Source organism: Alistipes sp. 56_sp_Nov_56_25 (assembly GCF_001915285.1).
Classification (GTDB): domain Bacteria; phylum Bacteroidota; class Bacteroidia; order Bacteroidales; family Rikenellaceae; genus Alistipes; species Alistipes shahii.
In genome coordinates this window covers 1-57,671 of record NZ_MNQF01000062.1, presented here as the reverse complement: position 1 = coordinate 57,671, position 57,671 = coordinate 1, and the positions used below count along the sequence as shown (strand labels likewise).

Annotated in this window: 49 protein-coding genes (1 of these 49 running past the window's edge); 26 read left to right on the top strand and 23 right to left on the bottom strand. The window is 62.2% G+C overall.

Annotation, left to right across the window (positions count from 1 at the left end; all coding sequences use genetic code 11):
• Window positions 1–325 carry the 5' portion of a site-specific tyrosine recombinase XerD gene (gene xerD / locus BHV64_RS10075; RefSeq protein WP_022061082.1) on the bottom strand. The gene continues 572 nt to the left of window position 1, outside the view, so 325 of the gene's 897 nt are visible here — the first part of the coding sequence; the start codon lies at window positions 323–325; its stop codon lies beyond the left edge, outside the window.
• Window positions 326–393: 68 nt separating this feature from the next.
• Between xerD and prmA the strand changes: the two genes are divergently transcribed.
• The 3 genes from prmA to BHV64_RS10060 all read left to right on the top strand — a co-directional run bounded on the left by prmA (window position 394) and on the right by BHV64_RS10060 (window position 2,491).
• Entirely contained in the window at window positions 394–1,224 is an 831-nt protein-coding gene (gene prmA, locus BHV64_RS10070) for a 50S ribosomal protein L11 methyltransferase (RefSeq protein WP_288115830.1), read from the top strand.
• Between the two features lie 133 nt (window positions 1,225–1,357).
• Window positions 1,358–2,083, top strand: a complete 726-nt coding sequence (gene recO, locus BHV64_RS10065; RefSeq protein ID WP_022061080.1) for a DNA repair protein RecO — start codon at window positions 1,358–1,360, stop codon at window positions 2,081–2,083.
• A 33-nt stretch (window positions 2,084–2,116) separates the two neighbouring features.
• Complete coding sequence (locus BHV64_RS10060) at window positions 2,117–2,491, top strand: hypothetical protein (protein WP_022061079.1); 375 nt, start codon at window positions 2,117–2,119, stop codon at window positions 2,489–2,491.
• A 69-nt stretch (window positions 2,492–2,560) separates the two neighbouring features.
• Here BHV64_RS10060 and BHV64_RS10055 read toward each other — a convergent pair whose 3' ends face one another.
• The gene (locus BHV64_RS10055) at window positions 2,561–3,505 is read right to left on the bottom strand and encodes a hypothetical protein (RefSeq protein WP_288115826.1); all 945 of its coding nucleotides are present in this window, start codon (window positions 3,503–3,505) and stop codon (window positions 2,561–2,563) included.
• A gap of 3 nt (window positions 3,506–3,508) precedes the next feature.
• Entirely contained in the window at window positions 3,509–4,468 is a 960-nt protein-coding gene (locus tag BHV64_RS10050) for an outer membrane beta-barrel protein (protein WP_217727615.1), read from the bottom strand.
• A 369-nt stretch (window positions 4,469–4,837) separates the two neighbouring features.
• On the opposite strand from BHV64_RS10050, the gene BHV64_RS10045 reads away from it, so the two are divergent.
• Complete coding sequence (locus BHV64_RS10045) at window positions 4,838–5,905, top strand: porin (RefSeq protein WP_022061078.1); 1,068 nt, start codon at window positions 4,838–4,840, stop codon at window positions 5,903–5,905.
• Window positions 5,906–5,915: 10 nt separating this feature from the next.
• Complete coding sequence (locus BHV64_RS10040) at window positions 5,916–7,193, top strand: YeiH family protein (RefSeq protein ID WP_015546833.1); 1,278 nt, start codon at window positions 5,916–5,918, stop codon at window positions 7,191–7,193.
• A 94-nt stretch (window positions 7,194–7,287) separates the two neighbouring features.
• Here BHV64_RS10040 and BHV64_RS10035 read toward each other — a convergent pair whose 3' ends face one another.
• The 6 genes from BHV64_RS10035 to tgt all read right to left on the bottom strand — a co-directional run bounded on the left by BHV64_RS10035 (window position 7,288) and on the right by tgt (window position 14,443).
• The gene (locus BHV64_RS10035; protein ID WP_288115823.1) at window positions 7,288–9,096 is read right to left on the bottom strand and encodes a YgiQ family radical SAM protein; all 1,809 of its coding nucleotides are present in this window, start codon (window positions 9,094–9,096) and stop codon (window positions 7,288–7,290) included.
• 140 nt (window positions 9,097–9,236) lie between these two features.
• Window positions 9,237–10,322 (bottom strand): RluA family pseudouridine synthase, encoded by a 1,086-nt coding sequence (locus tag BHV64_RS10030; RefSeq protein ID WP_015546832.1) that lies wholly within the window; start codon window positions 10,320–10,322, stop codon window positions 9,237–9,239.
• Entirely contained in the window at window positions 10,322–11,278 is a 957-nt protein-coding gene (locus tag BHV64_RS10025; protein ID WP_015546831.1) for a PASTA domain-containing protein, read from the bottom strand. Before BHV64_RS10025 ends, BHV64_RS10030 begins: the two co-directional genes overlap by 1 nt.
• A 10-nt stretch (window positions 11,279–11,288) precedes the next feature.
• Window positions 11,289–12,392 carry an LptF/LptG family permease gene (locus tag BHV64_RS10020; RefSeq protein ID WP_015546830.1) on the bottom strand — a complete coding sequence of 368 codons (1,104 nt, stop codon included), beginning with the start codon at window positions 12,390–12,392 and terminating at the stop codon, window positions 11,289–11,291.
• 11 nt (window positions 12,393–12,403) lie between these two features.
• Window positions 12,404–13,276: a hypothetical protein gene (locus BHV64_RS10015; RefSeq protein ID WP_015546829.1), complete on the bottom strand. Its 873-nt coding sequence runs from the start codon at window positions 13,274–13,276 to the stop codon at window positions 12,404–12,406.
• A gap of 36 nt (window positions 13,277–13,312) precedes the next feature.
• Window positions 13,313–14,443, bottom strand: coding sequence for a tRNA guanosine(34) transglycosylase Tgt (tgt, locus tag BHV64_RS10010; protein ID WP_217727611.1), 1,131 nt, complete (start codon window positions 14,441–14,443; stop codon window positions 13,313–13,315).
• Between the two features lie 59 nt (window positions 14,444–14,502).
• Here tgt and BHV64_RS10005 point away from each other — a divergent pair, with 59 nt between their 5' ends.
• From BHV64_RS10005 to rsmG, 3 genes are read left to right on the top strand one after another with little or no spacing between them, the layout of a single operon-like run.
• Complete coding sequence (locus BHV64_RS10005) at window positions 14,503–15,657, top strand: glycosyltransferase (protein ID WP_138265696.1); 1,155 nt, start codon at window positions 14,503–14,505, stop codon at window positions 15,655–15,657.
• Entirely contained in the window at window positions 15,648–16,211 is a 564-nt protein-coding gene (locus tag BHV64_RS10000; RefSeq protein WP_195285577.1) for an RNA polymerase sigma factor, read from the top strand. Before BHV64_RS10005 ends, BHV64_RS10000 begins: the two co-directional genes overlap by 10 nt.
• A gap of 32 nt (window positions 16,212–16,243) precedes the next feature.
• A complete protein-coding gene (gene rsmG / locus BHV64_RS09995) occupies window positions 16,244–16,864 on the top strand; it encodes a 16S rRNA (guanine(527)-N(7))-methyltransferase RsmG (RefSeq protein WP_044054221.1) in 621 nt (206 codons plus the stop codon).
• A 109-nt stretch (window positions 16,865–16,973) separates the two neighbouring features.
• Here the strand turns inward: rsmG and BHV64_RS09990 are convergent, their stop codons facing one another.
• Together BHV64_RS09990 and rlmN are read right to left on the bottom strand one after the other, a co-directional pair.
• Complete coding sequence (locus BHV64_RS09990) at window positions 16,974–17,402, bottom strand: thioredoxin family protein (protein ID WP_149886962.1); 429 nt, start codon at window positions 17,400–17,402, stop codon at window positions 16,974–16,976.
• Window positions 17,403–17,512: 110 nt separating this feature from the next.
• Window positions 17,513–18,541 (bottom strand): 23S rRNA (adenine(2503)-C(2))-methyltransferase RlmN, encoded by a 1,029-nt coding sequence (gene rlmN, locus BHV64_RS09985; protein WP_118406350.1) that lies wholly within the window; start codon window positions 18,539–18,541, stop codon window positions 17,513–17,515.
• 157 nt (window positions 18,542–18,698) lie between these two features.
• On the opposite strand from rlmN, the gene BHV64_RS09980 reads away from it, so the two are divergent.
• The 6 genes from BHV64_RS09980 to BHV64_RS09955 all read left to right on the top strand — a co-directional run bounded on the left by BHV64_RS09980 (window position 18,699) and on the right by BHV64_RS09955 (window position 25,578).
• Complete coding sequence (locus BHV64_RS09980) at window positions 18,699–19,382, top strand: energy transducer TonB (protein WP_138265693.1); 684 nt, start codon at window positions 18,699–18,701, stop codon at window positions 19,380–19,382.
• Window positions 19,383–19,663: 281 nt separating this feature from the next.
• Window positions 19,664–20,878, top strand: a complete 1,215-nt coding sequence (gene hflX, locus BHV64_RS09975; RefSeq protein WP_168949242.1) for a GTPase HflX — start codon at window positions 19,664–19,666, stop codon at window positions 20,876–20,878.
• Window positions 20,879–20,901: 23 nt separating this feature from the next.
• A complete protein-coding gene (gene upp, locus BHV64_RS09970) occupies window positions 20,902–21,558 on the top strand; it encodes a uracil phosphoribosyltransferase (protein ID WP_015546822.1) in 657 nt (218 codons plus the stop codon).
• Between the two features lie 136 nt (window positions 21,559–21,694).
• Complete coding sequence (locus BHV64_RS09965) at window positions 21,695–23,530, top strand: LTA synthase family protein (protein WP_288115817.1); 1,836 nt, start codon at window positions 21,695–21,697, stop codon at window positions 23,528–23,530.
• Between the two features lie 225 nt (window positions 23,531–23,755).
• Window positions 23,756–24,688, top strand: coding sequence for a helix-turn-helix transcriptional regulator (locus tag BHV64_RS09960; protein WP_022061437.1), 933 nt, complete (start codon window positions 23,756–23,758; stop codon window positions 24,686–24,688).
• Complete coding sequence (locus BHV64_RS09955; protein ID WP_217727610.1) at window positions 24,685–25,578, top strand: cation diffusion facilitator family transporter; 894 nt, start codon at window positions 24,685–24,687, stop codon at window positions 25,576–25,578. Before BHV64_RS09960 ends, BHV64_RS09955 begins: the two co-directional genes overlap by 4 nt.
• A 181-nt stretch (window positions 25,579–25,759) precedes the next feature.
• Here the strand turns inward: BHV64_RS09955 and yidD are convergent, their stop codons facing one another.
• From yidD to BHV64_RS09905, 10 genes are all read right to left on the bottom strand, one after another.
• Complete coding sequence (yidD, locus tag BHV64_RS09950; protein WP_022061435.1) at window positions 25,760–26,020, bottom strand: membrane protein insertion efficiency factor YidD; 261 nt, start codon at window positions 26,018–26,020, stop codon at window positions 25,760–25,762.
• Window positions 25,977–26,345: a ribonuclease P protein component gene (locus tag BHV64_RS09945; RefSeq protein ID WP_015546818.1), complete on the bottom strand. Its 369-nt coding sequence runs from the start codon at window positions 26,343–26,345 to the stop codon at window positions 25,977–25,979. The genes yidD and BHV64_RS09945 overlap by 44 nt, the downstream gene beginning before the upstream one ends.
• Before the next feature lie 22 nt (window positions 26,346–26,367).
• On the bottom strand, window positions 26,368–27,231 hold the full coding sequence (locus tag BHV64_RS09940) for a uroporphyrinogen-III synthase (protein WP_022061434.1): 864 nt from the start codon (window positions 27,229–27,231) through the stop codon (window positions 26,368–26,370).
• A gap of 34 nt (window positions 27,232–27,265) precedes the next feature.
• Window positions 27,266–28,246, bottom strand: a complete 981-nt coding sequence (locus BHV64_RS09935; protein ID WP_276769989.1) for a DUF4271 domain-containing protein — start codon at window positions 28,244–28,246, stop codon at window positions 27,266–27,268.
• Window positions 28,246–29,421 (bottom strand): sensor histidine kinase, encoded by a 1,176-nt coding sequence (locus tag BHV64_RS09930; RefSeq protein ID WP_022061432.1) that lies wholly within the window; start codon window positions 29,419–29,421, stop codon window positions 28,246–28,248. Before BHV64_RS09930 ends, BHV64_RS09935 begins: the two co-directional genes overlap by 1 nt.
• 4 nt (window positions 29,422–29,425) lie before the next feature.
• Complete coding sequence (locus BHV64_RS09925) at window positions 29,426–31,087, bottom strand: S41 family peptidase (protein WP_288115816.1); 1,662 nt, start codon at window positions 31,085–31,087, stop codon at window positions 29,426–29,428.
• Complete coding sequence (locus BHV64_RS09920) at window positions 31,080–31,553, bottom strand: hypothetical protein (RefSeq protein WP_118406347.1); 474 nt, start codon at window positions 31,551–31,553, stop codon at window positions 31,080–31,082. The genes BHV64_RS09925 and BHV64_RS09920 overlap by 8 nt, the downstream gene beginning before the upstream one ends.
• Window positions 31,554–31,565: 12 nt before the next feature.
• On the bottom strand, window positions 31,566–32,450 hold the full coding sequence (locus BHV64_RS09915; RefSeq protein WP_288115815.1) for a 4-hydroxy-3-methylbut-2-enyl diphosphate reductase: 885 nt from the start codon (window positions 32,448–32,450) through the stop codon (window positions 31,566–31,568).
• 97 nt (window positions 32,451–32,547) lie between these two features.
• Window positions 32,548–33,249, bottom strand: a complete 702-nt coding sequence (gene cmk, locus BHV64_RS09910) for a (d)CMP kinase (protein ID WP_015546812.1) — start codon at window positions 33,247–33,249, stop codon at window positions 32,548–32,550.
• On the bottom strand, window positions 33,236–33,913 hold the full coding sequence (locus BHV64_RS09905; protein WP_015546811.1) for a LysE family translocator: 678 nt from the start codon (window positions 33,911–33,913) through the stop codon (window positions 33,236–33,238). The genes cmk and BHV64_RS09905 overlap by 14 nt, the downstream gene beginning before the upstream one ends.
• Before the next feature lie 282 nt (window positions 33,914–34,195).
• On the opposite strand from BHV64_RS09905, the gene BHV64_RS09900 reads away from it, so the two are divergent.
• The 11 genes from BHV64_RS09900 (at window position 34,196) to BHV64_RS09850 (ending at window position 53,072) form a co-directional block, all read left to right on the top strand.
• Complete coding sequence (locus tag BHV64_RS09900) at window positions 34,196–34,501, top strand: DUF3467 domain-containing protein (protein WP_015546810.1); 306 nt, start codon at window positions 34,196–34,198, stop codon at window positions 34,499–34,501.
• Window positions 34,502–34,629: 128 nt separating this feature from the next.
• On the top strand, window positions 34,630–35,253 hold the full coding sequence (locus tag BHV64_RS09895) for an RNA polymerase sigma-70 factor (RefSeq protein ID WP_044054217.1): 624 nt from the start codon (window positions 34,630–34,632) through the stop codon (window positions 35,251–35,253).
• A gap of 146 nt (window positions 35,254–35,399) precedes the next feature.
• Window positions 35,400–36,401: a FecR domain-containing protein gene (locus BHV64_RS09890; RefSeq protein ID WP_015546809.1), complete on the top strand. Its 1,002-nt coding sequence runs from the start codon at window positions 35,400–35,402 to the stop codon at window positions 36,399–36,401.
• Between the two features lie 45 nt (window positions 36,402–36,446).
• Window positions 36,447–39,770, top strand: coding sequence for a SusC/RagA family TonB-linked outer membrane protein (locus BHV64_RS09885; RefSeq protein WP_229028826.1), 3,324 nt, complete (start codon window positions 36,447–36,449; stop codon window positions 39,768–39,770).
• 25 nt (window positions 39,771–39,795) lie between these two features.
• Window positions 39,796–41,463 carry a RagB/SusD family nutrient uptake outer membrane protein gene (locus tag BHV64_RS09880; RefSeq protein WP_015546807.1) on the top strand — a complete coding sequence of 556 codons (1,668 nt, stop codon included), beginning with the start codon at window positions 39,796–39,798 and terminating at the stop codon, window positions 41,461–41,463.
• 12 nt (window positions 41,464–41,475) lie between these two features.
• Entirely contained in the window at window positions 41,476–44,205 is a 2,730-nt protein-coding gene (locus BHV64_RS09875; protein ID WP_149886955.1) for a BACON domain-containing protein, read from the top strand.
• Window positions 44,206–44,214: 9 nt separating this feature from the next.
• Window positions 44,215–45,846: a hypothetical protein gene (locus BHV64_RS09870; RefSeq protein WP_149886954.1), complete on the top strand. Its 1,632-nt coding sequence runs from the start codon at window positions 44,215–44,217 to the stop codon at window positions 45,844–45,846.
• Between the two features lie 20 nt (window positions 45,847–45,866).
• Window positions 45,867–48,116, top strand: coding sequence for a DUF5689 domain-containing protein (locus tag BHV64_RS09865; RefSeq protein ID WP_217727606.1), 2,250 nt, complete (start codon window positions 45,867–45,869; stop codon window positions 48,114–48,116).
• 4 nt (window positions 48,117–48,120) lie between these two features.
• Complete coding sequence (locus tag BHV64_RS09860; protein WP_288115814.1) at window positions 48,121–50,661, top strand: sugar phosphate isomerase/epimerase family protein; 2,541 nt, start codon at window positions 48,121–48,123, stop codon at window positions 50,659–50,661.
• A 5-nt stretch (window positions 50,662–50,666) separates the two neighbouring features.
• Window positions 50,667–51,467: a S1/P1 nuclease gene (locus tag BHV64_RS09855; RefSeq protein ID WP_044054214.1), complete on the top strand. Its 801-nt coding sequence runs from the start codon at window positions 50,667–50,669 to the stop codon at window positions 51,465–51,467.
• A gap of 12 nt (window positions 51,468–51,479) precedes the next feature.
• Window positions 51,480–53,072 (top strand): hypothetical protein, encoded by a 1,593-nt coding sequence (locus tag BHV64_RS09850; protein WP_195285566.1) that lies wholly within the window; start codon window positions 51,480–51,482, stop codon window positions 53,070–53,072.
• 48 nt (window positions 53,073–53,120) lie between these two features.
• Here the strand turns inward: BHV64_RS09850 and BHV64_RS09845 are convergent, their stop codons facing one another.
• Both BHV64_RS09845 and lnt read right to left on the bottom strand, forming a co-directional pair.
• Window positions 53,121–54,410, bottom strand: a complete 1,290-nt coding sequence (locus tag BHV64_RS09845; protein WP_015546800.1) for a bifunctional folylpolyglutamate synthase/dihydrofolate synthase — start codon at window positions 54,408–54,410, stop codon at window positions 53,121–53,123.
• Window positions 54,411–54,423: 13 nt separating this feature from the next.
• Window positions 54,424–56,010 (bottom strand): apolipoprotein N-acyltransferase, encoded by a 1,587-nt coding sequence (gene lnt / locus BHV64_RS09840; RefSeq protein ID WP_044054211.1) that lies wholly within the window; start codon window positions 56,008–56,010, stop codon window positions 54,424–54,426.
• Between the two features lie 96 nt (window positions 56,011–56,106).
• On the opposite strand from lnt, the gene BHV64_RS09835 reads away from it, so the two are divergent.
• Window positions 56,107–57,504 (top strand): Gfo/Idh/MocA family protein, encoded by a 1,398-nt coding sequence (locus tag BHV64_RS09835; RefSeq protein ID WP_015546798.1) that lies wholly within the window; start codon window positions 56,107–56,109, stop codon window positions 57,502–57,504.
• Window positions 57,505–57,671: the final 167 nt, after the last annotated feature.

The window sequence follows — 57,671 nt, the reverse complement described above, 5'->3', positions numbered from 1 at the left end:
TGGGCGTCAGGACGAACTCCGCGGGCGACGATTCGATCTTGTCCGAGATCATCAGGAAGTTGAAGAAACTCTTGATGCCGCTCAACGCCCGGGCCTGCGAGGTCTTCTCGCGTCCCCGCTCGTAGAGCCACGCCATGTAGCGTTCGACCATCTGCGGTTCGACCTTGTGGGGCGCGACGTCCCACTGGCGCAGGATGAAGTGCGCGAACTGCATGTAGTCGCGCATGTACGATTCGACGGTGTTTTCCGAGAGCCGCTTCTCCAGTTTTATATAGCTACGGTAACGGCGGCCGGTTTCGTCCCACTTTTTTGTATTTTCTGCCATCTTTTGGTCCGCTGAATCCGGGATTATTGTAACTTTGTCCGAACGAAGGTACGAAAATTTTACATAATATGGATTATACGGTTCTCCATATCGCGGTCTCCGACGACGAACAGGCTGAAATCCTGACCGCCGAACTGGCCGATTTTCCGTTCGAGAGTTTCGAAACCGAAGGCGGTCTGCTGAAAGCCTATATTCCGGCCGTGCGGCTCTCCGGCTGCAAGACCGATGTCGACGCCCTGCTGGCGCGCCGCGGGGTCGAAGGGCGTTATGCCGTCATCCCGACCCAAAACTGGAACGCCTCCTGGGAGAGCGATTTCCCGCCGGTCGACGTCGAAGGCCGCCTGCGCATCCGCGCCCCGTTCCACGATCCGGCTCCTGCGGGGGAGATGGAAGCGGTCGTGCTGCCCCGGATGTCGTTCGGCACGGGTCATCACGCCACCACGTGGTTCATGTCGCGCGCGGTGCTCGGCCTCGGAGTTGCGGGCCGCACGGGACTCGACATGGGCAGCGGCACGGGCGTGCTGGCGATCGTCGCCGCCAAATGCGGCGCGGCGCACGTCGACGCTGTGGACATCGACGACTGGGCGGACGAAAACTGCCGTGAAAATGTCGCCGCGAACGGTGTCGCGGACCGGGTCGAACCGATGCTGGGCGACGTAGGGCGGATTGCCGGGCGGCGCTACGACTTCATTCTGGCCAATATCAACCGCAACGTTCTCGTGGCCGACATGCCGGCCTATGCCGCGGCGCTGGTCCCGGGCGGCGACCTGGTGATGAGCGGATTCCTCGAAGCGGACACTGCGGCCGTCACCCAAGCCGCTGCGGAACAGGGCATGGAGACCGTCGCGGCCGAAACCCGCGAGGGCTGGATGATGATACGTGTTAAAAAGAAGAAGTAATCCCGGTCGCATGCGATAAGTCCCCGCCGAGGCGGGGATTTAGGGGTGGGTCAGACTTGTAAACGCGGCGTTCCGCCGCGGGAACAGCGGTCCGATCCGGAAAGCGTTCAGGAAAAGAGATTAATTCTGTGATTTGAAAACCTACAAGGGCCGCGGCATCGTGCTGCATACGCTCAAATACGGCGACACGTCGATGGTCGCCTACCTGCTGACCGATGTCGGAGGCCGCCGCAGCTACATGGTGCAGGGGGTCCGCAGCCGCAGCGGCCGGGGTTCGAAGCTGGCGCTGTTCCAGCCGATGTTCCCCGTCGAGTTCGAGGGGCTGGAATCCCCGCGGCAGCAGATGGACCGCTTCAAGGAGGTGCGCGCGGGGTTCGTGCTGCAAAGCCTTCCGTTCGATGTCCGGAAATCGACCATGGCGCTGTTTATGGCCGAGGTTTTGTACCGCCTCGTCCGGGAGAGCGAGCCGAACCGGCCGCTTTTCGATTTCGTGTGGGGTTCGGCCGAGGCGTTGGACGCCATGGACGAAGGGGTGCCGAATTTCCACCTCTGGTTCCTGGCCAACCTGAGCCGTCTGCTGGGTTTCCGCCCCGGCAACGACTATACGCCGGGGGCGTGGTTCGACATCCGCGAGGGGCTGTACAGCGTCGTGCGGCCTGCGCACCCGGGAGTGATGACGCAGGAGTGCGCCTCGTTGCTCGACCGGATGCTCTCCTGCGACGTGCGGCGTCTGGGCGACGTGGGGCTGAACCGCGACCGGCGGTCGGAGTTTCTCAATGCCATGCTGGCCTATTTCGGCTACCACCTCGACGCCATCAGCGCCGTGCAGTCGGTGCGCATACTAAAAGAGGTGTTTTAACGTTAAATTCTAAAGATAAAAGGGAAGAAGATTATGAGAAAGATGTTGCTTGCGGCCGCAGCGCTCGCCGTAGCGCTCGCCGCCTCGGCCCAGGAGCCGAAATTCGATTTCAGGCGCGACTCGACCCGTACTTCGGGCTTCACGCTTCCCGATTCGCTGGCGCACATGTCGCCGTGGAAACCCGACTACAAGACGATGGCCCCGGTCAGGACCAAACCCACGGTGTCGATGACTTCGGTGGTGGTGATCCAGAAGGAGAACCTCCCCTCGCGCATCACCGTCATCGACAACAATACGCTGCGTCTGGGTCAGCATTTCAACCTCTCGAACGGTCAGGCCTGGAACTGGAGTCCTTTCCCCGACGCATTCCTCGACGCACGTACGCTTTCGTTCCCCATGCCGCGGTAACGCTCTGCCGGGACTCCCCCTCTCTCTGAAAAGCAGGCTCCCCATTGCGGGGAGCCTGCTTTTCAGGTATCAAAACTTGTGTGCGGCACGGACCGGCCATTTCCCTGTTTTTTCCCACCCGGCCTCGACAAACTGCTGCCAGGTTTTGGTTCGGACATGGTTTCGGTCGGAACGGTACGCATACACATTCACAAGCCGGGTCTGAAGAGGCATTCCGAAATCAACGATCTGCGCAACATTGTCTTTTCGCTCGGTCGAAGACCACCAAAACCGGGAGTCTGTCCAAACGGACAGTTTGTCGCCGCCGTAGGATTCTGATAATTCGCTGATTCTCCGTGAAAAACGGTAGCTCTCCTTGTTGCCGAATTTTTCGAATCCCTCCGCTTCGCCGCACAACTGCCACAGCCCGCGCAGTTCATCCACCGCCGGCAGGTACCAGCCCGGCCCCAGCGATTCGCACCATTCGAAAGCGGGAAAATCTTCCCATGTCAGTTTGCCTTCGGCCAGCCGTTCGATCAGCCGGCGGCGGTTGTTCCAGCCGTCCTCGCGGTCGGAAAGCCCCAGCAGCAGATCGGTTGCCCACGAGGAGTCGGCCGACCATCTCAAGCTTTTAGGAGCCTGTTCGAGCGAGAGGATCAGCCCGTGGCGGCCGTTGTCGGTCGTGGAGATAACGATTCCCCGTATGCCGTCCTCGTCGAACAGATCGCCCGGGCGGTAGCTTTTCGTCACCCGGGGCCACGGGTAATCCGCTGCGGTGACCGGACCCGTCGCCCCGGAGTCGTCACCGACGAAAAGCTCCTTTTCTCCGTTTTGGTACGTCACCGAGAACACCTCGGCGCGCGGCAGGGAAAGCACCTTGTCCGAGCCGCCCCACAGCGTATAGAGTATATGGCTGTCGGTGATCTCCCGAACCTCGGCCTTCACTTCGTCGGCATTGCGCAGCAGAATCACATCCTGCGCTTCGGCTCCGCCCCACCAGAGGAGGGCTGCGAGCATAAACAGCAAGCGTCTCATGGCCTAAAACCGATAAGCGAAATCCAGCGACAGCGACCAGGGGCTTTTGCCCATTTCCTGATGGGGCGAAGCGAAAGCCATGGCCCATTGCAGTCCGATGTCGGCATGCCCGAAGGTGTATCCGTAGGTCAGATTGACGGCCGGAACGATTGATTTGCGCAGCTCCTTATCTACATCGTACCAGGTGTCGAGCGCGACATCCGTATCCGTTCCTTCTATGAGCCCCGCCAGATTCGGCGACGCCCCCATCCGCAGTTTCATGCCGACGGGAAGCTGAAGACGCAGTCCGTAGCGCATGTAGAATCCGTTTTTGACCGGACGCATGCCGTAATAGACATCCACCGCAAAAGCGTCGTAGCGCATGTCATACGTAAACGACTCGTCCTGAACAGTCCCTTCGGTCGAACCTCCGTTCTGCATATACCCCACACCCACGCCGAGATGGCCGTGCCCCGTGCGGTTGAAATAGCGTTCGGCAAAAGCCGAAGCCGCAAATCCCAGCCGGGGGTTGCTGGTGAAACTGACCTGTTCGGACGACGAGCCGAACTGCGCTTTAAGGTCATCCTTGAATGACCAGAAGCTTACACCCGCGCCGGCGCGCAGACCGAACGTCCACAGTTTGTCGCGTTTGCGCCTTTCGGCCCTGGCGACGGCCTGCCGCATCGCCTGCTGCGACGGGGCGGCGATTCCCGTGTCCTGCGTTTTCCCGGCCGCAGCAGACCGGTCGAGCGGAGTGATTATATCCTTGGCTCCCGATTCGTAGCGGATAACGAAGACCTCGCCGCGGGCGATCGAGTAGACGGGTCCCGTGAGATTGGTGAATTTACGGTAGCGAATCGACTGTTCGCCGACCTCTTCCACCTTCGCGCGAATCTCCTCGCCGTTTTTTTTCACAATGACGTCTTGTGCCGAGACAGTCGTCGACAGCAGCATGAACGCTGCCAGAAACAGGATACGCTTCATAAAATTTAAGTTTTAAAGGTTGGTAAACTTTACAAAGGCACAAAAAAAACGTGGACAGTTTTCAATATCCACAAGAGAGGCCCTGGATAGCCCATGCAGTAGAATACAGATAAAATGCCCACGCCGTAAAACAGCGAGAGCACCAACTCCTATTCCTTACTGCATTAGAAATTTTCCAGGTTTCTCTTGTAAGAAAAAAGCCGATGCGCTTTTATGTCCCATGTATGCAGTCCTCACAGGCTGCAAAAGCAAATATAGGGATAAATCAGAGAACTGCAAATTTTTTTTCGTCCGGCTTTTTAGGTATTTACGCGTATTGATCCGCAGCGATGAAATTCCGAATTTTGCATCCGGAAAGAATCACTGCCAATGAAACCGATTATTATACTGTTGTTGTCGCTGCTCCCGTTCGGGGCATTCGCCGGGGAACCGGCTCCCGCGTCCGCAGCGGGCGAACCCACCGTCGCCGAACTTTCGGCCCAGCTCGAAGCGCTCAAAGCCAGGACTTCGACCTGGGATAAGATTGCAGCCCGCCTGCCCCGGATCTCGGGCTACGTGCAGACCGGCTACGAGTGGTCGGAAACCTCCTCGACCTTCTTCATCAAGCGCGTGCGCCTAAACCTTGCGGGCGACATCGCCGAAAAACTCGACTACCGGGTGCAGATCGAGTTCTGCGGCCCGAAAATCGTCGACGCCTACATCCGCTACCGGCCTTTCGAACAGCTGAATTTCCAGCTGGGAGAGTACAAACTGCCCTTTTCGATCGAGAATACCGACTACGTGCCCCTCAAGTACGAGTTCATCGAATACCCGCTGTCGCTGCGCCGGCTGATGGGCTTCAACGACGTGTGCGGACTCTCGGCTACGGGCCGCGACATGGGCGCCATGCTCTACGGCGGGTTCTTCAATCGCAAAGGGTACAGTGTTCTGGGTTACAACTTCGGCGTGTTCAACGGCGAAGGGCTGAACGTCAAGGACAAGAACAAATCGAAGGACCTTGTGGCGCGGCTGACGCTGCGTCCCGTCCGGGGATTGCAGATCGCCGGTTCCTACTATTGGGGCGAGTATGGCTCCGACTACCTCAAGCGCGTCCGCTACGGTGCGGGCGCCTGCTACGACGAGGGACCGTTGGTCGTGCGCGCCGAGTGGATCTGCGGCACGACGGGGCTTCCCGCGGGCGGCGAACTCGACAGCGACGGCTGGTACGCCGTCGGCGGGTGGCGCGTGACGCCGTCGCTGATGTCCGTGGTGCGCTACGATACGTTCCTCGAAAACTCCTCGGAGAGCGCCTCGCGGCAGACCAACTACACGGCGGGCGTCGTGTGGCAGCCCGTGAAATACCTGCGCTGCCAGCTCAACTACACCTACGAAGATTATGCGTCCCGCGCCGCCGCCAACCGCAATGTGGTGTCGCTGATGCTCTCCGGAATTTTTTAATTGAATTGCCATGAAAAACTTTTTCGAAAAACTCCGCGTCGAGGACTGGGTGGTGGTCTGGGTCTCGATCCCGCTGCTGCTGCTTGCGGCGCTCATCCCCGCCGACCTGCCGAGCGTGCCCGCGACCCTCGTGGGCGAAGTGGCGTGGTATAACATCGGCCTGCTGTTCGCCATCGTGCTGGTGGTGCTCTACGTCGGCTGCCTGCTGTTGCGGCGTCCCCTCAAGGGGTTGCTGCCGTCGCTGGTCGTGGTCTTCGCCGTTTCGCTGCTGGCGCAGGTCGTGGCCAAAATCCCGGCCGTCTCCTACTACGGCTTCGAGTCGGTCTTCTTCTCGGTGCTGTTCGGCCTGGTGATCCGCAACGTGTGGCGCGTCCCCGCGTGGATGAAGCCCGCCATTCAGGGCGAGTTCTTCATCAAGATCGGCGTGGTGTGCCTCGGCGCCACGATCCTTTTCAGCGACGTGATGAAATCGGGGGTCTTCGGACTCGTGCAGGCCTGCCTCGTGGTGGCCGTCGTGTGGTTTTTCGCCTTCCGCTTCTCGCGCCGCATGAAGGTCGACGAGCGTTCGGCGATGATTCTTGCGAGCGGGCTCTCGATCTGCGGCGTCTCGGCTTCGATCACCGCGGCGCGCGTGGTCGGCGGCGACGACCGGAAACTTTCGTATATCGTTTCGCTGGTGCTGATCGTCGTCGTGCCGATGATCTACCTCATGCCGTGGCTGGCGAACCTGATCCTGCCGCACCTGTTCGCTCCCGAAGTGGCCGAGGAGGTCGCCGGGGCGTGGATCGGCGGCACGATCGACACCACGTCGGGCGTCGCCGCGTCGAGCATGATCGTCGGCGAGGTCGCCAACCAGCACGCCGTGATCATCAAGGCGGCGCAGAACGTGCTGATCGGCGTGGTGGCGTTCTTCATTGCGCTTTACCTCTCGACCCGCGGCGAGAAGGGCGGGCAGGCTCCCTCGCTGGGCATCGTGTGGGAGAAGTTCCCCAAGTTCATCCTCGGGTTCGTCGCCGCGTCGCTCGTCTTCAGCCTCTGCCAGTCGAACGGTCTCTTTACGTTGGGCGCCAAGGGCAAACTGCTCGAACCGGGCGTGGCGAAGATGTTCTCGACGGTCTTCTTCTCGCTGGCCTTCGTCTGCATCGGTCTCGACACGCGTCTCAAGGACATCGTCTCGAAGGAGAACCGCAACGTCCTGCGGTCGTTCCTCGTGGCGCAGACATTCAATATCGTCGTGACGTTCGTGATCGCTTGCCTGCTCTTCGGCCTGCTAAAGCCGGCGCTTTAAGGACGCGCTTTCAGGGGCGGTGGTAGGGCGGCCCTTTCCCGGTCCGGCTCTGCACGGCTCCCGGTCCGGTCACGAAAAAAGGCTGACGAAACCGTCAGCCTTTTTTCGTGAATTTCCGTCCCGGCCGGAATCCCGGACCGCTCTTTCCGCGGGTCTCTTTCCCGCGTGCGGGATGGCCTGCGCCCGGTTGCCCCATGGCCGGCTTTTCGCCGAAGAAATACGCCTTTTGCCGCCGCTTCTCGTCCTGCGAGCGGGCGACATAGACTTTCTCGTGCGTGTAGGGGTTTTCTCCCGTGTAGAACATCACCGACGAGAGGGTCATCGGCGTGGGCGTGAGGTCCTGCACCTGCTCCAGATTGAAATGCAGTTTTCCCAACACCTTTCCGGCCAGCGACTGCATGTCCCGCTCGGTGCATCCCGGGTGCGAGGAGATGAAGTAAGGGATCAGCTGATAGGGCAGATGTTCCTGACTGCAAATGCGATGGAAGTCGGCGGTCAGCCGCTCGAAGAGCGCGAACGGCGGTTTGCGCATCAGGCGCAGCACGTTATCCTCGGTGTGTTCGGGCGCCACCTTGAGCCGTCCCGAGGTATGATGCTTCAGCACAGTCTCCAGATAGGGCGAGCGGTCGAACAGGTCGTAGCGGATGCCGCTGCCGATAAAGGCTTTCTTAATCCCTTTGACGGTCCGTATTTTTTCGTACAGGGCCAGCAGCGGCCGGTGGTCGTTGTCGAGATTGGGGCATATCTTCGGGTGGAGACACGAAGGACGGCGGCACTTGCGGCACAACTCCCTGTCGCGGCCGCCCATGCGGTACATGTTGGCCGACGGGGCGCCGACATCCGAAAGGTAGCCTTTGAACCCGGGCGATTGGGCCACGCGTTCGACCTCGGCGAGGATCGACCGTTCGCTGCGCGAGTTGATGAACTTGCCCTGATGGGCCGAGATGGTGCAGAACGAGCAGCCTCCGAAGCAGCCGCGGTGGATGTTGACCGAATGGCGGATCATCTCCCAGGCCGGAATGTCGCCCTTGCCCGCGTAACGCGGATGCGGGGCGCGCTCGTAGGGGAGATCGAACGAGTGGTCGAGTTCCTCGGTCGTGAGCGTCGTGTTGGCGGGCGTCACGACCACGCACCGGTCGCCGACAGCCTCCACGAGTGTCGCCGTGGGTTCCATCAGGTTGCTCTGGGTCTCGATGACGGTGAAGTTCTCGCCGAAGGCGGTCTTGTCGGCCAGACACTCCTCGTAGCTGCGGAGGCGGATCGTCGCGGCGGGGTCGAGCCGCGCGACGTAGCTTTCGTCGGAGAGGAACGCCACCTGCCGGATTTTGCGCAGCAGTTTGGCGTTATAGCCGTTGCGCATCGCCCGGGCCACCTGCTGCACGACCCGTTCGCCCATGCCGTAGATCAGCAGGTCGGCGCCCGATTCGGCCAGGATGGAGGGTTTCAGCGCGTCGCTCCAGTAGTCGTAGTGGGTCAGGCGGCGCAGCGAGGCTTCGATGCCCCCGATGACCACCGGAACGTGGGGGTAGAGGCGCTTGAGGATCTGCGAATAGACCGTCACGGCACGATCGGGGCGGAATCCCGCCTTGCCGCCGGGCGTGTAGGCGTCGTCGTGGCGCAGGCGGAGGTTGGCGGTGTAATGGTTGACCATCGAGTCCATCGAGCCGCCCGAAATGCCGAAAAACAGGCGCGGTGCGCCCAGTTTGCGGAAGTCGCGCAGGTCGTCGCGCCAGTTGGGCTGGGGAACGATCGCCACGCGGTAGCCCTCGGCTTCGAGCAGGCGTCCCACGACGGCCGCCCCGAAAGCCGGGTGGTCGATGTAGGCGTCGCCCGAGAAGAGGATCACGTCCAACTGATCCCATCCGCGTTCGCGGACCTCCTTGATGGTCGTAGGTAAAAACAAGATCGTGCGTTATTTGTTTTGTTTCGGTTGCATTTCTTGCAACCGGTGTTGTTCGCGGCTCTGCCGCGTTTGCAAGTCTGACCCCACCCCAAACCCCTCCCTCGGGAGGGGCTTGTCGCATCGCGACCGGAATGCGGCGATTAATTTTCTTTGGTTTCTTTTGCCGCTGAAGTGTAAATATTCCATTTTGTCAGCAGGGACTGGAAATCGGCCGGAAGCGGGCTTTCGAACAGCACGTTTTCGTGCGTTGCGGGGTGTTCGAAGCCCAGCAGGCGGGCATGCAGCGCGTGGCGCGGCATCACCGCGAAGCAGTTTTCGATGAACTGCCGGTATTTGGCGAAGGTCGTGCCCTTGAGGATGCGGTCGCCGCCGTAGCGTTCGTCGTTGAACAGCGGATGGCCGATCCACGCCATGTGGACGCGGATCTGGTGGGTGCGCCCCGTTTCGAGACGGCACTCCACGAGGGTTACGTAACCATAGCGTTTCAGCACCTTCCAGTGCGTCACGGCGTGCTTGCCGTCGGACCCGTCGGCGAAGACGAACATCTTCTGCCGATCCTTGGGACTGCGGCCGATGTTGCCCGTGATGGTCCCTTCGTCCTCGTCGAAATTGCCCCACACCAGAGCCACGTAGCGGCGCTGGATCGTGTGGTCGAAGAACTGTTTGGCCAGCCGCGCGTGGGTCTGCTCGTCCTTGGCGATCACCAGCAGTCCCGAGGTGTTCTTGTCGATGCGGTGCACCAGTCCCGCGCGGTTCTGTTCTTCGGCCGGGATTCCCTGCTTGTTGAGGTGGTGCATCAGCGCATTGACCAGCGTGCCGCTGTAATTGCCCACCCCCGGGTGCACGACCAGTCCGGCCGGTTTGTCCACGAGCAGCAGCCATTGGTCCTCGTAGGGGATGTCGAGCGGAATGTCCTCGGCGACGAGCTCCACCTCGCGCCGCGGGTAGGGCATCACGATCTGGATGCGGTCGAGCGGCTTGACCTTGTAGCTCGACTTGGCCGCCTTGCCGTTGACGAGGATGTTCCCGCTGTCGGCCGCCGCCTGAATGCGGTTGCGCGAGCAGTGCTCCATCCTCACGGTCAGGAACTTGTCCAGTCGCATGGGGGTCTGGCCCTTGTCGGCCGTCACCGCAAAGTGTTCGTAGAGGCCCGCTTCTTCTTCGTCCTCCGCATCTGCCGGAACGGCGTCCAGCTCCGGATCGTCGGTGGGGTGTCTGTCGGTCATCAGTCGAAAAATCCCTCGTTATTGTTTGCGGGCCGCTCCTCGGCGGGTTCCGCCGAAGCCTCCTCCAGGACCGTCCGGGCGAGCGAGTCGGCCCGCTGCTGCTCCTCGGCCCGGCGTTCCTCGGCGGCGACGGCCGCCTGCTTCTCGGCCTCGGCCCGGTAGCGGGCGAGTTTCTTCTCGTCGAGCGTCAGCCGCAGGTCGACCTTCGACCCCAGCGCTGCGCTGCGCTCGGCGCCCGGCGTCTGGATGTAGACGCGCGTGTCCTTCTGGTTGAGCAGGTTGACCCCTTCGTCGAAGTCCACGCGCCCGACGTTGAGGCCCAGTTCCCAGAGGCGGCCCTTGGCCTGCGCCAGCGGCAGCCCCACCAGCCGCGGCACGATCGTCGTGCCGTAGCCCTCTTCGACGCCCACGTAGAGCGTCACGCCGGAACCCATTTCGGCCTCCATGCGGGTCGTGGGGGTCACGGGTTTGCCTTCGCAGTACTCCTCCAGTACGTAGTTCGTGGCCATGTCGGCGCGGTAGACCAGCTCGGCGATCTCCAGTCCGGCGATTTCGAGCATGTTCTTGGCCTGCCGCAGCGAACGCCCGGCCACGTAGGGCACGGGGACCATCTTCTGACGGAAGGAGTTGATCGTGATGTAGACCGTGCGTCCGGGTTTCACCTCGACGCCCCCTTCGGGCAGCTGGTCGAGGACGATGCCCCCTTCGTAGGCGGGGACGAACAGCGAGTCGTTGATGTGCAGTTGCAGGTCGTGCTTGCGGGCGATGCGTTGAGCTTGGTCGAGCTGAACGCCCGAGAGGTCGGGCACGGTGCGCCGCGCGCCGTGGCGTGTGCCCAGTTGCATGAGGATGTGCGCGGCGACGGCCATCGCGAGGATGATCGCCGCGATCAGCGCGAGGTTCCACAGCAGCGGATGCCGCCGGAGCCGGGACAGGTAATTCTGGGGTTTCTCCATAGATCGCAGGTTATTTCGGGGCCTTCCGGTAAAGGTAGACGGCGATGCCGAGGTAAATGATATTGGGCAGCCACACGGCCAGCCCGGGCGGGAGGGTTCCGCTTTTGGCGAACTCCTCGAAGAAGCGGTTGAAAAGGATGTATGAGAAGCAGAGTCCCGTGCCGATGCCGATGTGCAGGCCGGTGCCGCCGCGGACCTTGCGCGAGGACAACGACACGCCGATCAGCGTCAGGATGAACGTCGAAAGCGGATAGGCGTAGCGCGCGTGCTTCTCGACCTCGATGAGGTTGATCGAGTCGGAGCCTTTGGCCCGCTGCTGGTCCAGGAAGGCGTTCAGCTCCGAGATGTTCATGGTCTGGATCAGGTCGTTGATCTCGCCCAGCTCGGTGGCTTCGAGGTTGATCAGCGTGTCGAGGTTGCGGAACTGCTCGAAGGTCTCCGTGCCCGCGGAGTCGAACTCCCGTTTGGTGTAGCGCGGGGCGGTCCAGCGTTTGGTCTCGGGGTTGAACTTGGCGTCCGAGGCTTCGAGCGAGTGGGTCATCGTGCCGCTTTCGTAGCGTTCCAGCACGAAGAACGAGGCCTGGCGGGCGCCGTCGTTGTAGCCGCGGATGTAGGCGAAGATGCCCGGCTCGATCTGGCGGTAGATGTGTCGGTCGTATTTGGTGTTCTGCTTGCGTTTGATGTATTGCTGCTCGAAGGCGACGATGTGCCGCTGCGAAATGGGGATCAGCCAGAGGTTGAGCGTCAGCGACAGCGAGGCGATGATCAGCGCCCCGAGGAAGTAGGGCCACATCAGCCGGCGGAACGACATGCCGCCCGAGAGCATGGCCACGATCTCGGTCTGGTAGGCCATCTTCGAGGTGAAGAAGATGCAGGCGATGAAGGTGAACAGGCCGCTGAACTGGTTGATGAAGTAGGGGATGAAGTTGAGGTAGTAGTCGAGGATGACCGATTTCAGGGGTGCGTGCAGCTCCGTGAAGTCGTCGATCTTCTCCACGTAGTCGAAGACCACCACGATCACGATGATCATGGCGATGGCGAAGAAATAGGTCGACAGGAACTTGCCCAGTATGTAACGGTCCAGAATCTTGAACCCCGGAAAACGCATTTTCATCTCTTCGGTTGTCAATATTTTTCGAATGCGATCCATTCGGTTTGGTCCGGATCGTCGATCGCAGGTCGTGCGAATCGGTACAACTCTCCGCAGCCGTGGATGACAGCTGTATCGCCTTCGAAGCGAATGAATGACCAGTAGATGCCGTCCTCATCGAAGACGCACTGGTCGGGGCTGAATTTCGAGTCGTCGATTTTCAGCGGTTCGGCGCTCTCGGCGCGGTTGTCGGGGGCCATGTAGGCGGTGTGTTCCCGCGCGTTGGCCATCATGCGGATGTTCTGCGCGAAGAGTCCGCCGCGTTCGTTGAACCGTAGGCGGGCGGCCCGGCAATAGACGAATCCCGGCTCGATGTTGAACGTATAACTGTGCCGGTTGGTACCCGCTTCGAAACTGATGCTCCCGTTTTCGCAGCGGCATCTCGTGCCCAGACTCCACTGTTGGATGCAGGAGCCGATCTCCAGCGGCGAGGCTTTCAGCATCTCGTAGGGAGCGGAGACCGCGAAGCTTTCTATCTTTTCGAGCATCCGTTCCCGGCCCTCTACCACGATGCGCAGCCGTCCGTCGGGCTGTACGGCCCCCGGGTCGGCGTACTGCCGCGCTTCTCCGGGCCTGTGGACATACTGCATGAGCACCGAGTCGGGCGTGAATACGGTTTTGCCCAACAATACGGTGTCCGTGGCATCCATGCGTTGCAGGAGGGAGGTCGTCGTGTCGCCGTTGCTCTCGAACAGCAGCGCGAAGCGTTCCGTGCGGAGCAGTTCGCAGTCCCTGTCGGCCCAAACGCCGACCGCCGAAGGTGCCGCCGCCGGTCTGTTCCCCGAACAGGAGACGCTGGCCGCCAGGGCCCACAGCCCGAACAGGATGACTTGGATCGTTCGTTTCATAATTTTCTTTACATTAGGTTGTCCGGAAAAGTCCCTTTACAGTCTTCGTGTCAGTTTTTCGACCATTCCCTCCTTCCACGCCCTGAAGTCCCCGGCGAGGATGTGCTCGCGCGCCGCTCCCACGAGCCGCAGGTAGAAGGCGATGTTGTGCAGCGAGGCGATCTCGGCAGCGAGCATCTCGCCGCAGACGCAGAGGTGGTGCAGGTAGGCCTTCGAGTAGAGCCGGTCGACGAAGGCCGTGCCCGCGGGGTCGACGGGCGAGAAGTCGTCCTCCCACTTCTTGTTGCGGATGTTGATGACGCCCTCGGCCGTGAAGAGCTGCCCGTTGCGGCCGTTGCGCGTCGGCATCACGCAGTCGAACATGTCCACCCCGCGCTCGATGCCTTCGAGGATGTTCACCGGCGTGCCTACGCCCATCAGATAACGCGGACGGTCCTCCGGCAGTATGGCGTTGACCACTTCGATCATCTCGTACATGACCTCCGTCGGTTCGCCCACGGCCAGTCCGCCGATGGCGTAACCGTCGGCGTCGTACTGCTTCACGTTCTCCGCGGCCCGGGCGCGCAGGTCCGGGTAGGTGCATCCCTGCACGATGGGGAACAGCGCCTGGTAATGGCCGTATTTGGGACTGGTCCGGTGATACTGGTTGAAACAGCGGTCGAGCCACCGCTCCGTGAGGCCGAGCGACTTGGCGGCGTATTCGCGCGGGGCGTCGCCCGGGGGGCATTCGTCGAAGGCCATCATAATGTCGGCTCCGATCGTGCGCTCGGTGTCGATGACGCTTTCGGGCGTGAAGAGGTGCTTCGAGCCGTCGATGTGCGACCGGAAATGGCATCCCTCCTCTTTCAGCTTGCGGCACGCGGCCAGCGAAAAGACCTGAAAGCCGCCGCTGTCGGTGAGCATCGGGCCTTCCCAGGTCGAGAAGCGGTGCACGCCGCCGGCGCGTTCGAGGATCTCCGTGCCGGGGCGCAGGTAGAGGTGATAGGTGTTTGCCAGGATGATCTGCGCGCGGGCTTCGTCGCGCACGTCGCGGTGGAAAATGCCCTTCACCGTCGCGGCCGTGCCCACGGGCATGAAGATCGGGGTGCGGATGACGCCGTGATCCGTATGCAGTTCGCCCGCGCGGGCGTGCGACGAAGGGTCTTTATGTTGCAGGGTGAATTTCATACTCATATATTCGGCAAAAATACACAAAATATTTCTATCTTTGCGCATATTTCTTCAATATGCAACTCTTCGAACAAATTCTGTCATGCTATGGCTGGGAGGGTGCGGCCCTCGCGGGGGCGACGCTCCTGATGCTCGGCGTGCAGTTGTACTACTATATTTTCGTCTACGGCCGCATTCCCGGCTACAAGAACAACCGCCGTCCGCAGACGATGGACCGCGAGCCGCCCGTGTCGGTGGTGGTACCCCTCTTTTCGGAGGACTATTCGTTCGTCGAGGAGCGTCTGCCGCTGATCCTGGCCCAGAACTACCCCGATTTCGAGGTGGTGATCGTCTACGTGGGCCACGACACCGATTTTTACGAGGACCTCGTGCGGCTGAAACAGTCGTTTCCGCAGATCACGACCACCAAGATCCACCTCGACCCCCGTTTCCCGATTTCGCGCAAGATGGCGCTCAACGTGGGCATCAAGTCGGCCCACTACGAGTGCATGGTCTTCACCTCGACCGATGCCGTGCCGCAGACCGACCGCTGGCTGTCGCTGATGGCCAAGGGGTTCATGCGCGGCGAAATCGTCGTGGGCTACTGCGGCGTGGAGCGCGGAAAGGGCTTTTCGAACTACATGATGCGCGCCTGGCGGATGATGCACTCGGCCGACTGGATCGCCCGGGCCGTGCAGCGCCGCGCCTACCGCGGGACGCTCCACAACTACGGCTTCACCAAGAGCCTCTATTTCGGGGCCAACGGCTTCAGCCACCTCAATATGAACATCGGCGAGGACGACCTGTTCATGCAGCGGGTCATGACGCGCGACAACGTGAGCGTGATCCTCTCGCCCCGCGCCTCGCTGCGCGAAAAAATGTGGGGCGGCATGGGCTGGTGGATGAGCCAGCTGCGTTATTTCGGCTCGGCCTTCCGCTTCTATCCCCGCGCGGTGAAGACCTTCGTCCGCTGGGAGATCGGTTCGCGCGTGCTCTTTTTCGCCACGGTGGTCTGCGCCCTTGCGGTCATGCCTCCCGAGTACAAGCTCGCCGCGCTGCTGCTCGCCGTCATCCGTTATGTCGTCGTGGCGTTCGAAGTGCGCCGCATCGCGCGGCGGCTGGGCGAGGGCGGCATTGCAGGGCGTTACTTCATCTACGACCTGCTCGGCCCGCTGTGGGCCGCGGCGCTGGGGGCGATGCTGCTCCGCCGTGACAACCGCGTATGGAGATAGCCGACTATATCGTAGCCGAAGACCGTGAGCTGGTCGACCGGGTGCTCAAGGGGGACAACGACGCCTTCGAGTACCTTTTCAACCGCTACCGCGACGCCATCCACCGGTTGTTCGTGCAGCGGCTCGGCGGTGTGAACGATGCCGACGACCTGTTGCAGGAGACCTTTATCAAAGTCTACATCAACCTCCACCGGTACAGTGCGGACTACACCTTCGGGCAGTGGGTCTACACCATTGCGCGCAACACGTTCATCGACTTCGTGCGCCGCCGCCAGGACGACCTGCCGATCGACGAGCGTTTCGCCGCCCCGGCGTCGAACGCCCCGACTCCCGAGGAGAGCGTCATCAACCTCCAGCAGCGGTCGCAGATCGAGCACTATCTCGAACGCCTCGCGCCCCGTTACCGGCAGCTGATCCTGATGCGCTTTTTCGAGGAGTACTCCTACGAGGAGATCGCGGCGAAGCTCTCGCTGCCGCTCGGGACCGTGAAAACCCAGATACACCGCGCCCGCGAACAGATGTGCCGGCTCATCGCCCAGGGCGACGAGCGATGAACGATTCACGATTCACAATTCATAATTCACAATTGGAGCTGATAATTAAATATTTCCCGGACTTGACCGGGCGTCAGAAGGAGCAGTTCGCGGCGTTGTACGACCTCTATGCCGACTGGAACGCGAAGATCAACGTCGTTTCGCGCAAGGATTTCGACCAGCTCTACCTGCGTCACGTGCTGCATTCGCTGGCCATCGCCAAGGTCTGCACGTTCGGCGACGGAGCGCGGATTCTCGACGTGGGGTGCGGCGGCGGATTCCCTTCGGTGCCGCTGGCGATCCTCTTTCCGGAGGCCTGTTTCACGGCTGCGGACTCCATCCGCAAGAAGATAACCGTGGTCGAAGGGGTTGCGGCGGGCCTCGGGCTTACGAACCTCACGCCCCGCTGCGTGCGGGTCGAGACCCTGACGGAGCGATTCGACTACGTCGTTTCGCGCGCCGTGACGGCCATGCCCGAATTTGTCGGCTGGATCTGGAACCGGCTCGAAAAGGGACAGAAAGGGTCGCTGCCCAACGGCATTCTCTACCTCAAGGGCGGCGACCTGGCTGAAGAACTGGCCCTAACCGGCAAACGGTGGCATATCTATGACATTCCGCGCTTTTTCGGCGAGGAGTTCTTCGAAACCAAGAAGGTGGTCTATACCCCGAGGTAGGGCTTGATTCGCAGCCGGTGTTCCGGATCTCTTTCGTGCGGGGCGGAAGCTGCTGCCGGCGGCCGTGATTGTGCGGACAAGCGTCGGGAGGGCCTTCGTTCCGAAGCCTTTAAGGCTGCTGCTTGTGCGGCTTCTGCCGGGCGATGATCGTGCGGAGGTTGTCCATGAAGGTCTCGGCGTCGGCCGCGCCCTGGATGCGTCCCAGCAGTTCGCCCCGGGTGTCGAACACGAGGTAGAGCGGAATGGCGTCGCGTCCGTATCTCTTCATCAGTTCGCGGCCCGTGGTCTTGTCCGTGTCGTATTTGGCCGCCACGAACCGCTGGTCCATGAACTCCCCGACGTCCTTGCGCGAAAAGACCTGCCTCTCCATCATCCGGCACGGGGGACACCAGCTGGCATAGAGGTCGATGAAGACCAGCTTGCCCTGCTTGATCGCCATTTCGCGCACGGCGTCCGTCGATTTGGTCTCGAACTTCACCTGCGCCTGCGCCGCGCCCGTTCCGAGTGCGAACGTCAGCAAAAAAAGTAGCTTTTTCATACGAATCGAGTTTTCCGGTGATGGGTGCAAAAACCGAACCGGCCGTTTGAAAAACGGCTTTTAAGGGTAGCGGCGCAGAATTGGCCCGACAGCGCGATAAGGCCCCCCCCCTAAATCCCGCCTTTTAGGCGGGTGCTCAATAACCCGCATGCGGCCTGGATGTCCTCGCCCCGCGAGGCGCGGATCGTGGTCTGAATGCCGCGGGCGGTCAGCGCGTCGCGGAAGCGGACCATCGCCTCGTCGCCGGGCGAGAAGTAGGGCGAGTCGGGAATCCGGTGGAAGCGGATCAGGTTGATGCGGCATTTGATGCCGTTCAGCAGGCGCGTCAGTTCGCGGATGTGGCGCGGGGAGTCGTTCAGCCCGCTCATCACGATGTATTCGAACGACACCCGCCGCTGGTGGGTGAAGTCGTATTCGCGCAGGATCGCGGCGACTTCGGCGATCGGCCACGCCCGTTCGACGGGCATGATCTCCATACGCTCTTCGTGGAAGGGGTTGTGGAGGCTGACGGCCAGGTGAACCTTCGTCGCGTCGAGAAAACGCCGCAATTCGGGCACGACGCCCGCCGTGGAGAGCGTGATGCGTGTCGGCGACCAGCCGAAACCCCACTCGGCGGTGATTATCTCGAGCGCCCGCAGCACCTCGTCCGTGTTGTCGAGCGGTTCGCCCATGCCCATGAACACGAGGTTCGTGAGTTTGTCGCGCTCGGGCAGCGAAACCGCCTGGTTGAGGATTTCGGCCGCCGTGAGCGACTGCTGAAGCCCCTGCCGCCCCGTGGCGCAGAAGCGGCAGCCCATGCGGCATCCGGCCTGCGACGAGACGCAGAGCGTGGCCCGCTCCCCGTCGGGGATGTAGGCCGACTCGACGTAATGCCCTTCGAGCGTGCGGAACAGGTATTTCTTCGTGCCGTCGGCCGACTCGGTGACGCGCTCCGGGGCGCTCAGCGCCGGCGAGAACCGTTCGGCGAGCCGCTGGCGGTGCGCGGCGGCGATGTCGGTCATCCGCAGCGGGTCTTCCGTGTGGCGGACGTAGAGCCAGCGGGCGATCTGCCGCGCGGCGAAGCGCGGCATTCCCAGCTCGCCGCAAAGGGCTGCGAGCTGGTCGGGCGTTTTGCCGTATAACGATTCCTGATGTGTCATTCCTGCGATTCCGGGGGCTGTTTCCTGCGACAAAAGTAGGTAAAAAATGAAGATTTTTGCGTCCGTATGTTCATTTTTGAATTTTTATCCATATATTTGTGGTGCATAGCGCCCCTATGCCCGTTTTTTGCCCGAACATTAAAATTATTTGAGATAAATGGAAATTAAGAAATCACCCAAAGCGGACCTCCGGAACAAGCGGGGTCTTTTGCTCGAAATCGGTCTGGTCATTTCGCTTTGCCTCGTGATCGGGGCTTTCGCCTACACCCCGAAGGAGCGCAAGATTGAAAAGATGGATTTGCAGACTGCTGTTGTCGAGGAGGAGATCGTCGAGATCACCCGCCAGGACCAGAAGCCTCCCGAGCCTCCCAAGCGTGTAGAGGTGAAGGTTATCGCCGACCTGTTGCAGGTCGTTACCAACGACACGAAGATCACCACCGAAGTGGACTTCGCCGAGTTCGACGAGAATACCGAGGTGATCCAGCAGGTCGAGGTGGCCGAAGAGACCATCGAGGACGACCAGCCGTTCCTGATCGCCGAGACCATGCCTTCGTTCCAGGGCGGAGACCTCAATACCTTCCGCAACTGGGTGCAGCAGAACGTGAAGTTCCCGCAGATCGCCCTCGAAAACGGTATCCAGGGTCGTGTGGTTCTCTCGTTCGTGATCGAGAAGGACGGCCGTCTGACCAATATTCAGGTGCTTCAGACGCCCGACCGTTCGCTCTCCGAGGAGGCCATCCGCGTACTGAACAAGTCTCCGAAGTGGAGCCCCGGCAAACAGCGTAACCAGGTGGTTCGCGTGAAGTATACCCTGCCGGTAGACTTCCGCGTACAGAACTAAAGTCCGGGACGGGAATATCCGCCCGGCCGTTCGCCGGCGGATGAAAGGGCCGTGTGTCGAACGAATCGCCGAATGGAGCCCCGGGAAACGGCGGAATCAGACGGTGCATGTCAGATACGCCCTGCCGGTCGAGTTCCGCATGCAAATTAAGGCGTTACGGCTGAACTTTTTGAGGGTATCCTGCTTTCGGGCGGATACCCTTATTTGTAGCATCGTGTTTGCAGCACGTTGTCCGACCCGGCGGAAGCCGGAGTTGAAACCGGAAATAAAATAGAATTGTTTTGGAAGAAAATAAACTGAATCCCCAGCCTGTCGCCGCGGCCGATTGCCGCGAACGCGCCGTGCTGGTCGCCGTCGTCCGCGACAACCAGGACCCGCGCCAGACCGAGGAGTTTCTCGATGAACTGGAGTTTCTGGCCGAGACGGCCGACATCTGTTCGGTGAAACGTTTCACCCAGCGGCTGCCGCAGCCTTCGTCGCGCATCTACGTCGGTCCCGGCAAACTGGAGGAGATCGCCGCGTATTGCCGGGAGCATGAAATCGACGTGGTGATCTTCGACGACGAACTGACTCCCTCGCAGACGCGCAACATCGAAAAGGAGATGCCCTGCCGTCTGCTGGACCGCACGCGTCTGATCCTCGACATCTTCATGTCGCGTGCCCGGACGGCTTACGCCAAGACGCAGGTGCAGCTGGCCAATTACGAATACATGCTGCCCCGGCTGTCGGGCCTATGGACCCACCTCGAACGCCAGAGGGGCGGCACAGGAACCCGCGGCGGCGCCGGAGAGCGCGAAATCGAGACCGACCGCCGCATCATCCGCAACCGCATTGCCAAACTGAAGGAGGACCTCAAGAAGATCGACCGCCAGATGGCCGTGCAGCGTTCGAACCGCGGCGCAATGGTCCGCGTGGCGTTGGTCGGCTATACCAACGTGGGCAAATCGACGCTGATGAACCTGATTTCGAAAAGCGAGGTTTTCGCCGAGAACAAGCTCTTCGCCACGCTCGACACCACGGTCCGCAAGGTGGTTTTCGACAATCTGCCCTTCCTGCTTTCGGACACGGTGGGCTTTATCCGCAAACTGCCCACGGAACTGATCGAGTCGTTCAAATCGACGCTGGACGAGGTTCGCGAAGCCGACCTGCTGGTTCATGTGGTGGACATCTCGCACCCGCAGTTCGAGGAGCAGATCGCCGTGGTGAAGCAGACCCTGCAGGAGATCGGCGCGGGCGACAAACCCGTCTATCTGGTTTTCAACAAGGTCGACGCCTATACTTATATCGAGAAGGAGGAGGACGACCTGACGCCCGCCACGCGCGAGAACCTCTCGCTGGAGGAGCTTAAAAAGAGCTGGATCGCACGGGCCAACACGCCCTGCATCTTCCTCTCGGCGCTGGCGAAGACCAATCTGGAAAAATTCCGCTCGGATCTGTACGGCATGGTGCGCGAGATTCACGCCGGGCGTTATCCGTTCAACAATTTCCTCTACTGACAACCAACCAAACCCACTCAACCATGACGTTGCATATCCTCTCCCAGCAGAACACCGTTCTCAACAAATTCATCGCAGAAATCCGCGACAAGCGGATTCAGCGGGATTCGATGCGTTTCCGCCGCAACATGGAGCGCATCGGCGAGATCACGGCCTACGAAATATCGAAAGCGTTCAGCTACAAACCGTGCGTTGTCGAGACGCCGCTGGGTGAAGCCACCGTCGAGATGATCGACGAGCAGATCGTGGTGGCGACGATTCTCCGTGCGGGACTTCCCTATCATCAGGGGTTTCTAAACTACTTCGACGACGCCCAGAACGCCTTCGTCTCGGCCTATCGCAAGAGCACCAAGGACGGCAAGTTCACCGTGAAGGTCGAGTACATCTCGTGCGGAAGCCTCGAAGGCAAGACATTGCTGCTGGTCGATCCGATGCTGGCCACCGGATCGTCGCTCGTGCTGACCTACAACGCCTTGTGCGAGAAGGGCGGTACGCCGGCCCATACCCATGTCGCCGCGGTCGTCGCCAGCGAGCAGGGGCTTGACTATGCCATGAAGAACATGCCGCGGCAGACCACCACGATCTGGACGGCTGTCGTCGACGAGGAGCTGACTTCGCGCTCCTACATCGTTCCCGGCATCGGAGATGCGGGAGATCTGGCCTACGGCGAAAAAATATAGTTTTTCGGTTTTATGCGGCTATTTCCGCACATCCCTTGCGCGTGACGATTGGGGCGTACTTCGGCACTGCCCATCCGTCCCGTGCGGCGCGATGCCCGAAACCACCCTGTCTGAAATCAAAAAATAGGAATAAGTAATGCGCCGAAAATTCGCTTTCCTCGTTGCCGTGTTCTGTGCGACCGTCCTCGCGATGGCCGTGCAGAAACCCGTCTTTATGGCGTGGTATGCCGCAGAGGCGGCCGGGGCGGGTTTCGGGGGCTGGATGGAGGTGCTGTGGCACGGGCTGACGCTCGACATGACCGTCGCGGGTTATGTCACCGCGCTGCCTCTCCTGGCCGTGCTTCTCTCGCTGTGGGTGCGTATCCCGGAACGGGTGTGGCGGGGCGTGCTGACAGCCTATTTTGCGCTGATCGCCGTGGTGACGGCCGTGATCTTCGCCGTCGACGTCGCGCTGTACGAGCATTGGGGGTTCCGCATTGATGCGACGGTGCTGATCTACCTCTCCGATCCCGAGGAGGCGATGGCGAGCGTCGATTTCTGGCTCGGCGTGCGGCAGACGCTGCTGGCCGCCGCGTATGCCGCGCTGATGCTCTGGGCCTACTGTCGCATCCTGCGCATTTTCGACGGACGTCCCGTCGGCTGGCGGCTGGCCCTGCCCGGAAGTCTCGTCGTCGTCGTGCTCGCGGGATTCGACTTCCTGGCGATCCGCGGCGGGCTGGGGGCCTCGGTGGCCAATGTTTCGAAGGTCTATTTCAGCCCCGTGCCGTTTCTGAACCATGCGGCCACGAACCCCGTTTTCTCGTTTCTGTCCAGTCTCGGCGACCGTGTCGACTATGCCGGCGAATACCCCTTCTTCGACGAAGAGACGCGGGCCGCGAAGTTCGACGCCCTGCGGGGCAACGGTCCGGCTGCGGGACCCACGGAGCGGGTGCTCGACACGCTGCGGCCCAATGTGGTGATCGTCATTCTGGAGAGCTTCGCCCGGACGGTGATGGACGCCGAGGTCGACGGAGAACCCGTCATGCCCAACATGCAACGGCTGAAACGCGAGGGCGTCTGGTTCGAGAATTTCTTCGCCAATTCGTTCCGCACCGACCGCGGCGAGGTGGCGATTTTGAGCGGATTCCCGGCGCAGACGCGCATGTCGATTATGAAACTCCCGGCCAAGAGCCGCAACCTGCCCTCGGTGGCGCGTTCGCTCGCGGGAGAGGGGTATAAGACGAGTTTCGCCTACGGCGGCGACCTCAATTTCACCAACCAGGCCTCCTACATGTACGCCACGGGATGGCAGGAGCTGATCTGGCAGAAGGACCTGCGCTTCGACGCCCCGGCTTCGGACTGGGGCTACGACGATCGGCTGATGTGCGACTGGTTCGCCGACCGCGTGATCGCGTTGAGCGAATCCCGCGAGCCGTTTCTCGCGGGACTGCTGACGTTGAGCAGCCATACGCCCTTCGACGTCCCCTATGCGAAGTTCGATGACCGGGTGCTGAACGCAATGGCCTTTTCGGACGACTGCGTGGGGAAGATGATCGACCGTCTGAAGGCTTCGCCCGCGTGGGAAAACCTGCTCGTCGTGCTGGTCGCCGACCATGGCTATCCCTACCCGCGGACGCTGGCCTACAACGAACCGCTGCGCCACCGCATTCCGATGATCTGGACGGGCGGGGCCGTCGCCCGGCCGCGTGTGGTGGAGGACTACGCCTCGCAGATCGACATTGCCGCGACGCTGCTCGCCCAACTGGGCGTTCCGCACGGCGATTTCGATTACAGCAAGGACATTTTCGCACCGACCCCTCCCCGTAAGTTCGCCTACTACGCCTTCAACGACGGTTTCGGCGTGGTCGACGCCTCGGGCGAGGCGGTGTGGGACGCGACGGGCGGCCGTGCCGTGACGGAGACGAATCCCGAACTGCTCGACGTGGGGCGCACGATGTTGCAGACGACTTACGTGGATATCGGACGCCGCTGAAAATACCCCTTTTTAGGTATTGCGGCACGGCGCTTGTCCGCATATCTTTGTGGCGTCGAAATGAATACCTGATGGCAGGTATAAGTCCCCCTTGGCAAAGGGGAATTGGGGAGGATTGTCAATATGGAACCGGCGCGGTAGGCGCCGTAACGGGAATCCGGTGCATTCCATGTTTGAAATCCGGGCGAAAAAAATTCAATCCGATGCACCGGATTCACGTTGTCTATGTATAAAAATGGTGGATATGCGGGCGACGACCGGATGTGCGATCTGGTCTGCGACCGCTATGCCGTGTTGCAGGTGATGAGCCGTTTCGGCATTGCGCTGGGATTCGGCGACAAGACCATCGCCGAGGTGTGCGCCGAGAGCAGGGTGGACGCCGCGACGTTCCTCGCCGTGGTGAACATGCTGATGAACTTCGGCAACGGCGCGGAGCTGGCCGGCGAGGTCTCGGTCCGTTCGCTGACCGACTATCTGCACAACTCCCACGGCTATTTCCTGGACTTCCGGCTTCCGGCCATCCGGCGGAAACTGATCGAGGCGGTCGACTGCGCCCTAAGCGACGTTTCGTTCGCCATCATGCGCTTTTTCGACGAGTATGCCGCCGAAGTGCAGCGCCACATGTCCTACGAGGAGCAGACCGTTTTTCCGTATGTCGAGTCGCTGCTCTCGGGCGAGAAGAACACGGCCTATTCGATCGACATCTTCCGCCGCCAGCACGACCAGATTGATATCAAGCTGCGCGAGCTGAAGAATATCATCATCAAATACTACCCTTCGGGCAGCTCGAACGAACTCAACGGCGTGCTGTTCGACATCTTCAACTGCGAGCACGAACTCGCCTCGCACAACGCCGTGGAGGACGAACTCTTCATCCCGGCCGTCGAGCGGCTGGCGGCGGCGGGTCCCCGCACGGTGAAACCCGAGCCGTTGAGCGCCCGTGAAAAGGAGATCATCGTCTGCGTGGTAAAGGGCATGACCAACAAACAGATCGCCGATGCGCTCTGCATCTCGGCCCATACCGTGATCACCCACCGCCGCAACATTGCCGCGAAACTGCAAATTCACTCCGCGGCGGGACTTACGATCTACGCCATCGTCAACAAACTGGTCGAACTCTCCGAAATCAAGGACACCATAACCGATCCGCAGCCATGACACACGAACACCATCACCACGAGCGCACGGTTACGTCGCTCAACAAGGCCTTCATTCTGGGCATTGCGCTCAACGTGGCTTTCGTCGTCGTCGAATTCGCCGTCGGCCTCTCCTACGGCTCGATGGGCCTGCTGTCCGATGCCGGGCACAACCTTTCCGACGTCGCCAGCCTGCTGCTGGCCATGCTGGCCTTCCGGCTGGCGCAGGCGCAGGCTACGCCCCGCTACACCTATGGTTACAAGAAAAGCACGGTGCTGATCTCGCTGTTGAACTCGGTGATCCTGCTGATCGCCGTGGGGGTCATCGTCGCCGAGAGCATCGGCCGCATGCTGCATCCCGCGCCGGTCGAAGGCGGCGCCATCGCCTGGACGGCGGGCGTCGGGGTGGCGATCAACGGCTTCACGGCGTGGCTGTTTCTGAAGGACAAGGACCGTGATCTGAATGTCAAGGGCGCATATCTGCACATGGCCGCCGATGCGCTGGTGTCGGTCGGGGTGCTCGTTTCGGGACTCGTGATCTCGTGGACGGGCTGGACGATCGTCGACCCTGTCGTGGGACTGGTCGTCGCCGCGGTGATCGTGGCGTCGGTCTGGTCGCTGACGCGCGACAGCCTGCGTCTGTCGCTCGACGGCGTTCCCGGGGAGATCGACGTGGCCGCGATCGGGCGGAAGATGACGGACGTTCCGGGCGTGAAGGCCGTCCACCACATCCATGTCTGGGCTATCAGTACGACGGAAAACGCCCTGACGGCCCATGTCGTGCTCGAAAGTCTGTCCTGTATGGAGGAGGTGAAACACGATCTGAAAGACCTCCTGAACCATGCCGGAATCCCCCATGCGACGCTCGAATTCGAGTCCGTGGCCGAGCGGTGCGACGACCTGCACGATTGATCTGTCCGTCCGGGCCGAATCGTTCTGTTTAAAGGCGGAATCCCGACCCTGATCGTCAGGGTCGGGATTGTTTTTCTCCGAAAAGGATATGATCTTTATTGCCGGAAGGAAAATGGGTTCAAAAGCAAATGGTGACGCGACTCTTCGGAAGGAGGGGGCCGGTCGGCCGGCCGTTTTTGCGCTACGGCACGGGGTCGTAGCCGCTGCCGCCCCACGGATGGCACTTCGACAGCCGCCGCAGGGCGAGCCACAGTCCTTTCAGGGGGCCGTATTTGCGCAACGCCTCGAGCGCATACTGCGAGCAGGTGGGGGTGAACCGGCACGACGGGGGCGTGAAGGGCGAGATGCAGAGCTGGTAGAACTTCACCAGTCCGATCAGCGGCAGGGCGCAGGCCTGTTTAAAGATGCTCCACGACCGATTCCAGAATCCTGCGGACTGCATTTGCGACGGTTTTATAAGGCAGCGTCTCCTTCGACGAGTAGATCAGCGCCAGGTCCAGGTTGACCGGCCGGCCGTCGTGCAGAATCTGCTTTTGCAGGCGGTAGGCCTCCTTCGTGCGGCGGCGCACGAGGTTGCGTTTGTTGGCCCGTTTGTGGAACTTTTTGGGGACGGAAAAGAGCACCTCGACCGATTGCTCGGTGTCGGGCTCCGCGAACCACACGTAGCGGAACGGGAAGATGAAGCCGCTTTCGCCGCTCTCGAACAGACGGCGCACGGCCCCGAGCGAACGGAGCCTTTCGGTGCGGGGTAGCGAGTGTGCGGACATGGCGGCAGGGGGCTTGCGGCCCTTATTTACGGGATTCCGTGGTCGGACGGCGCGTGCGGCCCTTCTTGGCCAGCTTGTGCTGCTGGCTGCGGATGAACTCTTCCTTGCGGGCGTCGGTCACCAGTTCCACCGGCTCGATCTCCTCGCCTTTCTGCACCTTTTGCAGGTAGATGTCGATGGCCTTGACCATCGAGGGGGCTTCGGGCGTCGGGGCGTTGGCCAGCACGGTGATTCCGGCCCCGAGGGCGGCGCGCAGCGTGCCTTCGCCGAATACCGCCACGGCGGGCAGGCCGTCGGTTCCGAACTTCTCGATGAGGGTTTTCACGTCCGAGGGCGAATAGAGCGCCAGCAGGTCGTAGTCGGCCATTTTAACGTCGTCCAGATCCCCGGCGACCGTGCGGGCCAGGATGACGGGATCGAACGAGAGTTTGAGCTTGGCGAGCGTTTCCGGCAGCTCGGGTTTGTGGGGTTCGCTCAACGCCAGCAGGAATTTCTCCTCCTTGTGTTTGATGATCAGTTCGATGAGCGACGTGAACGAGCCGTCGGCAAACGAGATCTTGCGTTTGCGGTAGACGATGTATTTCTGCAGGTAGAGCGCTACGGCCTCCGTCTGGCAGATGTATTTCATGGTTTCGGGCACGGTGATGCGCGCCTCTTCGCAGATATGGAAAAAACTGTCGACTGTCGTACGCGATGTGAATATGACGGCCGTGTGCGTGAGTATTTCGACCCTTTGGGCGCGGAACTCCTTCAGGGAGACGCCTTCTACGCGGATGAAGGGCCGGTAGGCGATTTCCACGTGGTGTTTCTGGGACAATTCGTAGAACGGGGACTTTTCGATGACAGCGGGCCTCGGCTGCGAAACTAATACACTCTTTACTTTCAATGTTGCGAATTGATTTAGGTTTGTCTTTGCCGTTTCATCTTACTGCAAGCAGCCATAATAGGCTGACAGGGAAGACTTCCACGGTGCAAAGGTACAAAAACCAATGCAAAATCGAAACTTTTTTGGAAAGAAACAGGTTTAATGTCTCCTTGAGGTATAAGACGGCCGCTGCGGCCAATTCGACGGCGATGATGCAGAACCAGACGCCGCCCGTGCCCTGCGGGCAGAGTGCGAAGAGCAGCAGCGGGGGTGAAATGAGGATCATCCCGAGGGCGAAACAGGTGCGTTTGAGCAGCATGAGCTGTGCGATGAAGGGCTGCGAGAGGGTCAGCGCTCCGGCCAGCCGCACGGCGATTGTCTGATAGGCGGCTATGCCCAGCGAGGCGAGCGAAACCAGCAGGCTGAAAATCAGGGCTGCGCCCTGCGGAATGGACGCTGCCAGCCGGCCGGGCATCAGCGTGTCGCTGTATTTGACCGCCGCGACGCCCAGAAAGAGCAGGCCGATGGCGGTGGCGATGTTCAGGAAACGCGAGTAGCCGCTTCCGCCCGGGTCCTCGGAGAAGCGTTTTCCCGTGGCCGCGTCGCGCGAGATGCGGCCCAGCAGCGTGCGCACGTCGCCCAGGTTGCGGTAGAGCAGCATGGCGTAGGTGGCGGCGAGCAGCAGCACGAAACTCTGGAAAACGGCGTTTTCCGCGAGCGGCGGAGGCGGTGCGAGCGGAATGCGTGCGGGTTCCGCGAGGGTCGATTGCGCTCCGAAAATTGCGGCGGAGGTCGTGTCGCGCCATTCGGAAGGGGCTGCACCGGTCGCTGCAACGGAGAACGGCGCGGAACCGCCGTCCGCAAAGGCCGGGTTTGCAAAGGCCGGATTTGCAAAGTTCGTTCCCGCAAAGGCCGTTTCCGCCCGGAGCGTATCCGGACCGGGGACATATCCCGTCCGGGCCGGTGCGTCCGGAGTTCCGGACACCGAGTCCGCCGCAGGCACTGCGGATTGCGTATGTGCCGGCGAGGAGTTCATCAGGCGAAGTGGCGTTTGAGTGTGATGCGAATGGTGGTTCCCTTGCCGATTTCGGAGTCGATGACGGCGATCTTACCCTGGTGGTACTCCTCGACGATGCGGCGCGAGAGCGACAGCCCGAGGCCCCAGCCGCGGGTCTTGGTCGTGAATCCCGGTTCGAAGATGCGTTTCCAGTTGCTCTTGGGAATGCCCTTGCCCGTGTCCTTCACGTCGATCATAACGCTCCTGTCGTCCGACGAAATCCGCACGTCGATGGCTCCGTGGCCTTGCAGGGCGTCGAGCGAGTTTTTCATCAGGTTCTCCACGACCCATTCGAACAGTGCGGCGTTGATGTTGGCCTGCACGGGGGCGATGGCCAGTCCGTTGTAGTCGAGCGTCACGTTGCGGGGAATGCGCTTGCGGAAATACATGACCGATTCGCCCACCACTTCGTTGATGTTCGCCGGGGTGAGGGGCGTCTCGGAGCCGATTTTCGAAAAACGGTCCACGATCTTCATCAGGTGCGTGAGGTCCTTGTTCATCTCCTCGACGGCCGTCTGGTCCACATCCTGCGAACGCAGGTATTCGATCCATCCCAGCAGCGACGAGGTCGGGGTTCCCAGCTGGTGGGCGGTCTCCTTGGCCAGTCCGATCCAGACGCGGTTCTGCTCGTCGTGCTTCGACGAGCGGAAGGCGATGAATCCCAGTGCGATGAAGGCCGTGATGACGAGGAGCTGCACGTAGGGGAAGTAGTAGAGCGACTTGAGCAGCGCCGACTTGCCGTAGAAGATGATGTGGTAATGCTGCGACGACCAGAAGAATTTCACCGGGATCGGCGGGTTGTCGACCGAAAATTTGTCGATCTGTTTCCGGAGCCGTCCGGGATGGTTGATGATCTTCTCGGGGATGAGGTGCGAGTTGATGACTTCGAGGTTCTCGTTGGTGATGATGAACGGGATGTTGTTGCCGTTGGACATGATGTCGGCCACGAACGGGTCCTGGATCGAGCCGCCCAGCACGTCGCGCGTCACGCGCTCCATGGCGTGGGCCCACAGCGCCACGTCGTGCTGCTCCTTCTCCTTGAGCCGCCGGGCCATGTCGTTGGTGTAGAGCAGCGACAGGGCGCCGAGCGTCACCCCGACGACGATCACCACCACCCGGTTGCGGAACGAGAAGAATTCAGTCCTGATTTTCATGTCTTTACTTGCGCTTGGTGTCCTGCTCGCGGGTGATTCGGGCGTACTCTGCGGGATCGCCGAGCACCTCGACGGACTTTTTCACCTCCTTGTCGCCCGACAGCGAGTGCTCGATCACGCCGGCCTGGTAGCCGTGGCGCATGACGATGTCGTTGTTGATCGTCTCGACGACCTGCGTGCGGTAGGTTTCGAGGTTGGTCTGCGTGTCGTCCTTCAACTCGGCCTCCACCTGCTCGAACTTGTTCTTCAAGTCGGCGAAACGGTCGTCCTCGGCGGCTTTTTTCAGCGCCTTGAGCGCCCGGCGGGTGTCCGATTCGTAGGGGACCTTCTTGTCTTGCATGAACTCCGCGAAGTCGGCGTAGTCCTTGTCCGTGATCGAGAAGGTGCGGATGTCGATCTGCCGGCCGGGGTTGCGGCGCGTGTATTCGTCGCCGAAATCCTCGATGAATCCCAGCGCGTAGAGCGTCAGGGCGAAGCGTGAAATGTACTCCGGGTCGGTCGCGATGTCGGGCATCACGCCGCCGCCGTCGTAGACCTTGCGGCCCGCGCGGGTCGTGAACTCCGAGATCAGCGAGTCGGGCACCGCGCGCACCGAACCTTCCTGCGAATGGGAGTAGTCGATGGCCTGGATGCAGCGGCCCGAGGGGATGTAGTATTTGGCCGTGGTGAGTTTGAGCATGGCGTTGTAGCCCAGCGGTCGGGGCGACTGCACGAGTCCCTTGCCGAAACTGCGCTGGCCGATCAGCACCGCGCGGTCGAGGTCCTGCAACGCCCCGGCGACGATCTCCGCCGCCGATGCCGAACTGCCGTTGATCAGCACCGTCAGCGGCAGGTCTGCAAGGATCGGCTCCGTGTCGGTGCGGAACACCTGCTTCGAATCTTCCGAACGCCCCTTGGTGCTGACCACCTCGGTCCCTTTGGGGACGAACATTCCCAGGATTTTGACCGCCTCCTGCATGATGCCGCCGCCGTTGGAGCGGTAGTCGAGCACAAGCCCTTTCAGCGGCTTTTCGGTGCGCAGCCGTTCGATGGCCGCGCGCATCTCCTCGTAGCATCCTTCGGTGAAGTCGCTGTGGCGGATGTAGCCGATGCCGTCGGCGACCCATCCGGCGTAGGGCACGCCCGGGATCGCGATCCGTTCGCGGCGGATCGCCGCCGTCTGCTGCGTGCCGTCGAGGTGCTCGACGGTCACTTTGACCTTGCTGCCCGGCTCGCCCTTGAGACGCGAGGAGACCTGCTCGGTCGTGAAGCCTTTGGCGTCCTTGCCGTCGATCGAGAGGATCTTGTCGCCGATCTTCAGCCCGGCCTTGTCGGCGGGCGATCCCTGGTAGGGCTGCGCGATGCGGACGTAGTCGTCCTTCTGGCGGATGAGCGCCCCGATGCCGTCGTACTTGCCCGTGGTGAGCAGTTCGAAATCCTGCATCCCCTCCTCGGGGATATACTCCGTGTAGGGGTCCAGGTCGCTGACCATGCCGGCGGCGGCCCCCTCCATCAGGCGGTCGGGGTCCACGGGGTCGACGTAGTTGAGCGACAGTTCGCGCATCATGTTGACGGCGATCTCCATGTTGCGGCCCAGTCCGAAGTCGTTGCGGGCGGCGAATGTCAGAAGTCCCGCGGCGCCGACAGCGGCCGCCGCAGTGAGCAGGTAACGGTATTTTCTAATCATTGCGTGTCATGTGTATATACGAATCGAGCCGGTACTGCACCCGGGCGACGCCGCGGCGGATGCCGTCGAGCACGATCCATTGTCCGTACTGTGAAACCTTTATCTCGTCTTCGCCCAGCAGCATCAGCTTCTGGCCGAAATTGTCGGCGCGGAAGGTCATCACCCCGTCTTCGTCCGAACGCAGCGAAAAGCCTGCCGAACGGAACGCGTTCAGGATCTGTTCCCGGTTCTCCTCGATGTCGCCCTCCACCCGGCGCACCACGAACCCGAATCTGGGGTAGACTGCCGCCAGCGCCACGATCGCCGCAAAGAGCATCAGGTAGCGGTCGGTGTGCAGCATGACGTAGAGCGTGTCGTCGAGCGACAGCGCCGAGGTCCCGGTCATCAGCATCAGCCCCATCAGGGCTATACAGAGAACGCACAGGGCGAAGAAATATTTTAACGAACGGACGATATACTTTTTCATGGCGGGCGATAATTATGAATTTTGGATTTTGAATTCTGAATTGATGTTGCCGATTGCGTCGGCAACATCCTGCATCAGCCATTTGGGCGTCGACGTGGCGCCGCAGATGCCCACCGTCGCGGCCCCTTCGAACCATGCGGGGTCGATTTCCGAAGCCTCCTCGACGACGTGCGTGCGCGGGTTGGCCCGGCGGCACACCTCGGAGAGCACCTTGCCGTTCGACGACTTGCGCCCGCAGACGAACACCACGGCGTCGAACCGTCCGGAAAACTCCGTGAGGTGCTGTTCGCGGTTCGATACCTGCCGGCAGATCGTGTCGTCGATGTACACCTGCCCCGCATCGGCGGCCCGGCGGCGCATTTCGGCGCCCAGCCGTTCGAACAGCCCGATGCTCTGCGTGGTCTGCGAAAGGAAATAGACCGGACGCGAGAAGTCGATCAGCTCCAGGTCCTCCACCCGTTCGATCACGATCGTCGGGTCCGCGACCTGCCCCGTGAGGCCCACCACTTCGGCGTGGCCCCGTTTGCCGAGGATCACCACCTGCCCGCCCGTGGGGCGCATCCGTTCGTGGGCCTCCTTCACGCGGCGTTGCAGCCGTGCGACCACCGGGCAGGTGGCGTCGATGATTCCGATGTTCATTTCCCGGGCGGCGGCGTAGGTCGTAGGAGGTTCTCCGTGGGCGCGGATGAAGAGGCGGCAGCCCGCCAGGTGCGGCATGTCGGCGTGGGTCACGGTCCGCAGCCCCAGCTGTTCGAGGCGCTGGACCTCGATGCGGTTGTGGACGATGTCGCCCAGCGAGTAGACCGTGCCGCCCTCCCCGAGGGCGCGTTCGGCCTCCGTGATTGCGCGGACAACGCCGAAGCAGAAGCCCGATTTATCGTCGATCTCAACACGCATAACTGCGTAGTTAAAAATTGAGAATGAAAAATTAAAAATTGGTTGTGAACCGATTCCGGCTTGCAGGCCGAGACCTGTGCCGTCGGATTTTTAATTCTTAATTTTTCATTTTTAATTGGAACTCGTTCATAAACCACGCCATCTGTTCGTCGACACTCATGTGGCTGTTGTCGAGCACGATGGCGTCGTCGGCCTGGCGCAACGGCGATACGGCGCGGCTCATGTCGGCCTTGTCGCGCTCGCGGATGTTGCGTTCGACCTCCTCCATCGTCACCGACATGCCCTTGCCCGTCAGCTCCTTGTAGCGGCGGCAGGCGCGCACGGCGGTGTCGGCCGTCATAAACAGTTTCAGCTCGGCGTCGGGGAACACCACCGTGCCGATGTCCCGGCCGTCCATCACCACGCCCCGGCGGCGGCCCATCTCCTGCTGCATGGCCACCAGTTTGCGGCGCACCTCGGGGATGGCGCTCACGCGGCTCACGCAGTTCGAGACCTCGATGGTGCGGATCTTGCCCTCGACCAGATCGCCGTTGACGTAGATGTCGCTGGCCCCGCGCTCGGGGTTGAAGCGGAAGGTGATCGAAATGCGGTCCAGCAGCTTCACGACGGCCTCTTCGTCGACGATGCCCGAACGGATGGCCCCGTGCTCGAGGGCGTAGAGCGTCACGGCGCGGTACATGGCGCCCGTGTCGATGAAGATATAGCCCAGGCGGGCCGCGATGGCTTTGGCGAAGGTGCTTTTTCCGCACGACGAAAAGCCGTCGACGGCAATGATGATCCTGTGTTTAGTGTCCGACATTGGGGAATATATCAAAGAAGGTCGATAATATGGTGTAAATGCCTAATATGCCGATGATGAGTCCCGCGACGTGGTTGATCGTGAGCATGTGCCGCGGACGGAAGCGGCGGCGGAAGAGGTTGATGACGAAGGCCAGCAGGGTCCACCACGCCACCGCGCCGCCGAAGAACCCGGCGATGACGAACAGTGAGCGCATGAAGCCCCCGAAGGTGTGGTCGGCCATGTCGCCGCCCGAAATCTTGAACACCGCGAAGAAGGCCAGGATGTAGGGGATGACCATGATGAAATTGGCGATCGTAAGCCCGAAGATCGAGGCGAAATCCTGCCACAGCGAGGTTTTGCCCGCGCGGTTGCGGCGGATTTGCGGCACGGGATTCTGTGCGAAGATGAAAACGCCGACGATCACCACGAAGATGCCGCCGATCACCCGCAGCAGCGTGTTGTACTGTTCGATCTGGGTCTGGAGCATCGAGTAGAAGAACAGTGCGGCCATGGCCATGAACGTATCGGCGCAGGCGACGCCGATGCCTGAAACGATGCCCGAGCGGCGGCTTTTCGACAGCGTGCGCTGGATGCAGAGCACTGCCACGGGACCTACCGTGATCGAAGCGGCGACGCCTACGCAGATGCCGCGGAACAGGGTTTCGACGATTTCAAATGCCATTTTTTCGGTTTGCTGCGCGTCAGCGACGCACCTGTTACTTACTATCGCCCCTGCGCGGAAGACGGCCCGGAAAAAGGCGTTGTCTTCGGCTCTGCGGCGGCTTTCCGTATTTGCGAAGCAAAGATACAAAAAAGCTCCGACATCCGCCTATGAAAAGGCAAAAAAAGGGTGCGGCGGGTTGTCCCGCGGGTCGGATATGTTGATAAAATATCGAAAACTTTGGCCCCGGGCTTGCATATCGTTCGTTGAAAATGAATAAATTTGCAGAAACAGTACTCCACAATGGCAGAGATGAAACAATTCGGCATCGACCTCGAACTGGACGACGCCGTGGCCCAGGGCCACTATTCGAACCTGGCGATCATATCGCACTCCACTTCGGAGTTCATCATCGACTTCGCGACGGTCCTGCCCGGTGTGCAGAAGGCGCGCGTCAAGAGCCGCATCATTCTTACGCCCGAGCATGCCAAACGGTTGCTGCGCTCGTTGCAGGAGAACATCGTGCGCTACGAAAGCAACGTGGGCAAGATCGAGATTCCCTCGCCCCAGCCCACGCCCGACGCGGGTCCCAAGATGGGTCAGGCCTGAAAACCGGCGGCGCTGCACGGCAGCGCCTTTTTTTGCGCCCGGCGCGTCGTGTCACGTTTTTGTCACGGCCGAAAATTTTGCGGCGTGGAAAAAAACGTTACTTTTGTGGCAAAAGTCCAGATTCCGCCATGCCCACACCCTCGCCGTCAGACCAGCGGTTGTTCGAAGGCATCCGATTCGGCAACGAGGCCGATTTCGAATGCTTCTTCCGGCGTTACTATCCCCGATTGGTGAACTATGCCGCCCGGTTCGTCGCCGGGCATGAAACGGCGCGCGATCTGGTGCAGGACAGTTTTGCACGCCTGTGGGAGCGGCGGTGTGAACTGCGCGAGCTGGATCTGGCCTCGCTGCTGTTCACGATGGTGCGCAATGCCTGTCTCAATTATCTGAAACACAACGGTGTCGTGGCGCGTCACGAACTGGAGTACACGGCCCGCATGCGGGGTGAGGAGCGGATTTACAGCTACGATTTTTTGAGCGACGCCGAGCAGCCCTGCCTTTACGAGGAGTTGCAGCGCGAGGTGCAGAAGGCTGTCGACGCGCTGCCCGACCGCTGCCGCGAGGTTTTCCGGATGAGCCGCTTCGAAGGGCTGAAAAACCGCGAAATCGCCGCGCGGCTGGGCATCTCCGAGACGGCCGTCGAGAAACACCTGGCCCGTGCCGTCGGCCGGCTGGGCGAGCATTTGCGGCGAAGCTGTTCGTTCGAACTTTCGGTGGCCGTGCTTTCGTGCCTGCTGGCGAATTACCTGTAAAATCGGATAGACGATCATTGACCCGGCAGCGGAGATTTCTCTCTCCGCTGTTGTCGTTTTTTTCTTTTTGCGACTTTTTTTGATTTTTTTGTGATCGGGAGGGTTGGGGAAAGGCAAATTCGGTTGTTTTAAAATATGTAACGGAAATGGAAGAGATGAAATTCGATCAGGAAGAGATGCGGCGTCTGGCCGGACGCTATTTTGCGGGAGAGATCGCTGCCGAGGAGGAGCGCGAGTTGTTCCGCTTCGTCACCTCCGACGCTGCGTGCCGCAGGCAGTTCGCTGCGTGGCGGCTCGAATGGGAGGCGATGCCGGCATCGGACGCCGCGACCGACCGCGACTGGCGCCGCCTGCGGTCGCGTATCCGCCTGCAAGGGTCCGCGAGGAGCGCCCGTCCGGGGCGGTTCGCTGCGGTATGGCGTGCCGCGGCTGCCGTGGCGGTGGTGTGCGCGACCTTCTTCGGCGCGCGGCTCTACGACCGCCTGCTGCTGGAGCGCGCCACGGAGCGCTACACCGTGACCACGAAGAGCGGCGACCGCAGCACGGTCTGCCTGCCCGACGGGACGCAGGTGCGGCTCAACGGGTCGTCGACGCTGACCTATCCGGCCAATTTCAACGCCACGAACCGCTCCGTCGAGCTTTCGGGGGCCGCCTACTTCGACGTTTCGCCCGATGAAAAGCACCGTTTCGAGGTGAAGGTCGGAAACTGTTCGGTGGTGGTCAAGGGTACGAAATTCGACGTGACGGCCTATCCCGACGACTCGCTCATCACCACCACGCTGCTCGAAGGGGCCGTCGGTTTCACCGCGCCGCGCGGGGAGACCTTGCTCCGCCCGGGCGAGTCGCTCACCTACGACCGTTTCGCCGAGACCACGGCCATCACGCACGTCAACACGGCGCAGTACCTGGCCTGGATCGAAGGGCGCATCGAGTTCATCGACGTGACGATCGTGCAGTTGTGCGAGAGCCTGAGCAGCCTTTACGGCGTTGAAATCACGCTCGACGACCGCCTGCGCGCCGACGGGACTTTCATCACCATCCGCTTGAGCAACCAGGAGTCGCTCGACAGCGTTCTGAAGGCCCTCGACCTGATCGTTCCGGTCTCGGTCCACCGGCAAGGCCCTTCGGTGCGTCTCTCGGCCAAGTGACGCCGCATCCTGAAACAACTTTAAAACAACCAATACCTTAAACAAATGAAGCAATTCTCCAATCTGAAACGGGCGTTTCTGCCGTGCCTGTTCGTGTTGCTGACGCTCCCGGCGTGGGGGCAGATGCAGCCCGTCACGAAGAACTTCCGGAAAACGCCTCTCAAAAACGTGCTCAAGGAGGTGGAGGCCCAGACCGGGCTGTCGATCATGTACGACACCCGGGAGCTGAACCTCGAACGTCCGGTCACGGCTTCGTTCGACCGCACGCCCGTGTCGCAGGTGCTGCGCGAGGTGCTCGACCGCACCGTCCAGTATTCGATCAAGGACAAGATGATCGTGATCTACAAGGCGTCGGCGACTCCCCCCCCCGCAGCCGGGACGGGTAAGACCCTGACAGGCACGGTGCTGGACGAAACGGGAGCGCCGATGGTGGGCGCCGCCGTCGCCACGCCCGACGGACGCCGCGGCACGGTCACCGACAGCAACGGCCGCTATTCGCTGACGCTCGGCGCCGGCGACGCTCTGATTTCGGTCTCCTACCTGGGCTACGTCACCCGGCAGATCGTCATCGGCGACCGTACGGAGGTCGACGTCAACCTGGTCCCCGATGCCAAAAACACCATCAACGAGGTGGTGGTCATCGGTTACGGCGCGGTGAAGAAATCCGACCTGACGGGTTCGGTCTCCAACGTGAAGATGTCCGACATCCGCGACGTGCCCAACACGTCGGTCGACCAGGCTCTGCAAGGCCGCATCGCCGGTGTGGACATCATGTCGACTTCGGGTGCGCCGGGAGCCACGACTTCGATCCGCGTGCGCGGCACGCGTTCGATCTCGGCGTCGAACGAACCGCTGATCGTCGTCGACGGCGTGATCGACGCCGTGAGCGACCTGAACGACATCAACTCGGCCGACATCGAGCAGATCTCGGTCCTCAAGGACGCCTCGTCGACGGCCATCTACGGCTCGCGCGGCGCCAACGGCGTGATTATCGTCACCACGCGGCAGGGCGTCACCTCGAAGCCGTCGGTCACGGCCAAGGCTGAATTCGGCGTCTCGAAACTCGCCCGCGACCTCGATCTGATGGACGCGCAGGAGTTCGTCCGCTACCTCAACGACCGGAACTATTTCTCCTCGCGCGATCCGCAGCGTCCGCCGCGCTTCGACCCTTCGGAGTACGGGCGCGGGACCGACTGGATCGACGAGATCACCCGCACGGCTCTCTATCAGAACTATAACCTTTCGGTCAGCGGCCGCAGTCAGAAGTCGAGCTACTTCGCGGCGCTCGGCGGCAACGATACGCAGGGCATCGTCGACGGCAGCGGATTCCGCCGCATCACGGCCCGTCTGAATCTTTCGTACGACTTCGCCAAGTGGCTGACCGTCGGTTTCAAGGGCAGCTATACCTTCCGCGACGAGAATCCCAACCGGGCGACCATCGGCGGCGCGAACATCTGGGACGGCGCCGTCTACCTGGCCCCGACGATGGGTCCCAAAGACTACATCAACCCCCTCTACGAGAACGGCGTGCGCATTGATACGCCCCGCGCCAAGATCGACTGCAACGAGAACGAGAGCGAGCGCATGACCAATACCGACGTGCTGGAGTTCACGATCAAGCCCGTGCGCGGGCTGATCATCAAGAGTCAGAACTCCTATATGGTCTACCAGCGTCACGACTACCAGTTCTGGCCCAGCTATCTGCCGAAGCGCACCGAGGGCGAAGGGGCCGATGCCTACCGTTACGAGGGCGACGCACGCCGCCTGACTTCGGAAAATACGGTCTCCTATTCGAAGAAATTCGCCTCGGGGCACTATTTCGATGCGATGGCGGGCTTCTCGGCCACGCACGAAACGGCCAACTTTTTCTCGCTGAAGGCCGAAGGGTTGCTCACCGACGACCTGAAGTGGAACAACATGAACAGCATCGGCAGCAAGGAGAACTACAACGCTTCGACCAGCTCGAACAAAGTCGTGCGCGAGTCGGTGCTCATGCGCCTGAACTACAACTACAAGAGCCGCTACTACTTCACCTTCACGGGGCGTTACGACGGGTCGTCGAACTTCGCCGAGAACAACAAATGGGGTTTCTTCCCTTCGGCGGCCGTCAAGTGGAACGCCAAGAACGAGAATTTCCTCAAGCAGGTGCGCTGGCTCGATGAACTGTCGCTGCGCCTGAGCGCCGGACGCACGGGTAACGACGCCATCGCGACCTACCGTTCGCTCGAAGCCTACGGCACGACCACCAACGGTTATCTGTTCGGCGGCACGCAGTCGGCGTCGTTCTTCCCTTCGCGTGTGGCCAATCCCAACCTGACGTGGGAGAAAACCACGCTCTACAATGCGGGTCTCGATTTTTCGGCCTTCGACGGCCGCCTGAACATCACCGTCGACGGCTACTATTCGACCACCCGCGACCTGCTGCTTTCCTTGCAGACGATCCATACGACGGGTTACACGAGCCGTTTCACGAACCTGGGCAAGACGTCGAACCGCGGCGTCGAGGTCTCGGTCGAGAGCCGTAACATCGTGAAGCCGAAATTCGGCTGGACGACGAGTTTCACCCTTTCGCACAACAAGCAGATGGTCGACGACATCGGCCACGAAGAGTACGTTTCGTGTCTCGAAAGCGGCGGCAATACCAACTACATGATGTATGGCTACAAGACGGGCTATCCGCTCAATGCACTCTGGGGATTCCAGTACGCCGGGGTCTGGAAGACGACCGACCAGTTCGAGCGCAATCGCTTTACCAAGAGTTATATATCCTCTTCGACGGGCAGCGACGCCCAGCTGATGCTGGGGTATCCCAAGTACGTCGATCAGAACCGAGACGGCATTCTGTCGGAGGAGGACCTGATCTATCTGGGCAACTCCGACCCCGTGCTTTACGGCGGTTTGCAGAACACCTTCAACATCGGCGGTCTGCGCATCGGATTCTACTTCTCCTATTCGCTGGGCGGCAAGATCTACAACTACTCCGAGCTTGCGATGGCCGGCGGTTACGCCACCAACCAGTACCGCTACATGCTCGACGCGTGGCATCCCGTGCGCAACCCGGATTCCGACCTGCCCCGTGCGGGAACCGACGACCGACTGGTTCCCAGTTCGTTGCAGGTGCACGATGCCTCGTACCTGCGTCTGAAGAACGCCACGGTCTCCTATACGTTCGACTTGCGGAAGAAAACCCGCCTGCTGCGCGACATCACGCTGGCCGTCACGGGCGAGAACCTCTGGCTCTGGACCAAGTACAACGGTTTCGACCCCGACGTTTCGAGCGAGGGGACCAGTTCGACCCTGCGCCGCGTCGACATGGGCGCCTATCCCCGTTCGCGGATGTTCGTGTTCAGCATCCAGCTGCGTTATTAAATCCACCCGACAATTTCCGAAGAAGATGAAAAACTTCAATCAATTCATACTGACGCTCCTCGCGGCGGGACTGTTCGCCTCCTGTTCGCTGACGGAGGAGCCGACCTCGTTCGTCAACCGCAAATCGTTCTACAAGAACGAGTCGCAGTGCATTGCGGCGCTCAATTCGTGTTACATGCCTGCGAATGCGATCTATACGGCCAACTTCATGCTGGTCACCGAGGCCTGCACCGACATCTGGTACTCCTCCTCGACGACCGTCGACGCCTGCCTCGACGTGACTCCCGCCAAGCCGCAATACGGCAAGAACGTCTGGACGCAGGGTTACAAAGGCGTCATGTACTGCAACGAGTGCGTCGAGTGCATCTCGTCCGCCGACCTGGCCGACGGGGTGAAGATGCCTCTGGCGGCCGAAGCCCGCGTGATGCGCGCGTTTTACTACTATGTGCTGACCTGCATGTTCGGCGACGTGCCGTTCTACACCACGATGGTCGACACCGACCAGCGGCTGGCCGAAATCCGCCGCCTGCCCCGAACCCCGGCCCATGAAATCCGCCAGGAGCTGTACGATGACCTGGAGCGGAACGCACTGCCGTGGTTCACCGCCGAGAACGGGCGCAAGTGCCGCGCCTCGGAGGCCGTCGACAACCGTTCGGGCTATGCGCTGGCGCTGATGCTGATGGCAAAGTTCGCCATGTGGAACGAGGACTGGAACGGGGCGCTGGTCCCCCTGCAAGCCCTTGAGGAGCTTTACGGCGACTTCAACGAAGGCAACTATCCGCTGGCCGAGACCCAGTGGCGCTACAAGAACCCTGCGGAGTCCATCTTCGAGATCCAGCACGCCTGGTCGCTCACCGGCACGCAGTACAACGGCAACGTGGCGGCGATCATGATGCCCACGCACAACGGAGACGGGGTCTTCGACGGCGTACCCCTGAAGGGTTACGGCACGTCGATGCCCGGCTGGTCGTCGCTGCGGGCCAACAACCGCTATGCGATCTTCCGCCCCGCGACGGGCAATACGCAGACCGAGAATGCGGCCTACGTCGACGCGCTGTTCAACCCCCTGCCCCTGACCTACGACACCTACGACGCGACGCTGAACCGCTATACGGTGAAGATCGACCGCGAGGCGCTGGCCGCCGGGGAGATCCGCGGGCAGAAGATCGACCGCCGCGTGCAGTACTTCCTCGGCCTGGGCGACCTGGAGGCGGGCGAGACCTTCAAGATCACGCACAACTACGGAGTGCCCTGGCCCGGTCCGAAATTCTGGTGTCCGGACATCGAGCAGAACTACGATTCGAACAACTACCGCATTTTCCGCTATGCCGACGCCATTCTGATGATGGCCGAATGTTACTGCAACCTGGAGAACGCCGAGGAGACGATGCGTTACCTGAACATGGTCCGCCAGCGTGCGGGCGTCGATCCCGTCACCAACTTCACGGGCTTCGAGGACCTCACGCTGGCTGTCCGCTGCGAGCGCGCCCGGGAGCTGGGCGGCGAGTTCCAGCGCAAGTTCGACCTCGTGCGCTGGGGCATCTGGTACGACCAGACCTACGCCTATACCAACAACGCGACGCTCAAGGGCAAGATGCGCCCCTGCCACCGCTACTATCCCATTCCCGACGCGCAGTGCGCCCTTTCGGGCTACGTGCTGACCAACGACGAATACCTTGCCGACGGATTATAAAAACCAGAACCGATGAAACGAATCAACAACCTGATACTGGCGCTCGCGGGACTCTTCGCGGTCGCGTGCGCCGACACCTTCGAGGAGCGTTACGACCTGGCCGTCAATACGGACCGGTATTCGGTCACGGCCGAGGCCGGCAAACTCCCCGTCACGGTCTACTGCTCGGGGGCGTGGACCGCTCAACTCACCGCCGAGTCGGCGTGGGCGACGCTCGACCGCACGGCCGGCAGCGGCATCACGACCATCCGCCTCAATTACGCCGACAACCCCGGACTGACCCGTTCGGTCGGGGTCGTGCTGCGCGGCTCGGGGCTTGAAAAGACCGTCACCGTGGTTCAGAAGGCGGGAATCACCGCCCCCGAACTGATCTTCCTTTCGAAGGACCTCGCCTTCGCCAACGGCGCCTACAAGGGCACGGCGGCTTTCGAAACCAACCTGCCCGACGAGCTTCTCCGCGATGTCGTGCCCGCGGTGACCTATGCCGCGGAGGGCGACGCGTGGATTTCCGATGTCGTCTACCATGCCGACGACGCGGAGGCGGGCGAGACCGAAATTCCGCTGGCCCGCCGGGGGCTGATCACCTTCGCCACGGCTGCCAACGCCACGGGAGAACCCCGCACGGCGACGGTCGGCTTCTCGGTGACGGATGCCGACGGCAATGTTTTCGGCGACTCGTTCACCGTGACGCAGAGCGCCGACGAGGCCCGCATCACGCTCGCCGACGACGTGGCTCCCATCGAGGGCGGCCGGCGCGCCGTGGCCTTCTCGACCAATCTCGGGGCGCTGCTTGCGGAGATGAAGGTCGAAGTCACGTACGCCGATCCGGCTGTCGCGGACTTTATCTCCGATGTCGAACTCGGCGCCGGGGAGCTGACCTACGCGATTACGGCGAACGAGGGCGTGGAGAAGCGTTATGCGACGATCACGGTCTCCTGCGCCGACCTTGCGGGCGGTGTGGTTTCAGCCTCTTCGAACATCACGCAGCGGGTGACGGCCCAGCCGCGCGAAGTGTCGTCCGCCGATCTGCGGGCGCTCTTCACGGCCGAGGACAAATCCTACGCCAGCGACGAGGACCATATCGACTACCTGCTGTGCCGCGTCATCGGCGACGCCGGGAACCCGAACATGGATCAGAACCTCAATACGGGTCCCAACAGCATCACCACCGACGAGAACGACTGTACGAACTACGTGCAGAGCCTGGACGGCCGCTACGGCTTCCGCCTGAAGTTCGCCGCCCCGGCCGACAACGTCTGCCTGCGCGGGGAGCAGGTGAAGATTCTGCTCGACGGCGTGACCCTTTCGCGCGAAAGCGACCCGATGCGCTACACGCTGCGCGGCCTGAAGGCCGGGAACATCGAAAAGGCGGCTGAAGCCTCCGCCTTGGAGCCCAAGGCGCGGACCATCGCGACGCTCACCGACGACGACATCTACACCTACTGCGCGCTTTCGGGGCTGGAGTTCTCCGTCAAGGAGGGCGCCTATACCAATGTCCGCGAGTACGACGCCATCGGCAATCCCTGCAATGCGAACCTCTCGTTCGCCGGCGGCACGCAGGCCCAGAAGGCCAAGGACGGCGCGGCCAATCTGCTCTACGACGGGGACAACGACGCGATCTACATGCTCGTGAACATGAACTGCGGCTGGCGCCGCACGGGACGGAGCGTGCCGCAGGGCGTCGGCACGGTCAGCGGCATCGTGGTCCACACGCCGATGGAACGCTGGGGCGGCAACGTGGGCCGTTATTCGATCCGGCCCTTCGACGAGGCGGACATCGACATCCCGCGCGCCGCGGCGTCGGCCTATGCGACGCTCGTCGAGTGGCGGCTGGACAAGGCCGTGATTTCGGTCGGCGCCTACAAGTGGAACGACAACGGAACCTACACGGTCGGCTCGGCGGCCAATTCGGCCACGCAGCTCGTCCAGAACCGGATGCACGCCACGACCGACAACACGGGCGGCGGGGCGCGGCTTTACAGCGAGAACCGCATGCTCAATCAGACGGTTACCGCCGACCGTTCGTACCCCATCGCCATCGTTCACGGCTACCGCGGACTGAACGTCTCGAACTACGTGCCGGGCGACGGCACGACGATGGGCATGTCGAAATACACGATGCTGGGTTTCCTCGGCAACGTTGCCGGCTGGTACGAGTGGAACGGCGATACATGGACCGGTAAGACCAACGGCATCGTGATGGAGTTCTCGACGGCGGGCGTCGGCGGCTCGGCCGCTGCGGTCAGCTTCTCGACCGCCGCGGGCAAGCACAGCACCAACGAAGCCGCCTGCTCGTGGACCAACGCCAGCTCATACCCCGTTTACTGGAAGGTGGAGTACGCCACCTCGGCCGACGGGGCGACGTGGAGCGACTACACCGAAGCTGTCAACGCCGCCACCGGGGAGCGCGGTTTCGAGATGCGTTCGCTGCCGTGGTGCATCAACAACAGCTCGACGCGCACGTCGGTCTTCGACACGGCCAACCGGTCGGGCGTCTACACCCAGTCCGACTTCGGTTTCGGTCTGGTGCCCTACCGCTTCGTGCTGCCCGCCGAGGTGCTCGGCAAGGCGAAGGTGCGGGTGCGCATCAGCCCTTCGTCCGACGTCATCGCGACGTGGAATCCCGGCATCGACGGCTATGCTCTGGGCCAGACGCACCGCAACCTGCGCATAGCGCGGACCTATCCGTTCGACATCGCCAACGGCGTCTATGTCGAGGACCTTTCGATCCAATACAAATAGTGCCGAACCATGAAACACCTGCTGAAATACCTGCTCGCCGCCGCGGCCCTTCTCCTTTGGGGACAGGCTGCGGCCGCCGGGCCGTTCGGACAGCTCCGCGGGCTGTGCGAACCCGGAAAGTCGGTCTTGCTGACCGCCCCGACGGTGGTCGAAGGCATCGTCGTCAGCGATTACCGCAGCCCCAACATGGAGCTGAATCCCAACCTGAACTACTATTCGGTCGATCTGGAGGAGAACGACCGCACGGTCTATGTCGAGGCCGCCGACGGCAGCTGCGGCATCCGCCTGCGTTTCGACGAGGCGAGTGAAAACCGGCTCGCCCGTTACGACCGCGTGCGCCTCGATCTCAACGGCTGCCGCCTCACGCGCACGGCCGCGCCCGACTGCATGACGCTGACGGGCGTGCAGGCGCTCAACGTCCTCTCGGTCGCGCCCGGCACGGCCGCGGATCTTCCCGTGAAGGAGCGGAGCGTCGCGACGCTCACCGACGACGATCTCTATACCTTCGTGACGCTGCGCGATGCGGAGTTCGTCTTCAAGGAGGGTTCCTACACCAACATCTGGGAGCCTTACGCCCAATCCTGCGGTGAACTCCACCACTACAAATACGACATCAACAACCGTATGGACGGCTGGGCGTCGCTCGTCCGCGACTCGGAAGGCGGTGCGATCTACATGCTGGTCAACACCCTTTGTGCATGGCGCCGCGCCGGCAAACCCCTGCCGCAGGGCATGGGGCCGCTCTCGGGCGTGGTGGTCCATACGCCGATGCGCCGTTACGGCGGCGACATGGGGCGCTACTCGATCCGCCCGCTCGACGAGGGCGGCATCGGCGTCAGCCGCAAGCGCAACTCCCCGTGGAAACGTCTCACGGGGTGGCTGCTCGACGGTTCGGCTGGCGCGTCGCTCGAATTCGAACTGCTCGGCTACCAAAACCTCGGAACCGAGGGCCGGAAGGGCGACCGGGTGCTCAACGACGCCGGAAGTTCGCGCGGTTATCTTTGGACCGACTGCGGCGCTTTCGTGCACGTCGACGGCGACTACAACGCCCTCGGGACGCAGAACAAGGGATGGGTCGGCAACGGTGCGGTGGTTTTCAAGGCTCCCGTGCCCGACTGGTACAAGTGGGACAACATGGGGCGCATGGTCGGTTCGAACGCCTTCTACATCGCCTTCTCGACCAAAAAAGCCCGCGGCACGGCCCTGCAACTCGCCTTCGAGTGGGGCGCAGGCAACCAGGACGGCAACTTCTCGTGGAATTTCCCGCTGGAGTGGAAGGCCGAATATGCGGTCGACGGCGGCGAGTTCCAGCCCCTTCGTGACGCCGCCACGGGCCGTGAGACCTTCGTGCTGCGTTCGCTGCCCTGGTGGGACAAGGTGATCGACGGCTCGGGCCATGCCGACCGCCTGCGCACGCCCTACGACTGCGGCATGGGTCTCCAGCAGCGCATTTTCCGTCTGCCCGCCGAGGCCTTCGGCCGTGAAGAGGTCGTCGTGCGCCTCTCGCCCGCCTCGGGCCTGTTGTCGCAGATTCGCGGCAATCCCTCCGCCGACGTGCTGATCCCGACCTCGGTGGTCCGTAAAAACAGCAAACAAACCACCGTCATCCGCTTCGGCACGATCACGGTCGATTACAAATAACCCCAAAACAGAACCTGAACATGAAATCCTGCAAGATATTACGCTACGGCGCGGTGTGCGGCCTGGCGGCCCTGGCGGCCGTCGGCTGCTCGGTCGATGACGCCGAAACCATCCGCGTGCGCGAACTCACGGCCGCCGAGCACGAACTTTTCGTTCCGGCGTCGGGCGGAACCGCCCAGATACAGCTTTATTCCAACGGCCGGGTCCGGGTCGAGGCGCTCAGCGACATCGGAGGCTGGGCTTCGGTCGACCGGTCGGAATTCGACGGCGACCGGATGGTTTCGGTCACCTTTACGGAGAACGATTCGTTCCGCCGCATGGCCAAGCTGCGCTTCGTGCTCGACGGGGGCACACGGGCCGACACGGTCTGCATCAAGCAGTACGGCGTGGTTCCGTCGCTCGAATGTCCGGCTCCCTACAAGGCGATCCGCGGCAGCGTCGAGACCTTCACCCAGTTCGAGATCGACACCAACATCCCGCTCGGGGACTTCGCTGTCGCGACTGCCTACGTCGGTCCGACCAGAGACTGGATTCGCAGCGTGCAGCCCGAGCAGGGCATGCTGGTCGTCGACACGAAACCCAACCCGGGCGAAGACGTCTGCAAGGCGGTCGTCAACCTGAGCTACGTCGACGGCTGGGAGGAGACCTTCTCGGCCAACCTCTACATCACGCAGGCCGACAAGGACGACGAGTTCGGCCGCGAGGTGTCGTTCGCCGACGTGCGGGCGCTGGCGACGGCCGAAGGCACGGCCGTCGACGAGGATATTCTGATCGAAGGCATCGTCGTCAGCGACTTCCACAGCAAGAACATGGAGGCCAACCCCAGCGTTTCGTACGACAAGGTCGACGTGACGGTCAACGACTGCACGGCCTACCTCGAAAGCCCCGACGGCCGCTACGGCTTCCGCCTGCGCTTCGACACGCCGGAGGACAACGTGCTGGCGCGCGGCACGCGCCTCTCGCTCTCGCTCAGCGGCACGGTCCTCACGCGCGAGGAGAATCCCGAACGCTACACGATCAGCAGCCTGGTCGGCGAAAATATGGTCGAAAGCGTTGCCGGAGAGGCGATTCCCGTCAAGCAGCGCCGGATTTCGGAACTGACCGACGACGACGTCTACACCTTCGTCTCGCTCGAAAACACCGAATTCCTGTTCAAGGAGGGCAGCTATGCCAACGTTTACGAAAATTACAGCCTTTCGTCCGATGTCAACGCCTCGCAGACGGGCAACAACAACCGCATGGACGGCTGGGCGTCGCTGCTGATGGACGACGCGGGAAATTCGATCTACGCACCGGTCAACATGCTCTGCCTCTGGCGGCGTTCGGGCCAGGGCGTCCCGCAGGGGACGGGCACGACCCACGGCATCGTGGTGCACAACGAATTGCCGCGCTACGGCAACGTGGGGCGCTACCAGATCCGCGTGCTCGACGAGTCGGGCTTCGGCATGGAATGGGCCGGGGAGTCGGCCTATACGGAGTTTGCCGAATGGGACGGCAACCCTCACAAATACTCGTTCGGGACCTATGCCAAGTTCAACAGCCGGTATGCCTATAACCGGCTGGAGTCGATCACGCCGTCGGACGACATCTCGTCGGGCAAGACCGTGCCGAATGCCGAACTGTTCTGCGAAAACCACGTCGAAACCACTGCTGCCGAAGCCTGGCCCATTGCAGGAACGGGCAATTACAACAATCCGGAGGTCGGTTCGCTCGGAACGTCGCTCACCTGCAAAGCCTATTTCGTCAAGGCCGGCGTGAAGGGCTGGTATCGCTGGGAAGGGAACGAAGTGGTGGGTTACAACGGCCTGCGCATGGAGTTTTCGACCGCCTCGCTCAACGGCTCGCACATGCTCCTCGGCTTCTCGTTCGCCGCGGGGACCATTTCGGCCACCACCTCGAAAACCTATCCGGCGCACTGGTGCGTGGAGTATTCCGTCGACGGGGGACAGAGCTATACGCTCTGCCCGAGCGCCGCCACGGGCGCCGACTACGTGCACCTGCGTTCGCTGCCGTGGTGGGACGCTTCGCTGGCCGGAAACCGCTACAACACCTGTTCCTCGGCGGGTATCGGACTGACCGACCATCTCTTCCGCCTCCCCGCGGAGGTCTTCGGCCGGGAGCGGGTGATGGTCCGCATACGCCCCTACGACAAGGTGATGACCGTGCTGCCGCTCGTCTGGAACGGCGACACGGAAACCGCCGAGATCAGCGCCGCCACGACCTACGACAACCAATTGCGGTGGGGCGTCATCACCCTGCGTTACCGGTAGCGCCATGCTTGCGATCCGTCATACGGTATGTGTCCTGCTCGTCCTTCCGCTGCTCCTCGGGGGCTGCGGCGGGGACGGTGCGGACGACGGGGACAAACCCCGTCCGCCTGCGGGCGGCGGGGTGATCCTGCGGCTGAAGGTGGCTGCCGGGGAGTCCGGAATGCGTTGGGACTGGTCCGGGGAGCCGCGTGCATTGGTCAACGGCGTGGCCCGCACGGTGGGCTTCGACGCCGACGGAGTGCCGGTCGTGGGCGCCGATGTCTCTGCGGACGGTCTTTATACGGTTCATTTCCCGGCCGATGCTTACAGCCGCGCGAAGCGGGCCTTCGTGCTGCCTCCCGCGCAGTTTCCGGTTTCGGGCGGCAGCCTGCAGGCCGCCGCATGCCCGATGTACGGCACGGTCCGGACCACGGGCGATGCGGCCGACGTGACGCTCTCGCCGCTGTGCGGCGTCGTGCGGATTCCGCTCGCGGGCGATGCGCACATCGCTTCGGTTCGCGTCGAGGATCGCTCCGGAGGGGCCGTTTCAGGCCTGTTTCCGTTCGATCCGGCGACGCCGGAGATTGTCCGGAACGGCAATTTCGGGAACCTGCCGTGGGTGGTGCTCGACTGTGCCGGGACGGGCGGCGGGGTTCGGCCCGCGGCCTCCGGAACGGAGTTCTGCGTGGCGGTTCCCGCAGGCGATTACGCGTCGGGCCTCTCCGTCCGCGTCACCGACTGCGCCCACCGCTCGGCGACCTGGGACATTCCCGGTCCGTGCGCCGTCGCGGCGGGCGGGGGGAAGACCCTTGCGCCGCTGAATTACGCTCCCGGCGAAGACCTGCTCTTCGCCGAGCATTTCGACAACTGCGTCTGGGGGTGCGACTATGCTGCGGAAACGGGCGGTTACGGTGTCGGGGCTGGCAGTTCCGTGCCGTCGCCGGCCACATCGGCGGGGACCGAGGCGGCCTATGTCGCCAAAGGGGCCGGAACGCCCGGCAGCGCGCTTTTCGAGACCTCGGACTATAACTCCGCGCCTGCCGCAAGCGCGACGCTCGCCGTGCGCCGCGACTACCTGCGCAACCGCGGACTCTACGACTGGCAGCGGCTCTTCTACGCCGCGGAATATCGCGGCTGCCTGTGCGGTGGCGACGTCGGCGGTTACGGCAACCGGGGCATTCTGGTGACGCCCCGCATGGCCGCCGCCGGCGAACCGTGCTGCGCCGAACTGTCGTTCCGCATCTGCCTCGAACGGGGCATGGAGAGCGATGTGGCCTGCATGGCCGAGTCGGGCGTGCTGCTGGGGTGCGAGGTCGACGGCATGCCGGTCGATGTCGATGTCGCGACGGGGACCGACATTTCGCAGTCGGTGCAGGGCGTCACCCGTACGGCCGTCCTGCTGCGCGCCGCGAAGCTGACGTCCGGCGTGTGGCACCAGGTGCGGATGTCGTTCGGGGCCGTGGCTGCCGGAAGTGCGTTCCGCTTCATGCCCACGGTGATCCGCGACGTCAAAAACTGCTTCTGGATCGACGACGTGGAGGTTCGCCGCACGGGCCGCTACGCCCATGCGGGCGATTGCGTCACGGTCGAACCCACGACCGAACGCGCCGCCGCGGGTGAAGATGTCTCGCGCCTGCGTCTGCGTCCGAGCGCCGTGCTCTCGATGGCCAACGAGACGACCTACACCGTCACGCCGGGTTACGGCATGACGTGGATCAGCCCCAGCCTCTCGTCCGACGAGTCGGTCTGGACGCGGGACATCGCCTTCGCCGAAAAGCAGCTTGCCGCCAACGACTGCAAGGTGTGGTGCATCCACCTGCCCTACGGATCGACGACCGCCGCGCGCAACCGCGATCTCTGCGCCGCGGGCGCCGACCGTGCCGCCTCGGTGGCCTTCTTCACGCGGGCGATCCGCGCCGTCGCACCCCTGAAGCCGAAAAACGTGCTGGTCCACTGCAACCAGACCCTCGTCTTCGGCGACGGCAGTTCGGCCGCGAGCCTCGCACTGTCGCTGCACGAGTTGCAGACGGTCGCCGACGAGATCGGGGCGCACGTCTGTGTCGAGAACATGTCCTACGGCGTGGGCGCCGATGCCGCGGTGCTCGCCGCGGCCGTCGACGAGGCCAATGCGCTGGGCAGCCACCGGCACGAAGTCCGCATCGCTTTCGACACGGGCCACGCCAACCTCTATCTCACGCGCGAACAGCCCGGAAAGACCGTCGTCGACTGGCTCCGTACCGCCGGTGCGCGCATCGGCCAGCTGCACATTCACGGCAACCGCGGCTGGAACGGACGGATCAACGACGACCACCTGATGCCGGGCTACGCCGGGCGGTTGGGCTATGCCGACGCCATCGGGCGGGCGGGGCTGTGGGGCGAGTTCTACCATACGCTGCTTGCCGAATGCCGCTACCGGGGTCCCTTCACCTACGAGATTTCCACCCGCACGTTCGGCACGGTCGCGGGGGAGGAGCGCAGCGACAACGTTTCGGCTCCGTGGACCATTGCGCATAACTACGACACTTACCTGTATCCCGCCTTCCGGGAGTACGCCAACCGAAAATGAACGCCATGAAAAAACTGATTTGTCTGCTGCTGATGCTCTGTGCGGGCACGGCGGCCTTCGCGTGGGGCGGGCGTGAACACCGCCTGATCGCCTATATCGCCGAAGCGCACCTCACGCCCCGCACCCGGCAGGTGCTCGATCGTTACCTCGATCAGTCGATCGTCGAGTATTCGACCTGGATGGACCGCTACCGCACGGCCCCCGGTTACGAGATCACGACCTACTGGCACATGGTCACCATCGACAAGGACGGCAGCGTGCCGCCCGAACCCCTGCGTCCCAACGGCGACGGCGACGCCGTGCGCCAGCTCACGCGCGCCATCGAACGGCTGCGCAACTACCGTGAACTCTCCGATTCGACGGTCAACGTCAATCTCAAGTACGTCATCCACCTCGTGGGCGAGATGCACTGCCCGGGGCACATCTATTTCGCCGATCTGCCGGGCGGCATGGACGCCCCGCGGCACTACGACTTCTTTCTCCTGAAATACAAGGGTAAGGAGGTGACCTACCACTGGGTTTGGGACGGTTCGGTTTCGCGCCAGTATCCCGACTGGACCGAGGAGGATTTCCGCCGCGAACTGGACAAGTGGCCCGCCGAAAAGCAGCGTGCCGTGGGCGAGGGCACACCTGCGGACTGGGCGCTGGAGTGCGCCCGCAGCTGCCGCGTGGTTTACGACTGGGCCAAGCCCGGCGACGACATCGACGAGGGTTTTCTGCGGGAACACGGCGCCCTGCCCGTCGACCAGGCCCTGCGCGGGGCATACCGGCTGGCGCGCGTCCTCAACGATTTGTTCGACAACTAAAACCTACCGATTATGAAACATACGATCCGAACGGCAATGGCCGCCCTGCTCTGCCTTGCCGCCGTCGCGGGCGTGCGGGCCGACGATTTCGCGGCGCTGCGGGCCGAGGCTGCGGGCCGCACGGTGCGGCTGGCTCCCGGTACGCAGCTCGAAGCCCTTGTCGTCAGCGACTACCGCTCGCAGAACATGGAGCTCAACCCCAATGTCTCCTGGGACAAGGTGGATCTCGGCGAGAATCTCCGCACGGCCTATGTCGAAAGCCCGGACGGCCGTTACGGCTTCAGGCTGCGTTTCGCCGGCATCTACGAAAACCGCCTCGAACGGGGCGACCGCGTGCGGCTCGACCTGGGCGGCTGTTCGCTGACCGGGGAGACGGACCCCGAACGCTACACGGTCGACGGTCTGTGCACCGCGAACGTCGAGGTGCTCGAACGCGGCGTCGCACTGCCCGCGAAGGAGCGGCGCATCGCCGACCTGAAGGACGAGGACCTCTATACCTATGTGACGCTTGCCGGAACGGAGTTTTTGAGCAAGCAGGGATGCTATGCGAACGTATTCGAATCGTGCGTCCAGCGGTCGCGGCTCAACGCCTTCGATCAGCCGTCGCGCCGCACCGACGGGTGGGCGTCGCTGCTCAAGGATGCCGACAACGGTTCGATTTACATGCTCGTCAATACCAAATGCGCGTGGCGGCGCGACGGCCGCGGCGTTCCGCACGGCGTCGGAGCCGTCTCGGGCGTCTTGGTCCATACTCCGATGCGTCGTTACGGAGGCGACATGGGACGTTATGCGATCCGTCCGCTCGACGAGCGCGACATCGCCATTCCGCGCGATACGGCCTCCTCCTATGTCGTGGTCGCCGAGTGGAACTGGGACCGCAATTACGACGGCGCCATCCGCTTCGAGAAGCAGGGCTACACGCCCCGCTCCCCGAAGTCGGGCGTCGCGGGCGACCGTGTCCTTCCCGACGCGGGCGAGGGGTTTCTCTCGACGACCTCCGGGGCCAGGATGCGGCTCGATACGGAGTACGACACGCGCTATGCGCAGGACGGCGACGGCAAGGCCATGCGCGTCAACGCCGCCCTGCGGCTCGATTCCGACACCCGCGACTGGTTCCGGTTCGACAACCGCGGCCGCATGAGCGGTGCGGAAGCCATCGTCGTCGAGACTTCGACCGAAGGCGTCGAGGGGCGCGGCCTCTCGTTCGATTTCTCGTTCCTTGCGGGCAACCACGACATCAACCGTTCGTGGGGTTATCCCGTGGAGTGGAAGGTCGAATATTCGGCCGACGGGCTGCCGTTCATAGATGCCGGACGTATTTTCGTACTGCGGCCGGTCGTTTACAACGATGCCGTGATCAAAGACCTCGGCCTGCGCCGCCTTTCGTACGACGCCGCGTTGGGATTCACCGAGTACAGCGTGCCGCTCCCGGTTTCGCTGCTCGGGCGCAAACGGCTCACCGTGCGGTTGACGCCCGCTTCGGCCGTCATGGCCACGATTCCCGAGAATCCGGCCGACGACTCGGCCGGCGGGGTCGTCACGGCCGATTTCCGCCAGCCCTTCGTGCTGCGGCTGGGGCGGGTGGCCGTCCGGGCGCTCCGATGACGAAAAAGCCCGCTGCTCACGCAGCGGGCTTTTTTTATGAACGGGACTTTACAGCGCTTCGGCGACGACGTAGGTGCTGCCGCCGATAAAGATCATGTCCTCGGGGGCGGCCAGCTCTTTGGCCCGGGCCACGGCGGCCGTCACCTCTTCCACCGCCTCGCCGCGGAGTCCGTAGATTGCGGCTTTCGCGGTCAGTTCGGCGGCCGGGAGGGCGCGCTCGGAGTGGGCCTGCGTGAAGATGTAGTGGGCGTCGCGCGGCAGCAGGGGCAGGATGTGCGCCAGATCCTTGTCGCGTACGAAGCCGATCACGCAGTAGAGTTCCCGGTGGGGCGTGGCTTTCAGCTGGTCGGCGACGTAGGCGATGCCGTGGGCGTTGTGGCCCGTGTCGCAGACCGTGAGCGGCGATTCAGCCAGCGTCTGCCAGCGTCCCATCAGGGCCGTGTTGGCCGCGGCGCAGCGCATGCCTTCGAGATAGGCGCGGCGCGAAATGGTGAGCGGCGTCTCCTCGTGCAGGAAGTCGACCGCCGCCGAGGCGGTCACGATGTTGCGGCTCTGGTAGTTGCCCTGCAGGTCGAGCGACACGTCGAACGCCCTTCCGTCGCGCGAGCGGTGGAGGCGGAAACTCTGGCCCGTGCCCTTCATGTGGTGTTCCTCGCACGAGAATTCCTGTTCGGCGTAGATCACCCGCGACTTGTTGGCCGCGGCGGCCTGTTCGATAACCCCGTTGTAACGCGCGTCGGCCTCGCCGATGATCACCGGGATGCTTTTTTTGATGATTCCGGCCTTTTCCGCGGCGATCTTCGGCAGCGTGTCGCCCAGCAGGGAGGTGTGTTCCAGTCCGATGTTGGTGATGACGCTCAATATCGGCACGATGATGTTCGTGGCGTCGAGCCGTCCCCCGAGTCCCGTTTCGATCACCGCCACCTCGACGTCGCTCTGGGCGAAGTAGTCGAAGGCCATTGCGGCGGTCATCTCGAAGAACGACAGTTCCAGTTCGACCATCTTGTCGTGGTGCTTGTCCACGAAGTTCACCACCTTCTGCTTGGGGATCATCTCGCCGTCGACGCGGATGCGTTCGCGGAAGTCCTGCAAGTGGGGCGAGGTGAACAGTCCCGTGCGGTATCCGGCCTGCTGGAGCACCGAGGCGATGATGTGCGCCACGGAGCCTTTGCCGTTGGTTCCGGCGACGTGGATCGTGAAGAAGTTGCGCTGGGGGTTTCCGATGTGGCGGCAGAATGCGGTGATGCGCTCCAATCCCGGTTTGTAAGCCGTCGCGCCCTGGGTTTCGAAGACGGGAAGCGACTGAAAGAGGAATTCGAGTGTCTGGGTGTAATTCATATCAGCAAGGGGTTTATTTGACGAGGTGGTTCCTGCGTTTGTAGCGGTAGGCCACGTAGTAGAGCACCGACAGCAGCAGGATGTATTCGGAGATGCGGGCCAGGCAGTCGCCGTAGCGGGTGTAGAAGGTGAGTTCCGAGTTGAGCGGGACCTCGGCGGTGATCACGCCGCGCTGCTCCCAGCCGAGCGTCTGGCCCACGTCGCCGCGGGCCGAGATGAAGCCCGATTTCCCGGTGTTGGCCGAGCGGGCGATGGCGCGGCGGTGTTCGACGGCCCGCAGGCGCGAGATCGAGAACAGGTGTTTGTAACCGGGCGTGTCGCCCCACCAGCCGTCGTTCGAAATGATGGCCATGAACTGCGCGCCGCGGCGCACGAATCCGCCGTAGAAGTCGCCGTAAAGCCCTTCGTAGCAGATCGCCGGTCCGGTTTTGACGCCGTTGTGCTCGAAAGCCGTGCCGTGCAGGCCCTTGCCGATCTGTCCGACCGTGCCGCCCAGGTCGATGACCAGGAATTTCATCGCGTCGAAGACCCACGTCGGGGTGTTTTCGACGCCGATCACCAGCCGGCCTTTGTGGTGCAGCTGCATGCGGCCCGCGGAGTCCAGCCCCACGGCCGTGTTGAAGCGGTCGTAATAGCCGTCGCCGAAGCGTTCCGGGCGGGCCGTCTCGGTCTGCGCCCCGGCCGGGTAGCGGCGAATGGTGCCGGCTCCGGTGATGAGCAGGGCTTCGGGATGCCGGCTGCGGAGCGAGTCGGTCAGCTCCTGCCAGAATGCGCCCGGTTCGCCCACCGAATAGAAATCGCTCAATCCGGGTTCCAGGTAGTCGCCCGGCACTGCGGTCTCGGGCAGCAGGATGAACTGCGCGCCGGCGGGGACCTCCGCCATGAGGTCCGCGATGTTGCGCTCCTGCCGCTGGGTGTCGCCGTGGAATTTGTCGTAACAGTCCACGTTGGGCTGGATGACGCTCACTCGTGCCGTCCCCTCGTCGGGCTGCTCCCAGCTCTGCCAGATGCACAGCGACGCGATCATCGGCAGTGCGACGGAGCAGGCTGCCGCCGCCCACCGGCGTGTGCTGCGGCGGGCTTGCAACGCTTCGAAAATCAGTATGTTGGAGAGCAACACCCACAGCGTGCCGCCGAAAACGCCCGTGTATTCGTACCACTGCACGGCCCAGACTTCGTGCGAGAAGCCGTTGCCCAGGATGAGCCACGGCCACGAGAAGTCGCCCACGGTGTACCAGTATTCCGTCGTGATCCACGCCGTGACGAGCGTGACGTAGGCCAACGCTTTGGGGGCTTTTTTCGAAACGGTGTGGAAGAGCATGAAGGCGATCATGTTCATCGTCGTCGAAGCGAGCGTGGCGGCCGGGGGGCCTACGGGCGTGGCGTACCAGATCCACCAGATCGTCAGGGCGTTCCACAGCACGAACGCGAGCGTCGCCCAGCCGAACATGCCCCACCACGAGCGGCGCGTGTCGTCGTACGACGCGCTCACCCACAGCAGCGGGACGAACCCGATCAGGAGCGTCATGCCCGTCATGCCGAGCCACCCCGGCGAGAGCAGGATGGCCGATAGGATTACCGCCGCGAATCTACGAAACATGAAATGAGATTTTTACGACGGCAAAAGTAGTCAAATGGGCGCAGATTTCAAAATATTTCATACTTTTGTAACGAAACTAACCAATCTGTCATACTAATGAAGAAATTGCTCATTTTACTGGCTGCCCTTGGAGGCATTCTCCTGTTTTCCGGTTGCGAATCGAAAGGATGGAAGACGGTCGACGGCGTGATCGTCTTCGATACGCCCGCGCGCGAACCGGGCCAGAAATCGGTGCTGGGACTCAAAACCGCGCCGATGGAGACGGTCCGTGTGGGCTTCATCGGGCTGGGTATGCGCGGTCCCGGGGCCGTGGAACGCTTCACGCACCTCGACGGCGTCGAGATCAAAGCCCTGTGCGACCTTTATCCCGAGCGCGTGGACAGCGCGCAGGCGATTCTCGTGCGTCGCGGATTTCCCGAGGCGGCTCCGTACAGCGGCGAGGAGGGCTGGAAACAGCTTTGCGAGCGTGACGACATCGACCTGGTGTACATCGTGACCCCGTGGCAGCTGCACGTCCCGATGGCCGTTTACGCCATGGAGCACGGCAAGCACGTCGCTGTCGAAGTTCCCGCCGCCACGTCGCTTGAAGAGTGCTGGCAACTGGTGAACACCGCCGAGAAGACGCAGCGGCACTGCATGATGCTCGAAAACTGCGTTTACGATTTCTTCGAGCTGACGACGCTCAACATGGCCCGGCAGGGACTGTTCGGGGACATTCTCCATGTCGAAGGTGCGTATATCCACGACCTCGACGCTTTCTGGGACTACTATCAGGACAGCTGGCGTCTGAAATTCAACCGGGATCACCGCGGCGACGTCTACGCCACGCACGGCCTCGGTCCCGCCTGCCAGCTGCTCGACATCCACCGCGGCGACAAGATGAACTGCCTGGTGGCGATGGACACCCGCTCGGTCAACGGGCTGAAACTCGCCCGCGAGAAGCTGGGCGCTGAAGAATTCGCCAACGCCGACCATACGACGACGCTGATCAAGACCGAGAAGGGCCGCACGATCCTGCTCGAACACAATGTCTACACGCCCCGTCCGTACAGCCGCATGTACCAGCTGACCGGCACGAAGGGATTCGCCAACAAATACCCCGTTCAGGGCTATGCCTTCAACCCCGACCAGCTTGCGGATTCGGGCGTGCCCGACCACGAGAACCTGAACGCCCACCGTTTCGTGTCGAAGGAGGTGCGTGAGGCGCTGATGGCGCGGTACAAAGACCCGATCGTCCTCGACATCGAGGCCAAGGCCCGCGAGGTCGGCGGTCACGGCGGCATGGACTTCATCATGGACTACCGGCTGGTCTATTGCCTGCAACATGGCCTGCCGCTAGATCAGGATGTCTACGATGCGGCCGAATGGTCGTGCATCGGCGCCCTTACGGCGATGTCGCTCGAACACAACAGCGTCCCGGTGGCCGTTCCCGACTTCACGCGCGGCGACTGGAACAAGACCGACGGTTACCGGCACGCGATGCTGGTGCAGTGATCCGGAGACCGTATGGACGAAAAGACGGCCCGGTCAACCGGGATTGACGCTGCGGGCGCAGGAATGTGAAAAGCGGCGGACCGATGATTCGGTTCGGTATTTGTAGGTAACGGAATATGCAGAAAAGAGTAAATGTCTTGTTTATAAGTATTTAATTCTCTTTTCCG

What these genes read in the sequence shown, in the direction of transcription:
- prmA (WP_288115830.1), top strand. Translation starts at nt 394, where the DNA reads ATGGATTATACGGTTCTCCATATCGCGGTCTCCGACGACGAACAGGCT.
- BHV64_RS10060 (WP_022061079.1), top strand. Translation starts at nt 2,117, where the DNA reads ATGAGAAAGATGTTGCTTGCGGCCGCAGCGCTCGCCGTAGCGCTCGCC.
- BHV64_RS10055 (WP_288115826.1), bottom strand. Translation starts at nt 3,505, where the DNA reads ATGAGACGCTTGCTGTTTATGCTCGCAGCCCTCCTCTGGTGGGGCGGA.
- BHV64_RS10050 (WP_217727615.1), bottom strand. Translation starts at nt 4,468, where the DNA reads ATGAAGCGTATCCTGTTTCTGGCAGCGTTCATGCTGCTGTCGACGACT.
- BHV64_RS10045 (WP_022061078.1), top strand. Translation starts at nt 4,838, where the DNA reads ATGAAACCGATTATTATACTGTTGTTGTCGCTGCTCCCGTTCGGGGCA.
- BHV64_RS10040 (WP_015546833.1), top strand. Translation starts at nt 5,916, where the DNA reads ATGAAAAACTTTTTCGAAAAACTCCGCGTCGAGGACTGGGTGGTGGTC.
- BHV64_RS10030 (WP_015546832.1), bottom strand. Translation starts at nt 10,322, where the DNA reads ATGACCGACAGACACCCCACCGACGATCCGGAGCTGGACGCCGTTCCG.
- BHV64_RS10025 (WP_015546831.1), bottom strand. Translation starts at nt 11,278, where the DNA reads ATGGAGAAACCCCAGAATTACCTGTCCCGGCTCCGGCGGCATCCGCTG.
- BHV64_RS10020 (WP_015546830.1), bottom strand. Translation starts at nt 12,392, where the DNA reads ATGAAAATGCGTTTTCCGGGGTTCAAGATTCTGGACCGTTACATACTG.
- BHV64_RS10015 (WP_015546829.1), bottom strand. Translation starts at nt 13,276, where the DNA reads ATGAAACGAACGATCCAAGTCATCCTGTTCGGGCTGTGGGCCCTGGCG.
- tgt (WP_217727611.1), bottom strand. Translation starts at nt 14,443, where the DNA reads ATGAAATTCACCCTGCAACATAAAGACCCTTCGTCGCACGCCCGCGCG.
- BHV64_RS10005 (WP_138265696.1), top strand. Translation starts at nt 14,503, where the DNA reads ATGCAACTCTTCGAACAAATTCTGTCATGCTATGGCTGGGAGGGTGCG.
- BHV64_RS10000 (WP_195285577.1), top strand. Translation starts at nt 15,648, where the DNA reads ATGGAGATAGCCGACTATATCGTAGCCGAAGACCGTGAGCTGGTCGAC.
- BHV64_RS09990 (WP_149886962.1), bottom strand. Translation starts at nt 17,402, where the DNA reads ATGAAAAAGCTACTTTTTTTGCTGACGTTCGCACTCGGAACGGGCGCG.
- rlmN (WP_118406350.1), bottom strand. Translation starts at nt 18,541, where the DNA reads ATGACACATCAGGAATCGTTATACGGCAAAACGCCCGACCAGCTCGCA.
- BHV64_RS09980 (WP_138265693.1), top strand. Translation starts at nt 18,699, where the DNA reads ATGGAAATTAAGAAATCACCCAAAGCGGACCTCCGGAACAAGCGGGGT.
- upp (WP_015546822.1), top strand. Translation starts at nt 20,902, where the DNA reads ATGACGTTGCATATCCTCTCCCAGCAGAACACCGTTCTCAACAAATTC.
- BHV64_RS09965 (WP_288115817.1), top strand. Translation starts at nt 21,695, where the DNA reads ATGCGCCGAAAATTCGCTTTCCTCGTTGCCGTGTTCTGTGCGACCGTC.
- BHV64_RS09960 (WP_022061437.1), top strand. Translation starts at nt 23,756, where the DNA reads ATGTATAAAAATGGTGGATATGCGGGCGACGACCGGATGTGCGATCTG.
- BHV64_RS09955 (WP_217727610.1), top strand. Translation starts at nt 24,685, where the DNA reads ATGACACACGAACACCATCACCACGAGCGCACGGTTACGTCGCTCAAC.
- yidD (WP_022061435.1), bottom strand. Translation starts at nt 26,020, where the DNA reads ATGCAGTCCGCAGGATTCTGGAATCGGTCGTGGAGCATCTTTAAACAG.
- BHV64_RS09945 (WP_015546818.1), bottom strand. Translation starts at nt 26,345, where the DNA reads ATGTCCGCACACTCGCTACCCCGCACCGAAAGGCTCCGTTCGCTCGGG.
- BHV64_RS09935 (WP_276769989.1), bottom strand. Translation starts at nt 28,246, where the DNA reads ATGAACTCCTCGCCGGCACATACGCAATCCGCAGTGCCTGCGGCGGAC.
- BHV64_RS09930 (WP_022061432.1), bottom strand. Translation starts at nt 29,421, where the DNA reads ATGAAAATCAGGACTGAATTCTTCTCGTTCCGCAACCGGGTGGTGGTG.
- BHV64_RS09925 (WP_288115816.1), bottom strand. Translation starts at nt 31,087, where the DNA reads ATGATTAGAAAATACCGTTACCTGCTCACTGCGGCGGCCGCTGTCGGC.
- BHV64_RS09920 (WP_118406347.1), bottom strand. Translation starts at nt 31,553, where the DNA reads ATGAAAAAGTATATCGTCCGTTCGTTAAAATATTTCTTCGCCCTGTGC.
- BHV64_RS09915 (WP_288115815.1), bottom strand. Translation starts at nt 32,450, where the DNA reads ATGCGTGTTGAGATCGACGATAAATCGGGCTTCTGCTTCGGCGTTGTC.
- cmk (WP_015546812.1), bottom strand. Translation starts at nt 33,249, where the DNA reads ATGTCGGACACTAAACACAGGATCATCATTGCCGTCGACGGCTTTTCG.
- BHV64_RS09905 (WP_015546811.1), bottom strand. Translation starts at nt 33,913, where the DNA reads ATGGCATTTGAAATCGTCGAAACCCTGTTCCGCGGCATCTGCGTAGGC.
- BHV64_RS09900 (WP_015546810.1), top strand. Translation starts at nt 34,196, where the DNA reads ATGGCAGAGATGAAACAATTCGGCATCGACCTCGAACTGGACGACGCC.
- BHV64_RS09895 (WP_044054217.1), top strand. Translation starts at nt 34,630, where the DNA reads ATGCCCACACCCTCGCCGTCAGACCAGCGGTTGTTCGAAGGCATCCGA.
- BHV64_RS09890 (WP_015546809.1), top strand. Translation starts at nt 35,400, where the DNA reads ATGGAAGAGATGAAATTCGATCAGGAAGAGATGCGGCGTCTGGCCGGA.
- BHV64_RS09885 (WP_229028826.1), top strand. Translation starts at nt 36,447, where the DNA reads ATGAAGCAATTCTCCAATCTGAAACGGGCGTTTCTGCCGTGCCTGTTC.
- BHV64_RS09880 (WP_015546807.1), top strand. Translation starts at nt 39,796, where the DNA reads ATGAAAAACTTCAATCAATTCATACTGACGCTCCTCGCGGCGGGACTG.
- BHV64_RS09875 (WP_149886955.1), top strand. Translation starts at nt 41,476, where the DNA reads ATGAAACGAATCAACAACCTGATACTGGCGCTCGCGGGACTCTTCGCG.
- BHV64_RS09870 (WP_149886954.1), top strand. Translation starts at nt 44,215, where the DNA reads ATGAAACACCTGCTGAAATACCTGCTCGCCGCCGCGGCCCTTCTCCTT.
- BHV64_RS09865 (WP_217727606.1), top strand. Translation starts at nt 45,867, where the DNA reads ATGAAATCCTGCAAGATATTACGCTACGGCGCGGTGTGCGGCCTGGCG.
- BHV64_RS09860 (WP_288115814.1), top strand. Translation starts at nt 48,121, where the DNA reads ATGCTTGCGATCCGTCATACGGTATGTGTCCTGCTCGTCCTTCCGCTG.
- BHV64_RS09855 (WP_044054214.1), top strand. Translation starts at nt 50,667, where the DNA reads ATGAAAAAACTGATTTGTCTGCTGCTGATGCTCTGTGCGGGCACGGCG.
- BHV64_RS09850 (WP_195285566.1), top strand. Translation starts at nt 51,480, where the DNA reads ATGAAACATACGATCCGAACGGCAATGGCCGCCCTGCTCTGCCTTGCC.
- BHV64_RS09845 (WP_015546800.1), bottom strand. Translation starts at nt 54,410, where the DNA reads ATGAATTACACCCAGACACTCGAATTCCTCTTTCAGTCGCTTCCCGTC.
- lnt (WP_044054211.1), bottom strand. Translation starts at nt 56,010, where the DNA reads ATGTTTCGTAGATTCGCGGCGGTAATCCTATCGGCCATCCTGCTCTCG.
- BHV64_RS09835 (WP_015546798.1), top strand. Translation starts at nt 56,107, where the DNA reads ATGAAGAAATTGCTCATTTTACTGGCTGCCCTTGGAGGCATTCTCCTG.